The organism is Dinoroseobacter sp. S375 (genome assembly GCF_049800775.1).
Taxonomy (GTDB): domain Bacteria; phylum Pseudomonadota; class Alphaproteobacteria; order Rhodobacterales; family Rhodobacteraceae; genus Dinoroseobacter.
This window is the reverse complement of sequence record NZ_JBNAFR010000011.1, coordinates 1-56572: the sequence shown is the minus strand read 5'-3', so window position 1 is coordinate 56572 and position 56572 is coordinate 1. Positions and strand designations below refer to the sequence as shown.

At 65.6% G+C, this 56572-nt stretch carries 52 protein-coding genes, 1 pseudogene and 1 riboswitch (1 of these 54 cut by a window edge); of the genes and pseudogenes, 26 read left to right on the top strand and 27 right to left on the bottom strand.

Annotated elements, in window-relative coordinates; genetic code table 11:
* Nucleotides 1-367, top strand: the final stretch of a protein-coding gene (locus ACP150_RS19215) for a CRTAC1 family protein (RefSeq protein ID WP_424968320.1). Its footprint begins 1127 nt before the window's first position; only the last 367 of its 1494 coding nucleotides appear in the window; its start codon lies beyond the left edge, outside the window; it ends in the stop codon at nucleotides 365-367.
* A gap of 12 nt (nucleotides 368-379) precedes the next feature.
* Here ACP150_RS19215 and ACP150_RS19210 read toward each other — a convergent pair whose 3' ends face one another.
* Nucleotides 380-1702: a cytochrome-c peroxidase gene (locus ACP150_RS19210; protein ID WP_424968319.1), complete on the bottom strand. Its 1323-nt coding sequence runs from the start codon at nucleotides 1700-1702 to the stop codon at nucleotides 380-382.
* Between the two features lie 201 nt (nucleotides 1703-1903).
* On the opposite strand from ACP150_RS19210, the gene ACP150_RS19205 reads away from it, so the two are divergent.
* On the top strand, nucleotides 1904-2167 hold the full coding sequence (locus ACP150_RS19205) for a spike base protein, RCAP_Rcc01079 family (protein ID WP_424968318.1): 264 nt from the start codon (nucleotides 1904-1906) through the stop codon (nucleotides 2165-2167).
* Nucleotides 2168-2256: 89 nt separating this feature from the next.
* On the opposite strand, the gene ACP150_RS19200 is transcribed toward ACP150_RS19205, so the two are convergent.
* The 6 genes from ACP150_RS19200 to ACP150_RS19175 form a co-directional block, all read right to left on the bottom strand.
* Nucleotides 2257-3141, bottom strand: coding sequence for an MBL fold metallo-hydrolase (locus ACP150_RS19200; protein WP_424968316.1), 885 nt, complete (start codon nucleotides 3139-3141; stop codon nucleotides 2257-2259).
* A gap of 25 nt (nucleotides 3142-3166) precedes the next feature.
* Nucleotides 3167-3613, bottom strand: coding sequence for a DUF6691 family protein (locus ACP150_RS19195; protein WP_424968315.1), 447 nt, complete (start codon nucleotides 3611-3613; stop codon nucleotides 3167-3169).
* 3 nt (nucleotides 3614-3616) lie between these two features.
* Nucleotides 3617-4048, bottom strand: a complete 432-nt coding sequence (locus ACP150_RS19190) for a YeeE/YedE family protein (RefSeq protein ID WP_424968314.1) — start codon at nucleotides 4046-4048, stop codon at nucleotides 3617-3619.
* Between the two features lie 131 nt (nucleotides 4049-4179).
* Nucleotides 4180-4836 (bottom strand): VPLPA-CTERM sorting domain-containing protein, encoded by a 657-nt coding sequence (locus ACP150_RS19185; protein WP_424968313.1) that lies wholly within the window; start codon nucleotides 4834-4836, stop codon nucleotides 4180-4182.
* Between the two features lie 156 nt (nucleotides 4837-4992).
* Nucleotides 4993-6600 (bottom strand): FMN-binding glutamate synthase family protein, encoded by a 1608-nt coding sequence (locus tag ACP150_RS19180; protein ID WP_424968311.1) that lies wholly within the window; start codon nucleotides 6598-6600, stop codon nucleotides 4993-4995.
* Between the two features lie 97 nt (nucleotides 6601-6697).
* A complete protein-coding gene (locus ACP150_RS19175) occupies nucleotides 6698-8329 on the bottom strand; it encodes an alpha-D-glucose phosphate-specific phosphoglucomutase (protein ID WP_424968310.1) in 1632 nt (543 codons plus the stop codon).
* Between the two features lie 224 nt (nucleotides 8330-8553).
* Here ACP150_RS19175 and ACP150_RS19170 point away from each other — a divergent pair, with 224 nt between their 5' ends.
* Nucleotides 8554-9582 (top strand): extracellular solute-binding protein, encoded by a 1029-nt coding sequence (locus tag ACP150_RS19170; RefSeq protein WP_424968309.1) that lies wholly within the window; start codon nucleotides 8554-8556, stop codon nucleotides 9580-9582.
* 82 nt (nucleotides 9583-9664) lie between these two features.
* The gene (locus ACP150_RS19165) at nucleotides 9665-10078 is read left to right on the top strand and encodes a hypothetical protein (RefSeq protein ID WP_424968308.1); all 414 of its coding nucleotides are present in this window, start codon (nucleotides 9665-9667) and stop codon (nucleotides 10076-10078) included.
* Here ACP150_RS19165 and ACP150_RS19160 read toward each other — a convergent pair.
* On the bottom strand, nucleotides 10075-11754 hold the full coding sequence (locus tag ACP150_RS19160; protein ID WP_424968307.1) for an ABC transporter permease: 1680 nt from the start codon (nucleotides 11752-11754) through the stop codon (nucleotides 10075-10077). The two genes, ACP150_RS19165 and ACP150_RS19160, sit on opposite strands and share 4 nt — an antisense overlap.
* Before the next feature lie 241 nt (nucleotides 11755-11995).
* Between ACP150_RS19160 and ACP150_RS19155 the strand changes: the two genes are divergently transcribed.
* From ACP150_RS19155 to ACP150_RS19145, 3 genes are read left to right on the top strand one after another with little or no spacing between them, the layout of a single operon-like run.
* Entirely contained in the window at nucleotides 11996-12988 is a 993-nt protein-coding gene (locus tag ACP150_RS19155) for a TRAP transporter substrate-binding protein (RefSeq protein WP_424968306.1), read from the top strand.
* On the top strand, nucleotides 12985-13515 hold the full coding sequence (locus tag ACP150_RS19150) for a TRAP transporter small permease (RefSeq protein ID WP_424968305.1): 531 nt from the start codon (nucleotides 12985-12987) through the stop codon (nucleotides 13513-13515). Before ACP150_RS19155 ends, ACP150_RS19150 begins: the two co-directional genes overlap by 4 nt.
* Before the next feature lie 9 nt (nucleotides 13516-13524).
* The gene (locus ACP150_RS19145; RefSeq protein WP_424968304.1) at nucleotides 13525-14829 is read left to right on the top strand and encodes a TRAP transporter large permease; all 1305 of its coding nucleotides are present in this window, start codon (nucleotides 13525-13527) and stop codon (nucleotides 14827-14829) included.
* Here the strand turns inward: ACP150_RS19145 and ACP150_RS19140 are convergent.
* From ACP150_RS19140 to ACP150_RS19085, 12 genes are all read right to left on the bottom strand, one after another.
* Nucleotides 14826-15578 (bottom strand): sulfite exporter TauE/SafE family protein, encoded by a 753-nt coding sequence (locus ACP150_RS19140; RefSeq protein WP_424968302.1) that lies wholly within the window; start codon nucleotides 15576-15578, stop codon nucleotides 14826-14828. The genes ACP150_RS19145 and ACP150_RS19140 overlap by 4 nt on opposite strands.
* A 5-nt stretch (nucleotides 15579-15583) precedes the next feature.
* Nucleotides 15584-16276 carry a D-lyxose/D-mannose family sugar isomerase gene (locus tag ACP150_RS19135; protein ID WP_424968301.1) on the bottom strand — a complete coding sequence of 231 codons (693 nt, stop codon included), beginning with the start codon at nucleotides 16274-16276 and terminating at the stop codon, nucleotides 15584-15586.
* 72 nt (nucleotides 16277-16348) lie between these two features.
* Complete coding sequence (locus ACP150_RS19130; RefSeq protein WP_424968300.1) at nucleotides 16349-17119, bottom strand: LamB/YcsF family protein; 771 nt, start codon at nucleotides 17117-17119, stop codon at nucleotides 16349-16351.
* Nucleotides 17116-18126, bottom strand: coding sequence for a biotin-dependent carboxyltransferase family protein (locus ACP150_RS19125; RefSeq protein ID WP_424968299.1), 1011 nt, complete (start codon nucleotides 18124-18126; stop codon nucleotides 17116-17118). The genes ACP150_RS19130 and ACP150_RS19125 overlap by 4 nt, the downstream gene beginning before the upstream one ends.
* Entirely contained in the window at nucleotides 18123-18860 is a 738-nt protein-coding gene (locus ACP150_RS19120) for a 5-oxoprolinase subunit B family protein (protein WP_424968298.1), read from the bottom strand. The genes ACP150_RS19125 and ACP150_RS19120 overlap by 4 nt, the downstream gene beginning before the upstream one ends.
* Nucleotides 18857-21052 carry a thiamine pyrophosphate-dependent enzyme gene (locus ACP150_RS19115; protein WP_424968297.1) on the bottom strand — a complete coding sequence of 732 codons (2196 nt, stop codon included), beginning with the start codon at nucleotides 21050-21052 and terminating at the stop codon, nucleotides 18857-18859. Before ACP150_RS19115 ends, ACP150_RS19120 begins: the two co-directional genes overlap by 4 nt.
* A gap of 96 nt (nucleotides 21053-21148) precedes the next feature.
* Nucleotides 21149-21637 (bottom strand): hypothetical protein, encoded by a 489-nt coding sequence (locus ACP150_RS19110; RefSeq protein ID WP_424968296.1) that lies wholly within the window; start codon nucleotides 21635-21637, stop codon nucleotides 21149-21151.
* A complete protein-coding gene (locus tag ACP150_RS19105) occupies nucleotides 21627-22871 on the bottom strand; it encodes an agmatinase family protein (RefSeq protein ID WP_424968295.1) in 1245 nt (414 codons plus the stop codon). Before ACP150_RS19105 ends, ACP150_RS19110 begins: the two co-directional genes overlap by 11 nt.
* Nucleotides 22872-22914: 43 nt before the next feature.
* Nucleotides 22915-23742 (bottom strand): ABC transporter ATP-binding protein, encoded by an 828-nt coding sequence (locus ACP150_RS19100; protein ID WP_424968294.1) that lies wholly within the window; start codon nucleotides 23740-23742, stop codon nucleotides 22915-22917.
* Nucleotides 23739-24551 (bottom strand): ABC transporter permease, encoded by an 813-nt coding sequence (locus ACP150_RS19095; protein ID WP_424968293.1) that lies wholly within the window; start codon nucleotides 24549-24551, stop codon nucleotides 23739-23741. The genes ACP150_RS19100 and ACP150_RS19095 overlap by 4 nt, the downstream gene beginning before the upstream one ends.
* 60 nt (nucleotides 24552-24611) lie before the next feature.
* Nucleotides 24612-25676: a putative urea ABC transporter substrate-binding protein gene (locus ACP150_RS19090; protein ID WP_424968292.1), complete on the bottom strand. Its 1065-nt coding sequence runs from the start codon at nucleotides 25674-25676 to the stop codon at nucleotides 24612-24614.
* Nucleotides 25677-25763: 87 nt separating this feature from the next.
* Nucleotides 25764-25877, bottom strand: a riboswitch (guanidine-I (ykkC/yxkD leader).
* A 273-nt stretch (nucleotides 25878-26150) separates the two neighbouring features.
* Nucleotides 26151-27206: a LacI family DNA-binding transcriptional regulator gene (locus ACP150_RS19085; protein WP_424968291.1), complete on the bottom strand. Its 1056-nt coding sequence runs from the start codon at nucleotides 27204-27206 to the stop codon at nucleotides 26151-26153.
* A 179-nt stretch (nucleotides 27207-27385) separates the two neighbouring features.
* Between ACP150_RS19085 and ACP150_RS19080 the strand changes: the two genes are divergently transcribed.
* The 15 genes from ACP150_RS19080 to ACP150_RS19010 all read left to right on the top strand — a co-directional run bounded on the left by ACP150_RS19080 (nucleotide 27386) and on the right by ACP150_RS19010 (nucleotide 41637).
* On the top strand, nucleotides 27386-27577 hold the full coding sequence (locus ACP150_RS19080) for a hypothetical protein (protein ID WP_424968290.1): 192 nt from the start codon (nucleotides 27386-27388) through the stop codon (nucleotides 27575-27577).
* 12 nt (nucleotides 27578-27589) lie between these two features.
* The gene (locus ACP150_RS19075) at nucleotides 27590-28738 is read left to right on the top strand and encodes a TRAP transporter substrate-binding protein (RefSeq protein ID WP_424968289.1); all 1149 of its coding nucleotides are present in this window, start codon (nucleotides 27590-27592) and stop codon (nucleotides 28736-28738) included.
* 117 nt (nucleotides 28739-28855) lie between these two features.
* Nucleotides 28856-29371 carry a TRAP transporter small permease gene (locus tag ACP150_RS19070; RefSeq protein ID WP_424968288.1) on the top strand — a complete coding sequence of 172 codons (516 nt, stop codon included), beginning with the start codon at nucleotides 28856-28858 and terminating at the stop codon, nucleotides 29369-29371.
* A 13-nt stretch (nucleotides 29372-29384) separates the two neighbouring features.
* Nucleotides 29385-30713, top strand: coding sequence for a TRAP transporter large permease (locus ACP150_RS19065; RefSeq protein WP_424968287.1), 1329 nt, complete (start codon nucleotides 29385-29387; stop codon nucleotides 30711-30713).
* Nucleotides 30714-30722: 9 nt separating this feature from the next.
* On the top strand, nucleotides 30723-32030 hold the full coding sequence (gene hisD, locus ACP150_RS19060; RefSeq protein ID WP_424968286.1) for a histidinol dehydrogenase: 1308 nt from the start codon (nucleotides 30723-30725) through the stop codon (nucleotides 32028-32030).
* Nucleotides 32023-32790 carry an SDR family NAD(P)-dependent oxidoreductase gene (locus ACP150_RS19055; protein WP_424968285.1) on the top strand — a complete coding sequence of 256 codons (768 nt, stop codon included), beginning with the start codon at nucleotides 32023-32025 and terminating at the stop codon, nucleotides 32788-32790. Before hisD ends, ACP150_RS19055 begins: the two co-directional genes overlap by 8 nt.
* Nucleotides 32787-33770 (top strand): alcohol dehydrogenase catalytic domain-containing protein, encoded by a 984-nt coding sequence (locus tag ACP150_RS19050; RefSeq protein ID WP_424968284.1) that lies wholly within the window; start codon nucleotides 32787-32789, stop codon nucleotides 33768-33770. The genes ACP150_RS19055 and ACP150_RS19050 overlap by 4 nt, the downstream gene beginning before the upstream one ends.
* 15 nt (nucleotides 33771-33785) lie before the next feature.
* Nucleotides 33786-34076: a UxaA family hydrolase gene (locus ACP150_RS19045; protein ID WP_424968283.1), complete on the top strand. Its 291-nt coding sequence runs from the start codon at nucleotides 33786-33788 to the stop codon at nucleotides 34074-34076.
* A gap of 12 nt (nucleotides 34077-34088) precedes the next feature.
* The gene (locus tag ACP150_RS19040) at nucleotides 34089-35270 is read left to right on the top strand and encodes a UxaA family hydrolase (RefSeq protein WP_424968281.1); all 1182 of its coding nucleotides are present in this window, start codon (nucleotides 34089-34091) and stop codon (nucleotides 35268-35270) included.
* Between the two features lie 91 nt (nucleotides 35271-35361).
* A complete protein-coding gene (locus tag ACP150_RS19035) occupies nucleotides 35362-36375 on the top strand; it encodes an Ldh family oxidoreductase (protein ID WP_424968280.1) in 1014 nt (337 codons plus the stop codon).
* Nucleotides 36372-37415 (top strand): YeiH family protein, encoded by a 1044-nt coding sequence (locus tag ACP150_RS19030; protein WP_424968279.1) that lies wholly within the window; start codon nucleotides 36372-36374, stop codon nucleotides 37413-37415. Before ACP150_RS19035 ends, ACP150_RS19030 begins: the two co-directional genes overlap by 4 nt.
* A 39-nt stretch (nucleotides 37416-37454) precedes the next feature.
* A complete protein-coding gene (locus tag ACP150_RS19025; RefSeq protein WP_424968278.1) occupies nucleotides 37455-37874 on the top strand; it encodes a universal stress protein in 420 nt (139 codons plus the stop codon).
* A 101-nt stretch (nucleotides 37875-37975) separates the two neighbouring features.
* A complete protein-coding gene (locus ACP150_RS19020; protein WP_424968277.1) occupies nucleotides 37976-38932 on the top strand; it encodes a glycine betaine ABC transporter substrate-binding protein in 957 nt (318 codons plus the stop codon).
* 85 nt (nucleotides 38933-39017) lie between these two features.
* Entirely contained in the window at nucleotides 39018-40055 is a 1038-nt protein-coding gene (locus tag ACP150_RS19015) for a quaternary amine ABC transporter ATP-binding protein (RefSeq protein WP_424968276.1), read from the top strand.
* Entirely contained in the window at nucleotides 40048-41637 is a 1590-nt protein-coding gene (locus tag ACP150_RS19010) for an ABC transporter permease (RefSeq protein WP_424968275.1), read from the top strand. Before ACP150_RS19015 ends, ACP150_RS19010 begins: the two co-directional genes overlap by 8 nt.
* Nucleotides 41638-41858: 221 nt before the next feature.
* Here ACP150_RS19010 and ACP150_RS19005 read toward each other — a convergent pair whose 3' ends face one another.
* A complete protein-coding gene (locus tag ACP150_RS19005; protein WP_424968274.1) occupies nucleotides 41859-44303 on the bottom strand; it encodes a GcvT family protein in 2445 nt (814 codons plus the stop codon).
* 11 nt (nucleotides 44304-44314) lie between these two features.
* The gene (locus ACP150_RS19000) at nucleotides 44315-45700 is read right to left on the bottom strand and encodes an aspartate aminotransferase family protein (protein WP_424968273.1); all 1386 of its coding nucleotides are present in this window, start codon (nucleotides 45698-45700) and stop codon (nucleotides 44315-44317) included.
* A gap of 195 nt (nucleotides 45701-45895) precedes the next feature.
* On the opposite strand from ACP150_RS19000, the gene ACP150_RS18995 reads away from it, so the two are divergent.
* From ACP150_RS18995 to ACP150_RS18985, 3 genes are all read left to right on the top strand, one after another.
* Complete coding sequence (locus ACP150_RS18995) at nucleotides 45896-47362, top strand: PLP-dependent aminotransferase family protein (RefSeq protein ID WP_424968272.1); 1467 nt, start codon at nucleotides 45896-45898, stop codon at nucleotides 47360-47362.
* A 98-nt stretch (nucleotides 47363-47460) separates the two neighbouring features.
* Entirely contained in the window at nucleotides 47461-49239 is a 1779-nt protein-coding gene (xsc, locus tag ACP150_RS18990) for a sulfoacetaldehyde acetyltransferase (RefSeq protein ID WP_424968271.1), read from the top strand.
* Nucleotides 49240-49242: 3 nt separating this feature from the next.
* Nucleotides 49243-50409, top strand: coding sequence for an acetate/propionate family kinase (locus ACP150_RS18985; RefSeq protein ID WP_424968270.1), 1167 nt, complete (start codon nucleotides 49243-49245; stop codon nucleotides 50407-50409).
* Here the strand turns inward: ACP150_RS18985 and ACP150_RS18980 are convergent.
* The 5 genes from ACP150_RS18980 to ACP150_RS18960 all read right to left on the bottom strand — a co-directional run bounded on the left by ACP150_RS18980 (nucleotide 50406) and on the right by ACP150_RS18960 (nucleotide 55781).
* Entirely contained in the window at nucleotides 50406-51032 is a 627-nt protein-coding gene (locus ACP150_RS18980) for an ABC-type transport auxiliary lipoprotein family protein (RefSeq protein ID WP_424968269.1), read from the bottom strand. The genes ACP150_RS18985 and ACP150_RS18980 overlap by 4 nt on opposite strands.
* Before the next feature lie 2 nt (nucleotides 51033-51034).
* On the bottom strand, nucleotides 51035-52774 hold the full coding sequence (locus ACP150_RS18975; RefSeq protein ID WP_424968267.1) for an MlaD family protein: 1740 nt from the start codon (nucleotides 52772-52774) through the stop codon (nucleotides 51035-51037).
* Between the two features lie 2 nt (nucleotides 52775-52776).
* On the bottom strand, nucleotides 52777-53583 hold the full coding sequence (locus tag ACP150_RS18970) for an ABC transporter ATP-binding protein (protein ID WP_424968266.1): 807 nt from the start codon (nucleotides 53581-53583) through the stop codon (nucleotides 52777-52779).
* Nucleotides 53584-53585: 2 nt separating this feature from the next.
* Nucleotides 53586-54686, bottom strand: a complete 1101-nt coding sequence (locus ACP150_RS18965) for an ABC transporter permease (RefSeq protein ID WP_424968374.1) — start codon at nucleotides 54684-54686, stop codon at nucleotides 53586-53588.
* Between the two features lie 150 nt (nucleotides 54687-54836).
* Complete coding sequence (locus tag ACP150_RS18960) at nucleotides 54837-55781, bottom strand: GAF domain-containing protein (RefSeq protein ID WP_424968265.1); 945 nt, start codon at nucleotides 55779-55781, stop codon at nucleotides 54837-54839.
* A gap of 576 nt (nucleotides 55782-56357) precedes the next feature.
* Between ACP150_RS18960 and ACP150_RS18955 the strand changes: the two are divergent.
* Nucleotides 56358-56572 (top strand): annotated as a pseudogene (locus ACP150_RS18955) (hypothetical protein); the annotation flags it as partial.

Here is a 56572-nt window from a genome sequence, read left to right as displayed (position 1 = left end):
TGGGGCCGCCTTGGCGGATTTCGACGGGGATGGGCGGCTTGATCTGGTGGTTGTCAACCGGCGCGCACCGATGGAATTGTACCGCAATGTGACCCGGGCAACCGGCAACTGGCTGGCCATCGATCCGCGCGACGCGACCCGTCCCTTCGCGGTCGGGGCCGAGGTGACGGTGATCACCGATCAGGGACGGCAGGTGCAACAACGTGTGGTTGGCGGCGGCCATGCGGGCGGTAGCGCCCTGCCCCTGCATTTCGGGCTCGGCCCGGCCACGCGTGCCCTGGTCGAGATCCGGGACGCCACGGGCAGGCTGCGCGCCCGGCGCGATGTGACCGCGAACCAGAGCCTGCAAATCCCCCTCGCGCCCTAGGCCGCGGATCTTTCAGGGCGCGGCCACCGGCAGCCCGCTGGGCACCGTCTCCGGCACGCCGAGCCGCCCGGTAATGGCGACGGGATCTTCCAGCGCGGCGAGAAAGGCCAGGAGTGCTGCAATCTCCGCATCACTGAGCGCCACACCGGGCGCACGACGCGCGGCGCGGATCCCGGCGAGGTCCCCCCCCGCCGCAAAGGCCCGGAAATCCGCAACCTCGAGCGGTGGCAGGGTCACGCCCGTCTGGTCATAGGTCCCGAGGCCACCCTCGGGCTGCACGTGATCGCGCAGAAACGCGTCCAGATCGCGGTGCCCGCCCGCATGGCCATAGGGCCCGGTGAGGGTCACATTGCGCAAGGAAGGCGTGCGGAACGCATAGGCATCCTCGCTTTGCCCTGTCACCCGCATCCGCCCCTCATCCCGGGCATGACTTTCGAACCGCGCGGCCTTGCCCGGGCCAATCTGCGGTGCGGCCATGGCGTGGAAGCCGTGGTCGGTCTGAAACGGGCCGGTATGGCAGGCCGCGCAGCCCGCCGCCCCATAGAACAGCCCCATCCCCTCGGCTTGCGCAGGCGCAAGGCCCGCACCGCTGCGCAGATAGGTGTCAAAAGGGCTCGTATCCGAGCGCCACTCGAAGGCCATGAAGGCCGCAATCGCGTTCGAGATATCCGTGAACCCGATCTGCTCCGGCCTGTCGATTGTGGGATAGATCGCGACAAACGCCTCGGCATAGGCCGGGATCGCCGCCACGCGCCGCGAGATCAGATCCCAGGCACCGCCCTCGCCGGTCAGACGGCCTTGCCGGACGGCTTTGCTGATCTCGTTCTCGCCGTAATGCCCCGCCATCTCGTCCGGGCTGAGCACCGGGAACATGGTCTGCGCCGAGAGCAGCGAGGCAAACCCCGCCACCATATCCTCGTCCAGCGGGGTGCGCAGCCCACCGGGGCGGTCGGGATCGACCTCGATCCGGCCATCATGAAAGAGCACGGTGAACTCATGGGCGCCGAGATTGAAGAGGGCTGGCGCATTGCGGGGGATGCGCTGCTCGGGCGGGTTCTCGGGGTCGGCACGCCGCTTGGGACCGAGGCCGATCCCGCCATCGCCGATCCCCAGCGACAGACCGTCCGAGGTTCCATGCGCCGGGTGATGGCAGGTCGCACAAGACACCTCGCGATTGCCCGACAGGATCGGGTCGTAAAACAACAGCTGCCCCAGGCGCGCCTCTGCTGGGTCGACCGGGGCGTAATCCGCATCCGTCACCGCGGGCGGAAGGTCCAGAGCCGCCGCCGCGCTGCCGCAGAGGGCGAGGCTCAGGGCGAGACAGGCTGCCTGCATGGGGTTCAAACCGTATCCTCCCGTTCCAGTTGCGCCCACACCCTGCCGCGCGCGCGCTGCAAGAACAAGCGGTTATGGGCGGGTCCCCGCGCGCACAAACGCCAGCGCCGTTGCGCGATGCGTGCAGGAGCGCGCGCAGGTCTCGGTAGATCTTCAGACTTCTCTGCGCCTATAGGCAGAAGTTTTCCTTGGAGCAGACACATGATCGACGACTACAAAGGCCACCAAAGCAGCCTGACCGGCCCGGCCACGGCCGGCGAAGCCATCACGCCCAGCAATTCCAACAACCTGCCCTTTGCCACGCGCGCCATCTATGTCGGCGAAGCCGGCGACATTTCCGTGGAACTGATCTCGGGCAATATCGTGAAACTGACCAACGTCGCCGCCGGGGTCATCTACCCTCTGCGCGTCAAGCGGGTGCGCTCGTCCGGCACCACGGCGGGCGGTTTGGTCGGCCTGCGTTAAGGCGCGATGCGCCTTTGGCTCCGTCCGGAGCCCGCGACCACGGCTCGACCCACGGGCCGTGGTCGGCCCCACCGCCGGGGCCTTCGTGTTCAAATCCCGCGCAACGGGACCTTGAGCATCGGGCGTCCGCTGGGATCCTTGGGAATCTCACCGGCCCGCATATTCACCTGCAATGACGGCAAGAGCAGCCTCGGCGCCGCCAGCGTTGCATCCCGTGCGGTCCGCAGCGCGACAAAGGCCTCGCGCGACTGGTCCTGCCCCACATGGATGTTGCGCTGCTTTTCTTCGGCGACCGTGGTCTCCCACTGGATCTCGCGCCCTTCCGGTCCGTAGTCGTGACACATGAACAGCCGCATCTCGTCCGGCAACGAGAGCACGCGCCAGATGGAATCGTAGAGCTGCCCAGCATCGCCCCCGGGGAAATCCGCGCGGGCCGAGCCTCCATCCGGCATGAAGATCGTATCCCCCACGAAGGCCGCATCGCCGATGACATGGGTCATGCAGGCCGGGGTATGCCCGGGCGTCGAAAGCGCGAATGCCGGGATCTTGCCAACCTCGTAGGTCTCGCCATCCTGAAACAACCGGTCGAACTGGCTGCCGTCGCGCTGAAACTCGGTGCCCTCGTTGAAAACCTTGCCGAAGGTGTCCTGCACCGTGAGGATCTCGGCTCCGATCCCGATACGCCCCCCGAGACACGCTTGAATATAGGGTGCCGCCGACAGGTGATCCGCATGGACATGGGTTTCGATGATCCAGTCCACACGGAGCCCCTCGGCGCGGATAAAGGCGATCATCCTGTCCGCATGGGCGTAGGTGATCCGGCCTGCGGCGTAGTCGAGATCCAGAACGCTGTCGATGACCGCGCAGATCCCGGTGGCCGGATCGGCAACCACATAGCTGATCGTATGGGTGGCCGGGTCGAAAAACGCGGTCACGTCCGGTTTGGCGTCAAGGCGTACGGGAAACTCGGTCATTGGTCCTCCTCCGCATCCGCTGGGTCTAGCGCGACCCGGGGGCGAGCCCGCTCGGGCCCGCACGCCGGTCCAATGTGAGACGGGTCAACAGGATCCCCGTGATCAGGGCGGCCACGAACAGGGCGACCTCGACCCGCCCGGTGCCCAGAGCGGGCAAAGCCCCACCGGGACAGAAGCCGGCAATGCCCCAGCCCACCCCGAAGATCGCCGCCCCGGACAGGAGACGGGGATCGAACCCGGTCCGGCTGGGGATCTGAAAGCGCGGGGCCAGCACCGGCGTCGCGCGGCGCAGGGCCAGTCGATAGCCCAGACCCGTCACGACCAGGGCACCGCCCATCACGAAAGCAAGGCTCGGGTCCCAAGCCCCGGCAATGTCAAAGAAGTTGAGCACCTTGGCCGGGTTGGCCATGCCCGACAGGGAAATCCCGACGCCGAAGACGAGACCGATGAGATAGAAGCTGAGCATCCGCATGGCTTATCCTCCGATCCCGTGACGGATCAGAAAGACCGTCGCGCCGCAGGTCGCCATGAAGACCAGTGTCGCCGCGATCGACCGGGGCGACAGGCGCGCCATTCCGCAGACGCCGTGCCCGGATGTGCAGCCAGAGCCAAGCGTGACGCCGATTCCGACCAGCACACCACCTATCACCAGCGCTGGGAGGCTCACCGGAACCTGAACCTCGGGCATGGACCCGCTCAGCATCCAGACAAGCACCGGCCCCGAGATCATTCCAGCCAACAGCACGAGACGCCATCCGCGGTCTTGCGGGTCAGAGGGCAGAAGCGCGCCAGCCAGGATCCCGGTCGCGCCGAAGATGCGCCCGTGCAGCGCCATGAGCGCTACCGCCGCAAGGCCGATCAGCGCGCCACCGGCCAGTGACATCCAGGGTGTGAAAACGGTTTCCATCCGATCCTCCTGCAACCGTGGTGTCGGGACAGACTATCCCGACACAACGGAAGATACATTCGGAAACCGGAATGGATCAGTGACCAAGTCACAGAACCCTGCGGCGCAGACCCGCGCCGCAGGCCGCGGGCTCAGGCGCGGCGGCGACGGCGGCGGGAGACCAGCACAAGTACCCCGAGGCCCGCCCCAAGCAGGGGGACCGAGGCCGGCAGGGGGATGGGCGCGACCGAGGATCCGGCAAAGAACGCCATGTCAAACCCATCGGCGGCGGGCCCGGCGATGTTCACCACCTGCGTTACAGGGGCGGCGAATTCATACAAGACCCATGTGGCCGCGTTCGCCGTGGTGATCGAATACCCTGTGCCGGTCGGCAAAAGGACGCCCTGCGCGTCGGCGGCCGCGATCTGCAGATCCAGCAGGACCCCATTGAGCGTGTTGTTGTTGTCGTTCTCGACAACGAAAAGCAGTTCATCAATCGCCTCGTCAAAGGTGATCGTGAACCCGTGGACGTGCACATGCTCGTAGCTCTGTGCCGGGACCGTCCCGAAGCCCGAGAAACTCTGCGTGCTGGTCAGATCGCTCAGGGGAGAGAAGGCGTTCACGCTCCAGCCCACTGTGTCCCCCGGCGCAAAACCCGAGATACCCGTATAGGTCGAGACATCACTCGAAACGACGGTTTCAGTTTGAATATCGAAAGTCAGATCGGAGATCGCAAGCGAGGCGATCGAACTGGCCTGTGCGCCTGTGGCACATGCGAGGGCCGCGGCGAAAACAACATATTTCAGCATAAAGCACCTTTGTCCAAATCGTGAAAAACTGGGAAAAGGTTAACACGGGAGACGGCAATTCGCCAAATACCCGCCCGTTCGCGATTGGATTTCGGAAACAAACCCGGCGCGCTGGCGGGATTGCCAGCCGCCGGTTTGCCTGCGTCGCGCGCCGCGTCAGGTGCCTTTGCGCATATCCGTCGGCGCAAAGCTGCTGGCATCGGCCCGACGCCAGCGCCGCAGATAGCCGAACTCATCCGCCTCCTCGTCGAGAAGAAATCCTTCGGGCAGGTAAGGATAAACCTCATCCCCGGTCATCATCCCACGATCCGTCTCGCGGACGATCAGGTGATAGGGAAGGAAATCGCGCGGATGTTCGAGCCCCGCAGCCCCGGTCATCTCGGCCAGGGATTTGAGCGTGTTGCGATGGAATTTCGCCACCCGCACGGATTTGCTATCCACGTTGAGCGCATGGGCGCGCAGCGGATCCTGCGTTGCTACACCGACCGGGCACTGGTTCGTGTGGCAGGCCTGGGCCTGAATGCACCCGATGGCGAACATGAACCCGCGGGCCGAATTGGCCCAATCCGCGCCCAGCGCCAGCACCTTGGCCAGATCGAAGGCCGTCACGATCTTGCCGGATGCGCCGATCTTGATCTGGTCGCGCAGCCCCGCACCGCGAAGGGTGTTATGAGCAAAGGTCAGCCCTTCGACCAGCGGCATGCCCATATGGTCGGCAAATTCCAGGGGCGCGGCGCCGGTCCCGCCCTCCTTGCCGTCGATCACGATGAAATCCGGCACAATCCCGGTCTCGAGCATCGCCTTGACGATGCACATGAACTCCCGCCGGTGACCGATGCACATCTTGAAGCCCACAGGCTTGCCGCCCGAAAGCTCGCGCAGCTCACCAAGGAATGTCATCATCTCGACCGGCGTCGAAAACGCGCCATGGGCCGCCGGGGACACGCAATCGCGCCCCATGGGCACGCCCCGCGCCTCGGCAATCTCGGGCGTGATCTTTGAGGCGGGCAACACGCCCCCATGCCCCGGTTTCGCCCCCTGAGAAAGCTTCACCTCGATCATCCGGATCTGCGGGTTTTTTGCGGTTTCCCGGAACTTCTCCGGGTCGAACACGCCGTCCTCTGTCCGGCAGCCGAAATAGCCCGAGCCCACCTGATAGATCAGATCGCCACCGCCCTTGCGGTGATGCACACTCACACCGCCCTCGCCGGTGTCATGGGCAAAGCCGCCCTCCTTGGCACCGGTATTCAGAGCCCGGATGGCATTGCCCGAGAGCGCGCCAAAGCTCATGGCCGAGATGTTGTAGATTGAGGCGTCATAGGGCTGGGCGCAGTCGGGTCCGCCGATCCGCACCCGGAAATCCGGATCCTCGATATGAATGGGCCGGACGGAATGGGTCAGCCACTGGTAGCCGGAATCGTAGACCCGCATCCGGGTGCCGAAGGGGCGTTTATCCTCCACCCCTTTGGCGCGCTGGTAGATGATGGAGCGGGTGTCGCGCGAAAACGGCTCTTCGTCCTGATCGCTTTCGATCAGGTATTGCCGGATCTCCGGGCGGATCCCCTCGAACAAAAAGCGCATATGCCCGATCACCGGGTAGTTGCGCAGGATCGAATGGCGCTGTTGCAGCAGGTCATACACCCCGAGCGCGGACAAGGCCCCGAACACCCCGAGCGGTATGAGGAACCAGATGCTCCACGCCAAGGCGATGAGCGACGCAACCGTCGCCCAGGCCACTATGAAAAAGATCGCGTAACGGCTCATGCGGGACCTCCCAATTTCGGCAGCATGCGCCGCCGTCCCTTGAGAAACCCTAAACTCCGAAATGCCTTTCTGTGAACCGCCTGTCTGAGCTTTCCGCTCAGGTGATCACATCCGGGGCCGCCCGGCCCGTGCGCGTGACGATCCCGGCCAGCCCATCGGCGGCGGCGATGACATCGGCCAGCGCGTCCTGCGGATCCCGGTCGAGCCCGTCGGGGCCCGGCGCGTAGCCCTCGAGATAGACCCGCAAGGTCGCCCCGACGGTGCCCGTCCCCGACAGCCGGATCACGATGCGCGCGCCACTCTCGAACCCAATGCGCAGGCCCTGCCCGGCACTGTGGGAGTTGTCCACCGGATCGTCATAGCTGAACTCATCGGCGAAATTCACGATCTGGCCCGCGACCTCGGTCCCCGGCAGGTCCGCGAGACGACCGCGCAGGTCCTCCATCAGGGCGTTCGCGGCGGCTGCATCCACGGCCTCGTAATCATGGCGCGAGTAGTAGTTCCGGCCATAGCGCGCCCAGTGATCCGCCATCAGATCGGCCACGGAGCTGCGCGTCTCGGCCAGAATGTTCAGCCAGAACAGCACCGCCCAGAGACCGTCCTTCTCGCGCACATGGTCCGAGCCGGTCCCGGCGCTTTCCTCACCGCAAAGCGTGGCGCGCCCCGCATCCAGAAGGTTGCCGAAGAATTTCCACCCCGTAGGCGTCTCGTAGCAATCGATGCCCAGCGCCTCGGCCACGCGGTCCAGCGCCTTGGAAGTCGGCATGGAGCGTGCAACACCCGCAAGCCCGCCCGCATAGGCCGGCACCCGGGTCGCGTTGGCGGCAAGGGCCGCCAGACTGTCAGAGGGGGTCACGTAGATCCCGCGCCCCATGATCATGTTGCGATCGCCATCGCCGTCGGAGGCCGCGCCGAAATCCGGCGCATCCTCGCCCATCATCGCGTCCACCAGCTCCTTGGCCCAGATCGGGTTCGGATCCGGATGACCGCCACCGAAATCGGGGCTGGGCACACCATTGACGACACTGCCCTTGGGCGCGCCCAGCGTGTCCTCGAGGATCGCCATGGCATAGGGCCCGGTGATCGCATGCATCGCGTCGAAATGGATGCGGAAGCCGCTGGCAAAAAGTGCGCGAATCCCATCGAAATCAAAGATCTCGGCCATCAGCGCCGCGTAATCGGAGACCGGATCGACCACCTCGACCACCATGTCGCCCATGGCCGTCTCGCCCAGGGCCGAGAGATCCACGTCCTGCGCATCGAGGATCTGGTACTCGGTCAGGGTCTTGGTCGCCGCAAAGATCTTGTCCGTCACCTCCTCTGTGGCGGGGCCGCCATTGGGGCCGTTATACTTCACGCCGAAATCGCCCTTGGGGCCGCCGGGATTGTGGCTGGCCGAGAGGATGATGCCGCCATCGGTGCCGCGCAGCCGGATCAGGTGCGACGCCGCCGGGGTCGAGAGCAACGCGCCCTGCCCCACGATCACCCGCGCCGCGCCTCCGGCGGCGGCCATGCGCAGCACGACCTGTGCCGCCTCGGCGTTGAAATAGCGGCCATCCCCGCCCAGCACGAGCGTCTTGCCCGCAACGCCGCCGATGCCATTCCAGATGGCCTGAATGTAGTTTTCCAGAAAATGGGGTTCCTGAAAGGTGGGTGTGGTCTTGCGCAGGCCAGAGGTCCCGGGCTTTTGACCATCAATGGGCTGCGTCTGGACCGTATGGATGGACATGGCGCGCTCCTGATCTGTTGAAAGGCTTGCCCCGTTGTTTCGGAAGCGCGCCCGCGCCGCAAGGGGCTTGGAGCGCAGCGCGCGTGTCTGTGGCTCCGGGGAAACGGCGCGCGCGCGATGGGCCGCTGGTTTCCGACAAAAAGAGTCAAAAAAGACTTGATGCCGCCGGCGAGACTGGTATCTGATTAATTCTATCGGGAATAGATAATTCTTCAGGAGTGACCATGCCGACGAAATTGACCCTGTCCGTAAGCGCCATGACTGCAGCTGCAACGCTGCTTGGATCGGCAGCCTATGCGGCTGGCGAACTGAACCTGTATTCTTCGCGCCACTACGACACTGACGAGCGCCTCTACTCCGATTTCGAGGACATGACCGGGATCACGATCAACCGCATCGAAGGCAATGCCGACGAGCTGATCGCGCGGATGCAGGCCGAGGGCGTGAACTCCCCCGCCGATATCCTGCTGACCGTGGACACCTCGCGTCTCGAGCGTGCGAAGGCCGCGGGCGTGCTGCAATCGGTGGACAGCGCCGTGCTCGAAACCCGCATCCCCGGCTATCTGCAGGATGCGGACAACCAGTGGTTCGGTTTCTCGCAGCGCGCGCGGATCATCTTCTACGACAAGGCCGACGTGGCCGAGCCGCCGATGTCCTATGTCGCGTTGGCCGATCCGAAGTACAAAGGGCAGGTCTGTCATCGGTCTTCGACCAACGTGTATTCTCAGACGCTGCTGTCCGCGATCATCGAGAACCACGGCGAAGAAGCCGCCAAAGAGTGGGCCGCTGGCTTCGTCGAGAACTTCGCCCGTGAGCCCCAAGGCGGCGACACCGACCAGCTGCGCGGTCTGGTTTCGGGCGAGTGCGATATCTCGATCTCGAACACCTACTACTTCGCCCGCGCGCTGCGCAAAGACGTGAGCGGCCTTGGTGATGATGATCTGGGCAATATCGGCTGGGTCTTCCCCTCGCAGGATGCCGAAGGCGCGCATATGAACCTGTCGGGCGGTGGCATCGCCGCCAATGCGCCGAACCTCGAGAACGCCGTGAAATTCATGGAATACCTCGCCTCCGATCAGGCGCAGCAGTATTTCTCGGCCGGCAATGACGAGTATCCGGCCGTGCCGGGTGTCGGCCTGAGCCCCTCTGTCGCCGCTCTGGGCATGTTCAAGCCCGACGATGTGGACCTCTCCGCTGTCGCCAAGAACGTGCCCGTGGCGCAGAAGATCTTCAACGAAGCCGGTTGGAAATAAGGCCCCGGCCACTCACGAACTTTGAAGGGGCGCCAATGGTGCCCCTTTTTTTGTGACCTGTCCCAAGCCTGGAGGATTTGAAATGCGACGACATGCACTGGCCTGTGGCCTCGCTCTCTGCCTGCCTGCATCAGCGGCCCTTGCCGAGTTCGACCTTGCCCTCGGCGAGATCGGGCAGCGGGAATACTACTGCACCGCCGAGATGACCCTGACCAATACCGGTCCGGATCCGGTGATGGAGGTGAGCGGGCATTTCTTTCTCTATGTGGGCGCGGACCGCGTGGGGCGCAGCAAGGGCACATGGTTCATGAACATCGCACCAGGGGCCAGCGTCACGGCCGTGTTCGAGACGCCGAACGCCCCGTGCACCGACGTGGATCGCTATGAGTTCGTGGTGGGCGCCTGCCGTCTGGCCGGACCCGGCTTTGATCCCGTGGACGCCTGCAGCGCCCGGATCAACGGGACGGGCCCGGTGGTGGTCGCGCCCGGCTCCTAGCGCAGGCTGACCCTTCGGCAGAGCAGCAGCACCGGCAGAAAACCCACCGCCACGATCACGAGGCTGGGCACGGCGGCGCCATCCAGCCGCTCATCCGCCGCAAGCCGGTGCGCCTGCACCGCCAGCGTGTCGAAGTTGAACGGACGCATGATCAGCGTCGCGGGCAGTTCCTTCATCACGTCGACAAAGACGATCAGCAGCGCCGTCAAAAGGCTGGGCGTCAGGATCGGCAGATGCACCCGGCGCAGGGTGCCATAAGCGCTCTGGCCCAGCACGCGGGAGGCAAAGTCGAGATTGGTGTTGATCGTCGCCTGCCCGCCCTCATAGGCCCCAAGCGCTGCGGCGAGAAAGCGGATCATATAGGCCGCAACCAGCAGCCAGATCGACCCGGTCAGCAACAGCCCCGTTGAGATGTCGAACGTGGCCCGCATCCAGGCATCCAGCGTGTTGTCAAACAGCGCGAAGGGCACCAGCAGCCCCACCGCGATCACCCCGCCCGGCACCGCATAGCCCAGCCGCGCGATATAGAGCGCCGCAGTGGCCGTCTTGCCCGGCCGCACGCGGTGGAAATAGCCCAGCACGATGGCGGCCAGAACCGTCAGAACCGCAGCCGTGCCCGCCAGCGTCAGGGAATTGCTCAGAAACCGCAGGTACCGACGGCTGAGCAGGTTCTGCTCGGACCCGACGCCCATCACCACCAGCGCCACGATGGGCAGGATCACGCCGAACACGACCGGCGCGGCACAGAGCGCGGTCGCCCCCCATTTCGCCGCACCGCGCAGGGGCATGCGGGCCATGCCCTCCTGCCGCTTGCCGCCATGGTACTTGGCCTCGCCCCGGGTCGTGCGTTCGAGAAACGCCAGCAGCAGGGCAAAGGCCAGGAGGCCCATGGCCAGCTGCGCCGCCGCGACCCGGTCGGCCATGTTGAACCAGCTGGTGTAGATGCCCGTGGCGAAGGTCTGCACCCCGAAATAGGACACCGTGCCGAAATCCGCGATCGTCTCCATGGTGGCGAGCAGCACGCCCGCGGCAATGGCCGGGCGGGCCATGGGCAGCGACACCTCGCGGAAGGCATGGAACGGCGTCCGGCCCAGGGCACGGGCCGCGAAGAAGGTCGTCGCACTCTGCTGCAGGAAGGCCGCGCGCGCCAAGAGGTAGACATAGGGATAGAGCACCAGCGTCAGCATCGCCGCCGCCCCGCCCAGCGACCGGATCTCGGGGAACCAGTAGTCCCGCGGCCCCCAGCCCGTCACATCCCGCAACAGCGTCTGCACGATTCCCGGATGGTCCAGCACATGGGTATAGGCATAAGCCAGCACATAGGCCGGAAAGGCGAGCGGCAGCACGAGCACGATCTCGAGCCAGCGTCGCCCGGGGAACTCGGTCATCGACACGAGCCAGGCCGCGCCGGTCCCGATGGCAAAGGTGCCCGCCGCCACGATCGCCACCAGCGCAACGGTCGTGCCCATATAACGCGGCAGCACCGTGTCCCAGAGATGGGACAGCGTCTCGACCCCGCCCGAGAGCGAGGTGATCAGCACCGCCACCATGGGCAGCAGACACAGCAGCGCCAGACCCAGCGCGCCCGTCCCCATGAGGCGGGCTTCGCGCCCGGCGGGCTTGGCCTTGCGCGGCTGCGCGCCGGCGCCGGATGTGGGATCGGTCAGGCTGCTCATGGGGGCATCTAGCGCTGGTTGCGAACCGGTGGCAAGGCGTCAGCCTTTCGCAGCCCGCCGATCGCGATGTGACGGGCCATCCTGACACAGCCGTGATCCAGCGCCCGCGCGAAAAAATCCCGCCGGGGGTTCAAAACTGTTCTGATCCTGCGCAAGCTGACCCAAGGGGGAGCGCGCCGCCGAACCAGAGGATCCCGAGATCCCGACCGCAGAGCGCTCTGGACATCAGGGAGGATGCACCGTGAAATCACTACTCGCTCTGGCCGCGACGGCGGCCCTGTCCCTTGGCGCACAGAATGCGACCGCCAAGGATCTCGCACTGGCCTATTTCATGGGGCCGACCCATCCGATGAACGAGGCGGTCTTCACGCCCTTTGCCGAGAAGCTCGCCGAGGTGTCGGGCGGGGCGCTTACGGTTTCGATGTTCCCGGGCGGCGCGCTGAACTCGGCCCCGCCCAAGCAATACGCGATCCTGCTCGACGGGATCGCGGATGTCGCCTTTCACCTGCCCGGCTACACAGCACAGCTGTTCCCCGTCGCAACCTCGGTGACAACGCCGGGCATGTGCGCCGATGCGGTGGAATGCACCGAGGCCATGTGGCGCGCCTATGACCTGATCGAGAAGGAGTTCGACGCCAAGATCCTCGCGCTCTGGGCCAATGATCCGCAGGTGCTTTATACCCGGGACGCACCGGTCCGCACGCTGGAGGATATGAACGGGCTCGTGGTCCGCGTGACCTCGGCCCAGGACATTCCCTTCACCGAGGCGCTGGGGGCGAGTGCCGTCTCGCAGCCCGTGAGCGTGATCAACCAGAACCTTGCCAACGGGGTGGTGGATGCGGTCTCGATCGATCCTTCGGCCACCATGTCCTTCAAGATGCATGAGCCCGCGAATTACATGACAACGAACATCCCCGGCGCGGGCTCGGCTTTCGTGCTTTTGATGAACAAGACCGTCTATGGCGCTCTTTCCGAAGAAGAAAAAGGCTGGGTCAACGAGGCCTCCGGCAAGTGGCTGAGCCTTGAGGGCGGCAAGATGTACAAGGCCATCGCCCAGCGCGGCATCGATGTGGCCCGCGAGAATGGCGTCGAAATCATCGAGCTCAGCGACGACGAGCGCGCCCGCTGGGACGCCACCATCCAGCCCGCCATGGATGCCTGGCTTGCCAGCGAGGTCGGCCAGGGCAAGACCGGTGCCGAGATCACCGCGATCATGAAGGGCGATGACGGGTGAGCCCGCTTCCGGCCCCGCTCGGCACGGTTGAGCGGGGTCTGCATTGGATCGCGGGGCTCTTTGCCCTGGCCGGGGGGCTGGCGCTGGCGGTGCTGGGCGCGGTCACGGGTGTTTCGGTCTTCTGGCGTTATGTGCTGCGCGATCCGATCTTCGGGATCGAGGATATCTCGACCATGGCCCTGACCGTGGTGGTGGCCGGAGCCGTGGCCTATGGCGCGGTGCACCAGTCGCATGTCAGCGTGAACGTCATCAAATATGCCGGTGGGCGCGGGCTGACCCGGGTGACGGATGTCGCCGCCCGGCTGGGCGGGATCGCGATCTGCAGCTTCGCGGCCTATGGCCTCGTGACCAAGGGGAGCTGCGGGATGCCCTGCGGGGCGATGACCTCCAATCTCGGGATTATCCACACGCCGTTCTATTACGGTCTGGCGGCGGCCATGGGGTTCTATGCGGCCCTTCTGGTGCTCCACCTGATCATCGGCCTGCTGCACTGGTCCGGCACGGATCCGAACGAGATGCTGGACTAGGGCCGCCCCATGGACACGACCACCATCGCCCTTCTCGGCTTTCTGGCCCTGTTTGGCCTGCTGTTCATCCGGATGCCCGTGGGCACGGCGATGATGCTGGTCGGCGCGGGCGGGATCTATGCGATCCGGCCCCAGGCGAGCCTGCCGGTGGTCGCCGGAGAGATCTTTTCCGAGGCGTCGAACTACCCCCTGACGATCCTGCCCCTCTTTATCTTGATGGGGAACCTCGCAGGGGTCTCGGGCATGTCGCGCGACCTCTATACGGCGGCCCATAGCTGGCTTGGGCATATGCGGGGCGGGCTGGCCTCGGCCACGATCGTGGGCTGCGCGGGATTCTCGGCGCTGTCGGGCTCGTCTCTGGCCGCCGCGGTCACCATGGGCCGCGTGAGCCTGCCCGAGATGCAGCGCTATCGCTACGATAACGGGCTGGCCACGGGCGCGATTGCCGCCGGCGGCACGCTGGGCATCCTGATCCCGCCCTCGGCGGGCTTTGTCGTCTATGCGATCCTGACCGAGGAAAGCATCGGGCGGCTCTTCATGGCCGGGGTGCTGCCGGGACTGATGCTGACCGGGCTCTTCATCCTCGCGATCTGGCTCGTGGTGCTGCGCGACCCGGGCAAGGCCCCGCAAGCGACCGGCGCCGAGCCCATGGCGGTGCGCCTGGCCGCCCTTGGCCGCGCGAGCTGGATCGTCGGGATCATCGTTCTGACCATTGGCGGGATCTATACCGGGGCCTTTTCCGCCGTCGAGGCCGCGGGGATCGGCGCGCTGCTGGCGCTGGGGGTGACGGTGCTACGCGGGCAACTGACCTGGCCCAATCTGCGCGAGGTGGTCACCAACACGCTGAAATCCACAGGCACGGTGTTCCTGATCCTGTTCGGCGCCTTTGTGTTCAAAACCTTCGTGGGATTCACTGGCGTCACCTATGCCCTGACCCAATGGGTCGGCGCGCAGGGCTTCACGGCGATGCAGGTGGTGGTCGCGATCCTTCTGGCCTTTATCGTGTTGGGCACCTTCCTTGAGGGCTTCGCGATCCTCGTGCTGACCATTCCGCTGGTGCAGCCGATCCTGCAGAGCCTTGGCGTGGACCTGATCTGGTTCGGGGTCCTGATGGTGATCGTGCTGGAAATGGCGCTGATCTCGCCACCAGTGGGGATCAATGTCTTCGTAGTCAAGGGCATCGCGCGGGAGGTGCCGCTGGGCACGATCTTTCGCGGGATCTGGCCCTTCTGGTTCGCCATGCTGGCGGCGGTGATCCTCGTGCTGCTGATCCCGGATCTCGCACTCCTGCTGCCGGACACGATGTTCGGCTAGCCGGTGAAGGCCACGTAGAACAGCCGCAGCGCCACCGCCCCCAGCATCAAGAGCACCAGCCGGTCGAACCCCGCAGGCGTGAGCGCGCGCGCGAGCCACGCGCCCAGCGGCATGAAGCCGAGGATCGGCAGCAGGGCAAAGATGCTCACCCCGAGAAGCGGCCAGCTCAGCAGCCCCGTGGCAAAGAGCATGGGCAGCTGCACCGCCGCCATGGCGATGAAGCAGGCCGAGATCGTCGCGATGAAGGCCGGGCGCGCCAGGCGCATGGCGTTGAGATAGCTCACCGAGACGGGCGCCGAGATCCCCGCCGCGCCCTGCAGCACCCCCGAGACCAGCGAGACCGGCCAGACGATCCGCTCTGCCGTCGCGAAGGCCAGCCGGAATTCGGGCCGCAAGAGGCGCAGGCCGATATAGGCCGCCACGCAGAACGCCACGGTCAGCACCAGCCAACGCTCCGGCAGGCTCGCCAGCAAGAGCGTGCCGCCAATGCAACCCAGCGCAGCCCCGCCGGCAAAGATCCACGGGAAGCTGCCCGGCAGGCGATGGGCCCGGAACTGCCAGAGCTGCCAGCAATTGGACAAAAGGTTCGGCGCGGCCATGACCATCACCGCCAGACGCACATCAAAGAAGGCGGCAATCACCGGGATGGCGGCCACGGGCGCGCCCGCGCCGGTAGCCCCCTTGACGATCCCGCCCATGGCCAGCGCGGTGAAGATGGCCAGAATGGCCAGCGGGTCCACCGCATCCATTGGGATCAGGCGGCCCCGAAGCGCGCGGCGTAGTCGCTCACCAGCAGATGGGTCGGGGCCTCATCCTCGTCGATCTCGGCAAAGCGCCCGATGGGCTCGCGAAAGATGTTGTCGGTCTCGTCATCATTGACCGTCGAGACCTCGCCGATCAGCACATCGCCCCCCTCGCCCCAAAAGGCATGCCAGTCCCCGGGCATCAGGGTCACGCTCTCGCCCGGCGCGAGCTTCAGCTTCTCGCCCGGGGCAAAGCTGCGCGTGACGCCGTCACAGGCCACCTGCCCCCCGCGATCCTCGGCAAACCCGCCCGCATCATCCGACCCGAAAAGCTCCACCACCAGCGTGGCACCGCCGCGATTGATGATATCCTCAGCCTTGAGCACATGGGTATGCATGGGCGACAGCTGATCCTGCCGCGAAATCAGAAGCTTCTCGGCATAGCACATGCCGCCCCCGCGCTGCAGGTCCGCCAGACGGCCATTGCGCAGGGTGAACAGGAACAGCCCCATCTCGTCGAAGCGCCCCGCGCCATAATCGGTGATATCCCAGCCGCAGCGCGCGTCGATCACATGGGCCGCGTCGCTGGCATTGGCCGCGAAGGCCTCGGGGGTCCAATAGGCGAAGGGCGGCAGGACGAAGCCATGCCGCCGGATGAAGGCGTCGGCCTCTGCCATGATCTCGTTGATGCGCGACCGTTTCATGGGCTCCTCCGTCAAGCTGCCTGCGGCGTTCTCGGGCGGACCATGCGCGGGCCTGCGCGGGGTGTAAAGGGCTCAGCGCCGTCCCGGAAAAACCCCGAGCGTAATGCCCGCCGCCTCAAGCGCTGCGCGGGTGGCCCGGGCGATCCCGACGGCCTCGGCGGTGTCCCCATGCAGGCAGATCGTGTCAATCGGCGTGGGGATCTGCGCGCCGCTCGCGGTGATGATCGCGCCCGCCTGCACCATCTGGACCATGCGCGCGCCTGCCTCTGCAGCGTCGTGGATCACCGCGCCGGGCAGGCGGCGGTCGACCAGCGTGGCGTCGTCATTATAGGCCCGGTCGGCGAAAATCTCGGCCGCCCAGCGACAGCCCAGCGCCTGCACGGCCTCCTGCTGCGCCGTGGCGGCGAGCACCATGATGATCACATCCGGATCCACCGCCAGCGCCCCCTCGTAGCAGGCTTGCGCCATGGCCGCGTCCTCCGAAGCCATATTGGCCAGCGCGCCGTGCAGCTTTACATGGCGCACGGTGCCGCCCACGCGCTGCGCCATGCCACGCGCCGCGCCCACCTGGTAGGCCACGAGGTTGCGCAAGCTGTCATGGGGCATCTGCATCCGCCGCCGCCCGAAGCCCTGCAGGTCCGGAAAGCCCGGATGCGCCCCGATCCCGACGCCGCGTTCGGTCGCAAGCGCCATGGTCCGGGCCATCACATCCCAATCCCCCGCATGGGCGCCGCAGGCGATATTGGCCGATGTGATCGTTTCCAGCAGGGCGGCATCCTCGCCCATGGGCCAGGGGCCGAACCCCTCCCCCATATCGGCGTTGAGATCGACAGTCTGGGTCATGGGACCTCCCCGGCGGTGACGCCGCTGATAAGCTGGTAGGACAGAAGTTCCGCGATATCCGCCGGGTCGCGCAGGATCGGGCGCAGGCCGCGGGACAGGTCGCGCAGGCGCAGGGCCTCGGCGCGCTCGATGGCGATGGCCTCGGCGCGCGGGATCAGGGTCAGGCGCAGGGGCGCACCGGGCGGGGCCTGCATCGCGCGCGGCAGATCCGCCGGGATCACGGTGGCGATCCGGGGATAGCCGCCGGTGGTCTGGGACTCGACGCCGAGGATATAGGGCGCGCCCTCGCCCGTGACCTGAATGTCGCCGGGCACGACGATCTCAGACAGGGCCGTCAGCCCGCCTTGGGCGAAAAAGCCCGGGCCCTTGTGGTCCAGCCGCACGCCCATGCGGTTGCCGCGCATATCGCGGGTGAAGGCGGTCTGAGACAGGCGCAGCAGATCCGCCTCGGCAAAGCGGTCAGACTGAAAGCTGCGCACGATCCGCAGACGGCCTCCGGAAAAGCGCTCCGGATCCGGCAGAACCTGTCCCACCGCCCCGCCCCCATCCGCACCGAGCGGCAGAGTGTCCCCGGCGACCAGAAGCCTCCCGAGCCCCGCGACCAGATGGGTCGCACGCGAGCCGAGCCGTTGCGGCGTGTCGAACCCGCCGCCCACATGCAGGTAGCCGTACACCCCCGTGCGCGCGGCCCCGATGCTCAGCTCGGCCCCGGCGGGCAGGCGGTGACTGGCATTCCAGAGGATCGCCACCCCGTCCATTGTCGCCTGCATGGGCGCGCCGGTCAGCGCGATGCGGCAGTCCCGCGTGGCGCGAAACCGCCCCCCCCGCCCGGCCATCTCAAGCGCGGCGCGGCGCGGATCCTGCCCCAGCAAAACGCCCCCTTCGGCCAGCGCCCTCGGGTCGGCGGCCCCACCGGGCGAGAGCCCCTGCCCGATATAGCCGCGCCAACCCGCATCCTGCAGGCTCAGCCCCGGGCCGGCCTCGAGGATCTCGAATTGTGCGGTCATGACAGCGGCTCGCTGGTTGCGCCGCCAAGCCCGCTGGGATCAGCATCGCACCGGTCCAGATAAGTCGCCTCATCCACCGCCGGAAAGACCACCTCGTCGCCCGGGCGCAGGGCAAAGGGCTGCTCGGCCTCGGGTCGATAGCCGCGAAAGGCCGTCTGGCCCACATGCCGCCAGCCCGTGGGGGCTGAGGTCGCAAAGAGCACGAATTGCCGGATCGCGAGAACCAGTGCGCCCACCGGCACGCGCGGTGTGAGCCCGGTCTGGCGCGGCAGATCCCAGGCCTCGGGCAGCGTGCCGAGATAGGGCTGGCCAGGCGCAAACCCCAAGGTGAGCACCCGCACCCGTGCCGAGCTGAGCATCGCGACCGCCTCGGTGGGGGAAAGGCCCGCCTGCGCTGCAGCCTCCTCCAGCTGCGGAGCACGCGGCCCGCCGAACACGCAAGGGATCTGCCAGAGCCTGCGCCCCTCCGGCGGGGCGGCGGCGTACCAGTCCCGCGCCACCAGAAGCGCGCTCAGCCGCGCCTCCAGCGCGTCCGCATCCGCCGTCACCGGGTCAAACCGCACAAAGCACGAGGCCAGCGTGCTGGAGGTTTCGGCCACCTCCGCCCAGCGCTCGGACTCGAGGCTCGCGCGAAAGGCAAGTGCGGCGCGGTTGGCGCGCTCGGTCAGGGTATCGCCAAAACTCACCAGCCAGCCGGTCACGCCCACGGGGCGAATGCAGGGCCAGTCGCTCACGCGGGCCTCCCGAGCAGGGCGCGCGCCGCGGCAAGGATGCTCTCGCGGCTGGGCAGGGTCGCGGCATAGGCGCGTCCGGTGGCAATGAAGCAATCCGTGGCGGTGTCGCGCGCGAGCCGCGCATCGGTCTGCTCAGCAAAGAGCGCCATGAGCCCCTCGGCCTGCCCGCCCGTGCGGCGGCATTCATCCACGATCAGGATATGGGCGCAGTCCGCCACGGCCTCCAGCAATGCGGCTTCGGGCAGCGGCGCGAGCCAGCGCAGGTCGATGACCCGTGTGGCGATCCCGGCGGCCTCCAGCTCCGGCAGGGCTTGGCGGGACAGGTAATGCCCGTTGCCATAGGTGACGATCGCCAGATCGCGCCCGGTCCCGGTCACACCGATCTCCCCCAGGGCGATCCGCGCTCCGGGCTCCGGATAGGCGCGCATCCAGCCGCCATCCCCGGGGCTGTGCAGATCGCGCATCGGATAGAGCGCGATGGGCTCGACAAAGACCACCACGCGCTGCTCTTCGCGCGCCAGCCGCACGCATTCGCGCAACATCCGCGCCGCGTCATCGCCGACCGAAGGACAGGCGATCACCAGCCCCGGAATATCGCGCAGCACCGCCAGCGAGTTGTCGTTGTGGAAATGCCCGCCGAAGCCTTTCTGATAGCCCAGCCCGGCGATGCGCAGCACCATCGGGTTCGTGAACTGGCCTTGGCTGAAGAAAGACAGGGTTGCCGCCTCGCCGCGCAGTTGGTCCTCGGCATTGTGCAGATAGGCGAGGAACTGGATCTCGGGGATCGGGGTGAAGCCGGTCTGTCCCAGCCCGATGGCCAACCCGAGGATCGATTGCTCGTCGAGCAGCGTGTCGATCACCCGGTCCGCGCCAAACCGCGCCTGCAGCTTTTGCGTGACGCCATAGACCCCACCCTTGCGGCCCACATCCTCGCCCATCACGAGGGTTTCGGGATGGGCCAACATCAGATCCGTGAGCGCCCAGTTGATCAGCCGCGACATGGGCTGAGGGCTGTTTTGCCCCTTGAGGTCGCCCGCGAAACAGGCCGCCCGCGCCTCGGCGGACGGGGCGGCATGATCCGGCGCGGCCCGGCGCGGCGGCAGGAGCGAGGCGGCCACCGCCCCGGCATCGCCGAGGCTGGGTGCCTGCGCGGCCCGCCCGCTGAGCGCAGCGACCTCTGTGGTCACCTCGTCATACCGGGCCAGCGCCTCGGACGGTGCCAAGGCGCCCGCCCCCTGCAACAGCCGCACGGAATGGAGCAGCGGATCATCCGCCTCCTCCCGCTCGACCTGCGCCTGCGGCAGATAGGTGGTGGGCAGATCCGCCCCCGCATGGCCATAGAGCCGCACCATGGTCAGATGCAGGATCGCCGGTTTGCGCGTGCGCCGGACCCAGTCGGCGGCCTCGGCGGCCCTGGCGGCGGTCTCGCACAGATCCAGCCCATTGGCCGTGAAGTACCGCAGGCCGGGCCGCGCCGAGAGGCTCGCGGCGATCCAGCCCTTGGGTGTCGGGGTCGAGATCCCGATCCCGTTATCCTCGCAGACAAACAACAGCGGCAGCGGCACCGATTGGATCGCGGCCCAGCCGGCCGTGTTCAGCGCGCCCTGCGCCGTGGAATGGTTCACCGAGGCATCGCCGAAAGAACACATGGCAATCGCCGTATCGGGCACCAGCGGCCAGCCCGGCGCACGCCGCCGCGACAGACCGATGCCATAGGCCGCCCCCACCGCCTTGGGCAGGTGGCTCGCAATGGTCGAGGTCTGTGGCGGGATCATCAGGGGGCGAGAGCCCAGCACCTTGTGCCGCCCGCCGCTGATCGGGTCCTCGGCGGCACAGGCAAAGCTGAGAAGCATATCCCGCGCGATCTCGTCCAGCGCCATGCCCGCCTGCTGCCCGCGCGCGATCTGGAAGGCCGCGTCGCGGTAATGGAGAAAGGCGATATCATCCGCGCGGAGGGCATGGGCCACCGCCGCCATCCCCTCATGCCCGGAGGAGCCGATGGTGTAGAACCCCTGCCTCGCCTTCTGCATGGCCCGGCTCGTGCGGTCGAGCGCTCGGCTCAGCACCTGCGCATCAAAGAGCCCGCGCAGCGCGGCCGGGCTGAGCCCCGCCGCAGGGTCCGCCCCCGCTGGCAGGTCCTCCGCCGCCACACGGCGACGGAAATTCTCATGTACGATCTCGGCCCGGTCCATGGCGTGGTCTGCTCGCGCCGCGGCGCGCCCTCTCTCCTGCCGGGCCAGACTGCCTGCCTCCGCAGGCAGTTGCAATCAGCAGAATTCAGACCGCCTTCAGACCGCGCCCTTGGCCATGCGCTCGGCGAGCACATCGCGCAGGTCGACCATCTCCTTGCGGTGGATCGAGACATAGACGAAGCCCAGATTCGAGCGCGGTTCGATCATGTCACCGGGAAAGGGCAGATAGGTCAGCTCGCGCGACCCGAAGGAGGGCGAGGCCGTTCCCACCTGCCACTCGGTCGTGAGCTGCACATCCACCAGCTTGAGCGGCGCGCCCCCGTCCCGGTCCGGGATCTCGCGCGGGATCCCGTTCAGGGTGAGATAGGCCGCCTTGTCCTGGGCTGCCTGAAAACTGCTGATGAACTCGGCCGCGAGCGCCTGGATGTCCTCTTCGGGGCGGTCCTCATGGGGATGGCTGTGCAAGTGCCGCGCCGGGCGGGCATTGTGATCCCCCCGCACATGGTCGTGGTCCTGCGCGTGGTGGTGATGCCCATGACCATGCCCGTGCGCATGATCATGGCCGTGGTCGTGATCATGTGGCATTGGACCACCGCTTTCCTTCGAACTCACCGGCGGGGATGGTGACCGGCTTGTCGATATGGCGCTTGTGCTTGCCGAGCGTGCCTGCCGAAACCATGGCCCCCAGAACATCGACGATCACCCGCGTGCCCATCAGGGCCGTGATGTCCGAGGTGTCATAGGGCGGGCTGACCTCGACCAGCTCCATCCCGCAGATCCCCTCGGCAGCGACCTTCGAGGCCAGCGCCAGCGCCTCGCGCGGCAGGAAGCCGCCGGGCTCGGGCCAGCCGGTGCCGGGCACGAAGCCGCAATCGATGCTGTCGATATCGAAGGACATATAGACCATGTCCACCCCGTCCCAAGCCATCTCGAGCGCCATCTCGGCGGTCTTGTCGACGCCCATCCGCTCCATATCCGACATGGTGATGATGTTGGTCTCGCGCTCGCGGGCAACCTTCACCGCCTCGCGGGGCACCTGCCAGCCGCCGATGCCCACCTGAACGAGGTTCTTGGCCGGGACATTGGGCATGTTCGTGGCGTGGAACCACGGGGTGGTGTGCATCCGCTCGTCCAGGTCTTTTTCCTGAATGTCCGCATGGCGGTCGAAATGGACGATCCCGATCTTCTTGGAGGTGCAATCCGCAATCCCGCGCACGCAGGGAAACCCGATCGAATGGTCGCCCCCGATCATGATCGGCAAGGAACCCGACGAGGCCACATGGCTGACAGCACGGGTGATCTGGTCGAAGGATTTCTCGAGATTGGCCGGGATGGTGAACACATCCCCCGCATCGCAGAGCGTCATCTGCTCACGCAGATCCACGCCCAGCTCGTAATTATAAGGCGTGTAAAGCGCCGAGATCTTGCGCACACCCTGAGGCCCGAAGCGCGTGCCGGGCCGGTACGTGGTGCCGCCGTCAAAGGGAATGCCCAGCACGGTGGCATCGTAATGCTGCACCTCCGCGACATCCTCGGCATAGGGCGCCTTGAGAAAGGTATTGATGCCCGCGTAATGGGGCAACTCGCCCCGGGCAAAGGTCGGGATCGACTTGTCCTCGATGCTGTCCGCCCCGGTCAGCCCCATCTTCAGCGCCCAGCGCCGCTCCTCGTCCCAGCGCCCCTCGGGCAGGTCCGCCTCGGCCTTCATCGCCTTCCAGCCCTGAAGCCGGCTCAGATCCGGATGGTGATAACGCCGCGCGTCATGGCGCTGATCCGCCGGGTGGTGAGAGCGCGTGCGCGCCTCAGGTGCGATGAGCATGAGATCCTCCAGTCTCGGTATCCGAGATGTCTTGCAGTCGTGGTTAGGTCGTAAGGTCCGCAGCGCCCGGGTCGGACGGCGCGGGGGTGGGTGGGCGGGCCGTGACGTCCGGGCCGGGCGCTGCGGACCCGAGCCCGCTCTGAAACGGGATCCCGCCATCGCGGGCCTCGAAGTCATAGGTGATGGTGGCGCCGAACGCCTCCGGATCATGGGGATCCCAGCGCGGCTTGTCGAACACCCAGACCCGGTCGCCCAGCTTGAACCCCTCTTCCAGATCATGGGTCACCATGAACACGGTCATGTTGGTCTCGGCCCGCAGCTCCATCAAGAAGGCATGCATCTGCAGCCGCGTCCCCGGATCAAGCGCCCCGAAAGGCTCATCCAGCAACAGGATCCGGGGCCGTGCCGCCAGCGCCTGCCCGATGGCCAGCCGCTGCTGCATTCCGCCCGAGAGGGTCGCGGGATAGTTCTGCGCCACATGGGCCAGCCCGATCCGGTCCAAAGCCTCATCCGCGCGCGCCCCTGCGGCCCGCTTGGCCCCGGGCGACAGGATCCCGAAGAGGTTCGCGCCCAGCCCCTCGGCAGCGATCAGGTTCTCACGCACGGTCATATGCGGAAACACGGAATAGCGCTGAAACACGATTCCCCGGCTCTGGGTCGGCTCCCCCGCGAGCGGCTCGCCATCCACATAGATCTCGCCGCGCGTCGGCTGCTCCTGATCGAGCAGCAAACGCAGAAAGGTCGACTTTCCGCAGCCCGACGCCCCGACGATCGAGATGAACTCCCCCTCATCGGCGGTGATGTTGATCCGCTCCAGAATGGGCCGCTGGCCATAGCTCTGGAACAGGTTCTCGGCGCGCACGAAACTCATAATGAGGCCTCCATCCACGGGTAAAGCCGCCGCGACAAGGTCTTGAGCGCATAATCGATCGCGAATGCCAGGATGGTGATCCAGACCACGTAGACAAGGATCACATCCATCGCCAGAAAGCGCCGAACGAGAAAGATCCGGTAGCCCAGCCCATCCTCCGAGGCAATCGCCTCCGCCGCGATCAGGAACAGCCATGCGGGCCCGAGCGACAGGCGCACCGCCTGAATGAGGCGCGGCATGATCTGCGGCAGGGCCACGCGGATCGCGATGGCCAGCGACGAGGCCCCCAGGGTCTGGGCCTTGATGATCTGCTCGCTCGGCAGCTCCAGGGTGCGCGCCGACATGTCCCGGATCAGAAACGGTGTGATCCCGATCACGATCAGCGCGACCTTGCTGACCTCGCCAAGGCCGAAAACGATAAACAGGATGGGCAGGATCGCCAGCGGCGGCACCATGGAGACCACGGCCACGAAGCCCGCCAGCGTGGCGCGCATATAGGGCAAGAGCCCGATCGCAAGCCCGGCGATCAGCCCGATCAGCGAGGCAATCCCGACGCCGAGCCCCAGCCGCGTCAGGCTCGACCACGTGTCTTTCCAGAACAGGATCTCGCCGGTGCGGCGGCTGCCCTCGCTCACCAACCGCTCCGCGGTCGCGCTCAGGGTCGAGAGCGCCGGCAAAAGCTTGTCCTGCGGGTTCACCGCAAGCCGCGCATCCGAGCCCATCTTATAGGCCAGAAGAATGCCTAGAAACGGCAGCAGCAGCAAAAACAGCGCCAGCACCCGTCCGGGTTTTCGATTGATCAGCCGCATGGGACCTCCTCGCCGGGGTCTGGCCGGGCGCCCGCGGCGCCCGACCAGGGGTCGGATCGCTCAGAGCGCGCCGTCCGCGGCCATCTGCATATAGGTCGTGTCAAAGCGGAACTGGACATTGCCCGCATCGCCCGTGGTCGACCCGTCCGGATAGGCCACGCCCACGAAATCCGCGCTCGGCGCGCCCTCGCCCAGAATGCCCTTGTCGAACAGGAACTCCGCCACATTCACCATGGTCTCGGGCAACTCGGCACTGCTGGTGAAGGCCACCGCATCCGCGGGGGTATAAAACATCTCCGTGGACGCCAGCTGCGCCTTGTACCCGGCCAGATCCGTGCCCGAGGCCTCGGCCATGGCCGTCAGCGCGGCCTCATCGCCCGAGGCCATGAGCCCCATCACCTCGTACCATGCCCCGACCAGCGCCTTGCCGAAATCCGGGTTCGCCTCCAACGTGTCGGTATTCACCACCATCAGGTCGATGATCTCGCCGGGAATGTCCGAGCTGTCGAACAGCTTGGTGGCCCCCGGCTCCTCCAGAATGGTCGAGACCAGCGGGTTCCATGTGACAACCGCCTCCACATCATCCGTGGCAAAGGCCGCGATCATATCCGCGTCGGAGGTGTTGATCACCCCGTCCAGATCCGCCTCGCTCAGCCCCACGGAATCGAGCCCGCGCGCTAGCAGGTAATGGCTGACCGACAGCTCCACGAGGTTCACCGGCTTGCCCGCCAGATCCGCGAGTCCGCCCTCGCCCTTGAGGATCACCGCGTCATTGCCGTTCGAGTAATCCCCGACGATCAGCGCCGTGGTATCGACCCCGCCGCCCGAGGGGATGGACAGCGTGTCCATATTGGTCGCCGACACCCCGTCAAAGGCCCCCGCCGTGTATTGGTTGATCGACTCGACATAATCGTTGATCTGCACGATCTCGACATCGATGCCGTATTTCTCGGCCCATTTGTCCATGATGCCCGAGTCCTCAAGATAGCCCCATGGCATCCAGCCCACATAGATCGACCAGGCGACCCGGAACTCGGATTTCTCCATCGCGGAGGCCGGCGCGGCGAGGGCCAGACCCAGTGCGGTGGTCAAAAGCGCTGTCTTGAGCGTGACTGTCTTGAGCATCAAATTTCCCCATTCTCTGTTCTGTCCAAATGGAAAATCGGTCCGCTGACAGAACTAGAGATGAGGCGCGGGCGAACCGACGCAGTAATCTCCCGGGATTTTGGCCCGCCGTGTACCCTTGCGGAATTTGCCGCCTGGGCGGTGCTTCTCGGACCAGCCTTCACGCACTGCGCGCAAAGCGGAACCCTAAGCCCCCTGCACCTGAAAGCGTAGAAAGCCGGAGGCGTTCGGCAAACAGCGAAGGCGTGGAATTCCCGGCATGCCGGGGCAACGCCTAATTTCTAGGCGAAAAAACCGGGAGCCTGATGCATTTCACGGCGCGCAATGCAGGGCTGTTTGGGCGACGACGGACGGTGCCGCGCGAAACGCCTCGAAGACGCGAGCCCTACCCGTCAGATCACCCCAAGGATGATAAGCACTTTTTATCAGATAGATAAGAGACAAAGCTAACGTGTTAACTGAGAAAGCCCCGGCTCAGTCCGGCGCAACCCCGAGCGACGCGCGGGAGATGATCTCAGTCTGCAACCGGACCGGCGCGCCGGGTTTGGCCCCACCCAGCAGCGCGCTGAGGACTTGCGCCGCCTGCTTGCCCATCTGTCGATGCGGGACATGCACCGTGGTCAGCGGGGGGGTCACGATTCCAGCGATCTCGATATCGTCGAACCCGGTGATCGAGATGTCCCCCGGCACCGAGCGGCCCATGCTTTGCGCCTGCCCCATGGCGCCTACGGCCAGAACGTCATTGCCGCACATCACCGCCGTGGTCCCCGGCGCGCGCTCCAGCAGCGACTTCATCGCAGCAGCCCCGTTCTCGATGGAGTACGGCGTTTCGATCAGGACGATCTCATCGGGCGAAAGCCCCACCTCGCGCGCCGCGTCCCAAACCCCCGAGACACGGTCCCGCGCCCGGTCATTGGGCGCAAGCGGGGCGGTGATGATGGCCACCTCGCGATGACCCAGATCGAAGACCTGCCGGGCCAGCGCCTGCATCGCTTGGCGGTTGTCAAAGCCGATCGCGGGATGCTGCGCGGCCTCGTCAAAGGCCCAGGCGACCACATAAGGCACGGAACGCTGATCCAGCAGCTCATAGACCCGCGCCGCCCGCTCGAACCCGATCAGCAGCAGTGCATCCGCCCCGCGCGCCAGAAGCGTGCGGATCTGCTCTTCTTCCAGATCCGGCCGATAGGACGAGCTTGCCACCAGCAGGGTCAGGCCATGACCCGCCAACTCCTCCTGAAAGGCCTGCAGGCCCCGGGCGAAGATCGCGTTTTCCATGGTCGGGATGATAGCGCCGATCGTGTTGGTGCGTTTGGCCGCCAGAGCCCGCGCGCCGAAATTCGGCGCATAGCCCAGCTTGTCGACCACGGCCAGAACCCGGTCGCGGGTCTCTTTCACCACGCGCTGGGGCGAGTTGAGACAGCGCGACACGGTCGCCGTCGAGACCCCTGCCGCCTGCGCCACGTCCTGCAAAGTCGGGGCATCGCTTGCGGCCTTACGCGCCGGGGGCTTCTGCCTTTGGCGTTCTGTCATGATCCTCCCAACCGCGCTGCAGCCGCTATTCTGTCGCGCGGCTTCTACGGTCTGTGCGCCACCCTACCCGCAGAGCGGGCGCGGGAAAAGAACCTTGTCCGAGATCAATGTAAGCGCTTGCTTGCCGATATGTAAGCGCTTACATTGACTTCGAATCGAAGCGCTGGGAGGTCGAGTCGATGGCATTAATCGTCGCAATCATTTTGTTCGGGCTTTACGTGGGCAACGTCGTACTTGGCGCTGTTTCAGGTGCCCCGATCCTCGATGACGTTCAGGAAATGGTGCTGCTCTTTGCGGCCGCCATCGCCTTCACCGCTGCCATTCTGCAGCGCGAAGCCGCCGAACAGAACAGACAAGACAAGAATCCATAAGGGAGGAAGACTATGGATCGTGACATGAAAGAAATCGCCTCGGTCGAGCGCAGGAACTTTCTGAAACTGGCGAGCACGGGCAGCTTCACCGCTGCGCTTGTGGCCGGTGCCGGGGGGCTTTTGTGGTCTGATGCGGCCGTGGCCCAGAGCGCGCGCGAAGAGCGTGAGCGTGAAGCGGCTGCCGATCACACCATGACGCTGGCCACCGCCTATGTGCTCGGCGCGTCGCGCAGCTATCCGATCATGCAGCTCGACCTGAAGGAAAACATCCAGAACGCCACCAACGGCAAGGTCTATGTCAAGCTCGCCCCGGGCGGGCAGCTTGGCGCGGGCGGCGCACTGGTGCAGGCGGTTCAGGGCGGCACGATCCAGTGTGCACAGCACTCCCTGTCCAACTTCGCGCCCTATGCGAGCGCGGCTGACCTGATCAACATGCCGTATTTCTGTGGCTCCAACCAGAAATTCACCAACCTGGTGAGCTCGGACGCCTGGAAGACCGAGGTCCACCCCAAGGTCGAGGCCGCAGGCTTCAAGGCGCTGTTCTATGTCGTGATCGACCCCCGCGTAGTCGCCATGCGCGCCGGTGGGGCCGGTCCGGTCCTGACGCCGGGCGATCTGGACGGGGTGAAATTCCGCGTGCCGGGATCTGCCATGCTGCAGCAGTATTACCGTCTGGTCGGCGCCAACCCGACGCCGGTGGCCTGGGGCGAAACCCCCTCGGCGATCAAGCAGGGCGTGGCCGATGCGCTCGATCCGTCGGTCGGTGCGCTTTACGTGTTCGGCTTTGCCGACATTCTCAGCCACGTGACCTTCACCCAGGCGGTGCCGGACAGCCAGGTCTTCTCGATGAACCTCGAATGGTTCAACTCCCTGCCTGCCGATGTGCAGGAAGGTATCGAGTTCGCCGGCGAGATGACCACGCATCAGAACCTCGCCAAGGTGCCCTCTGCGCGCGCCTACGCGATGTCCGAGCTGACCAAGGCCGGTGTCCAGTTCCACTCGCTGAACGACGACCAGCTGGCCGAATGGCAAGAGGCAGGCGGCTACCAGCGTTCCGAATGGGACGAGTTCAAGGTCGAGCTTGCGGGCTCCATGGAGACCTTCGACAAGCTGGCCGAAGCCGCAGAAACAAGAGGAAAGTACTACGTACACGACGCGTAACTCACGGAAGACCATTCGGGACCGGCGCCTTGGCGCGCCGGTCCCTCACAACCGTTTCAAAAAAGCACGGACCAGCCCGAGCCAGGGCAGGGCCCTATTGGGGTCGGGGAGGGACTCATGCAAAATATCTTGAAAGCGATAGACAAGAACGGGGAGAGATGGGCCCTGCTTTTGTTCTACGTGATGCTCGTCGCCACCATGTTCATCGAGGTGCTGCGGCGTGAACTCATGTCCTACTCCTCGATCTGGGGAGAAGAGATTGTCCGTTATTCCTTTATCTACCTCGCCTGGATCGGCTGCGCTGCAGCGGTGAAGGAGCGCGGCCATATCCGCATCGACGTGATCATGCAGTATGCGGGCCGCAAGGTGAAAACCCTGCTCTATATCTTTGGCGATCTGGTCATGTTCGTGGTCGCGATCATCGCGCTCTACTGGTCCTTCGAAACGGTGCTCGTCTCGGCCAAGTTTGGCTCGGTCACCCCGGGTCTGCGGATCAGCCAGGTCTGGTTCCTGATGGCTGTGCCCATCGGCTTCACCCTCGTCATTTTCCGCCTCGTGCAGTCCTTGCGGCGAGATGTGAGCGACCTTCGTGCGGGACGTCCCGTTTACGAAGGCGACAAGCTGTTTGACTGAGAGGACCGGATAAATGCTTTGGCAACAAATGGAACAATCCGTGATCCTGGGCTGGGATTTCTATGGCCCCGTGATCATGTTCGTCGTCCTCGTGGCACTGGCCGTTCCGGTCTGGGCCGCCATCGGCGCCTCCGCGATCCTCATGCTGGTCTGGTCGGGCGCCCTGCCCCTCAGCCTTGTGGGCGAACGCCTCTTCTCCGGGATCGACGCCTTCGCGCTGACGGCGGTTCCGCTCTTCATCCTGACGGGGGATGCGCTGGTCCGGACGGGCCTGTCGCGCAAATTCCTCGACGTGGCAGAAGCGCTCACACAATTCGCCAAGGGCGGCTTCGGATCGGCCACGGTGCTGGTCTGCGGGATGTTCGCGGCGATCTCGGGCTCTGACGCGGCGGGTGCTGCGGCGGTGGGCCGGATGACGATCGACCGTCTGGTCGAGAGCGGCTACCCCCGGCCCTATGCCTGTGCGCTGGTGGCGGCGGGTGCCTGTACCGGGATCCTGATCCCGCCCTCGATCGCCTATATCATCATCGGCCTCGTGCTGGGGATATCGGCCTCCACCCTGTTCCTCGCAGCGGTGATCCCGGGTCTGGCGATCCTCGTCTCGATCCTGGTGTCCAACATCATCATGAACCGGCTCAACGGTTGGGAAGGTGGCGGCAATATCAGCGCGAGCGAGTATTTCTCGCGCCTCGGAAAGGCCCTGAAGTCCGGGTGGTACGCCTTCATCGTGCCCGGCATCATCTTCTACGGGATCTTCTCGGGCCGTCTGACGCCGACCGAAGCGGGCGCCACCGCCGTCGTCGTGACCATCCTGATGGGCTTCATCCTCGGCACCCTGAAGCTGAGCGATTTCCCGGCCATGCTGGTCAGCTCGGCCAAGGTCAACGGTGTGATCCTGCCGATCATCGCCTTCTCGGTGCCGCTCGCCGAAGCGCTGGCGATCATCGGGGTGCCGCAAGGCTTCGTCGCAGTGGCCACGGGCCTGAGCGAAGAGCCCTGGGTGCTGATCCTGCTGATGGTGGGGATCCTCGTGGCCGCAGGCTGCGTCATGGAGACCACGCCGAACATCGTGATCCTCGCACCGATCCTGCTGCCGCTGGCCGAAGAGATCGGGATGAACGAGATCCAGTTCTGCATCATGATGATCACCGCCCTCGGCGTCGGGTTCATCACGCCACCGCTGGGACTGAACCTCTTCGTGGTCTCGGGCATAACGGGGGAGTCGATCTTGAAAATCGCCTATCGCGCCATCCCGTTTGTGTTCTTCATGCTCATCGTGACGCTGATGATTGCCTATATCCCGGCGATTTCCACAGCGCTCCTTCCAGATATCTTCAAGTAGGACTGATCCATGCCGAGAGAATATCTCAAAAAAGCAACCCTCACCCCCAAGAGCGATGCCTCTGACACGCAGGAAATCGTGCGCAGCATCCTCGACGAGATCGAGGCCGGCGGGGATGACGCCGCCCTCGCCTATGCCAAGAAGTTCGACAACTACGAGGGGTCGATCATCCTGAGCCAGGAAGAGATCGACGCGGCAATCGCCGTGGTGCCGGAGAAACTGAAGCAGGACATTCAGTTCGCCCATGCCAACGTCAAGAAATTCGCCGAGGCCCAGAAGGCCACGGTGGCGAATTTCGAGACCGAGATCGTGCCGGGCCTGATCGCGGGTCAAAAGGCGATCCCGGTCTCGGCGGCGGGCTGCTATGTGCCCGGCGGGCGCTACAGCCATATCGCCAGCGCGATCATGACCGTGACCACGGCCAAGGTGGCGGGCTGCAACCACATCGTGGCCTGCTCCCCGCCCCGGCCCGAGGTCGGCATTGCCCCTGCCATCATCTATGCGGCGCATATCTGCGGCGCGGACACGATCCTCGCCATGGGCGGAGTGCAGGGTGTGGCGGCCATGACCTTCGGGCTTTTCGGGCTGCCCAAGGCCAACATCCTCGTGGGTCCGGGCAACCAGTTCGTGGCCGAGGCCAAGCGGATGCTCTTTGGCCGGGTCGGGATCGACATGATCGCCGGGCCGACCGACAGCCTGATCCTCGCCGATGCCTCTGCCGACCCGATGGTCGTGGCTGCGGATCTGGTGGGACAGGCCGAGCATGGCTACAACTCGCCGGTCTGGCTGGTGACCGATGACCGTCCCCTCGCCGAAGAGGTCATGCGCCTTGTGCCCGACCTGATCGCCGATCTGCCGGATGTGAACCGCGACAATGCCACCGCCGCCTGGCGCGACTATGCCGAGGTCATCCTCTGCGCCGACCGCGAAGAGATGGCCGCCACGTCGGACGACTACGCGCCCGAGCACCTGACGGTGCAGGCCGAGGATCTGGATTGGTGGCTTGACCGGCTGTCCTGCTATGGCTCGCTCTTCCTGGGCGAAGAGACCACCGTGGCCTTTGGAGACAAGGCGTCGGGCACCAACCACGTGCTGCCGACCTCGGGGGCTGCGAATTACACCGGCGGCCTGTCGGTCCACAAGTACATGAAGATCGTGACCTGGCAGCGCTCGACCCGCGAAGGCGCCAAGCCCGTAGCCGAAGCCACCGCTCGGATCGCACGTCTCGAGGGAATGGAAGGCCATGCCCGCACGGCCGATATCCGCCTCAAGAAGTACTTCCCCGACCAGACCTTCGACCTGACAGCCAATGGCTGACGGGACGCCTGCCTCCCTGCTCGACCTCACAGGTCGGGTGGCCTGCGTGACCGGCGCGAGCTCCGGGCTCGGTCGGCGCGCGGCCACGATCCTCGCGCACGCGGGGGCGTCCGTCGTGGGCGTCGCCCGCCGCGCCGAGGCACTGGCCGCATGGGAGGCCGAGACCAAGGGCCAGACCGCAAGCGTGGTCTGGGACGTGGCCGACCGTGACAGTCTGCAAGACATGGTCGAGGCCGTCGCCGCCCCCTTCGGTGCGCCGGATATCCTCGTGCTGGCCGCGGGCATCAACACCCGTGAGCGCGCCGATGCGGTCACCGCCAAGGGCTGGGACCAGACGCTTGCCCTGAACCTGACCGCGCCGTTCTTTCTGGCGCAGGCGCTTGTGCCGGCCATGTCCGAAAAGGGCTGGGGCCGGATCGTGAATTTCGCCTCGCTGCAGACGACCCGGGCCTTTCCGGGCGGCGTCGCCTACGGGGCCACCAAGGGCGGGATCGCCCAACTCACCCGCGCCATGGCCGAAGCCTGGTCGGCGCAGGGGATCAACGCCAATGCCATCGGCCCGGGCTTTTTCCGCACCGAGCTGACGGCCCCCGTCTTCGACAACCCCGCCCTCGCCCAGGAGCTCGCCGACAAGACCTGCATCGGGCGCAATGGCACGCCCGAGGATATCGACGGCCCGCTCCTCTTCCTGTGCTCGGAGGCCTCGGCCTATGTCACCGGGCAGGTCCTGATGGTGGATGGAGGGTTCACGGCCAAATGAAGGCACTTGTTTACACCGGGGTAGAAGAACTCGAGTTTCGCGACGTCGCGGATCCGACGCCCGCCGATGACCATCACCTTATCCGCATCGACAGTGTCGGGATCTGCGGGTCGGACATGCATGCCTATCTGGGCCATGATGACCGCCGCCCCGCGCCACTGATCCTCGGCCATGAGGGTGCGGGCAAGATCGTCGGCGGGCCCCGGGACGGCGAGCGGGTCACGATCAACCCGCTGGTGACCTGCGGCACCTGCCCTGCCTGTGTCTCGGGGCGCGACAACCTGTGTGAGACGCGCCAGATCATCTCGATGCCGCCGCGCGAAGGCGCCTTTGCGCAATACGTGACCATGCCCGGGCGCAATCTGGTGACCGTGCCCGATGGGTTCAGCCTCGAGAAGGCCTCCCTGGCTGAGCCCGTCGCCGTCAGCTGGCACGCGATCCGGCTGGGTCTGCAATCCATGGCCGATGACCGCCGCGACACCGCGCTGGTGATCGGGGGCGGTGCCATCGGCGTGGCCGCGGCGATCAGCCTGATCGCGCAAGGGGTGCGCGACGTGACGTTGGTCGAACCCAACGCGATCCGGCGCTCGTATCTGAACCTCAACGAGAATTGCAACGTGGTCGCCCCGGAGGATGTCGAGGGCCAGATCTTTGACATCACCGTGGACGGGGTCGGCTATGACGCGACCCGCGCAGCCGCCAGTGCCGCGACCCGGCCCGGCGGTCTGCTGCTGCATATCGGGCTGGGCGGCGGGGCCGCCGGGCTCGACATTCGGCGCATCACCCTGCAAGAGATCACTGTGATCGGGACATACACCTACACAGCACAAGACTTTCGAGACACCTGCGCGGCCATGTTCGATGGCCGTCTGGGTGCGCTCGACTGGACAGAGACCCGCCCCCTTGCCGAGGGGGCTGCGGCCTTTGCCGATATCCGCGCGGGCCGCGTGCCCGCCCCCAAGATCATACTCAAGCCGTAAAGACAGGAGACATACATGTCTGAAATCCCGCACCTTCTGGTCCACGAGCAAGCCGACAATGTCGGCGTCGTGGTGGTCGAGGGGCTGACCGCTGGCACGGATATGCTGTGCTGCATCACCCATGACAATTCCACCTTCCGCCTGACCGCCAAGCATGATGTGCCGATCGGCCACAAGGTCGCGCTCACCGACCTCAAGTCCGGCGACACGGCCATGAAATACGGCGAGGACATCGGCAAGATCATCGCCGATGTCGGCCAGGGCGAGCATCTGCACACCCATAATTGCAAAACGAAACGCTGGTAAGGAGCCACTCTCATGGCATCGAAATACTCCAATCTGACGGTCAAGGGTTACCGGCGTGAAAACGGCCGTGTGGGCGTGCGCAACCACGTCATCATCCTGCCGGTCGACGACATCTCGAACGCGGCCTGCGAAGCAGTCGCGAACAACGTCAAAGGCACCATGGCGATCCCGCACGCCTATGGCCGCCTGCAGTTCGGCGAAGACCTCGAGACGCATTTCCGCACCATCATCGGCACGGGCGCAAACCCGAACGTGCATTCGGTCGTGGTGATCGGGATCGAGCCCGGCTGGACCAAGCGCATCGCCGACGGCATCCGCGAGACCGGCAAGGAAGTGGCCGAATTCTCGATCGAGCAGAAGGGCGACTTCGAGACGATCCGCGCGGCCTCCTGGGCGGCGAAGGATTTCGTCCACAAGGCGACCGAGATGCAGCGCGAGGAATGCTCGATCAACGAGCTCTGGGTCTCGACCAAATGCGGCGAGAGCGACACGACCACCGGTCTGGGCTCCTGCCCCACCGTTGGCAACATGTATGACAAGCTCCTGCCCGAAGGGATCACCGGCTTTTTCGGCGAGACCTCCGAGATCACCGGCGCCGAGCATATCTGCCAGAAGCGTGCGATCAACGAAGAGGTCGGCGAGCGCTGGTACAAGATGTGGAAGGCCTATCAGGATGACGTGATCTTCGCGCACCAGACCGATGACCTGAGCGACAGCCAGCCCACCAAGGGCAATATCGAGGGCGGTCTGACCACCATCGAGGAAAAAGCCCTCGGCAATCTCGAGAAGATCGGTCGGACCTCGCAGTTCATCGATATCCTCGAGCCCGCTGAGGCGCCCAAGTCGGGCAATGGCCTCTACTTCATGGACAGCTCCTCGGCGGCGGCGGAATGCGTCACGCTGATGGCGGCGGGCGGTGCGGTGATCCACACCTTCCCCACCGGTCAGGGCAACGTGGTCGGCAACCCGATCGTCCCGGTGATCAAGATCACCGCCAACCCGCGCACCGTTCGGACCATGAGCGAGCATGTGGATGTGGACGTCTCGGGCATCCTGCGCCGCGAGATGACCATCGACGAAGCGGGCGATGCGCTGATCGAAATGATCTGCCGCACGGCCAACGGGCGCAATACCGCCGCGGAGGCTCTCGGACACCGGGAATTCTCCATGACAAAGCTGTATCGGAGCGCGTAAAGATCAGGCGGGCGCGCGAGTCCCTTCGCGCGCCCGTTCGCCTTTTTGACGCCTGCCGGGCGGGCGTCCCTACTTCCTGACAAGGACTCCGATGTCAGCCACTGAGACACTCTCGCTCGCCGATGCGCGCGACCTCATGTACCGGGCCTTTACGGCCAATGGTGTCCCCGAAATCGCCGCGCGCAGCACCGCCAACGCCCTCGTCGCCGCCGAAGCCGAAGGCCAGGTCGGCCACGGGTTTTCCCGGCTCGAGGATTACGTCGCCCAGGCCCGCACCGGCAAGATCCAGGCCGCGGCCGAGATCGCCGTGCACCGCCCGGCGCCGACCACCCTGCTGGTGGATGCGGGCTTCGGTTTTGCCTATCCGGCCATGGACCGCGCCCTGACCGAAGGTGTTGAGATCGCGCAGGAATATGGCACCGCCGCCCTTGCGATCACGAACTCGCACCATTGCGGGGCGCTCTCGGTGCAGGTGGACCGGGCCGCGCGTGCCGGGCTGGTGGCGATGATGGTCGTCAATGCCCCCGCCGCGATCGCCCCTTGGGGGGCCAAGACCCCGCTTTACGGCACAAACCCCATCGCCTTTGCCACGCCGCGCGCGGCGGCGGCCCCGCTGGTGATCGATCTGTCCCTGTCCGTGGTGGCCCGCGGCAAGGTGATGAACGCCAAGAAGGCCGGCAAGCCGATCCCCGAGGGCTGGGCGCTGGATGCAGACGGCAACCCGACCACTGATCCCGAGGCGGCTCTTGCGGGCACCATGGTGCCGATCGGGGACGCCAAGGGCACCGCCCTCGCCCTGATGGTCGAGATCCTCTCGGCGGTCATGACCGGCGCGACGCTGAGCACCGATGCCGGATCGTTCTTTACCGCCGACGGCCCCCGTCCAGGCGTGGGGCAGTTCCTGACGCTTTATCGGCCACCCGAGGGGGCCGAGGCCTTCACCGCGCGGCTTGAAACCCTGCTCGGCCATATCGAAGAGATGGACGGCGCGCGCCTGCCCGGCACCCGCCGCCTCGCCGCCATCGCGGCCGCCGAGGCCGAGGGCATCGCCGTCCCGCTGCACTATATCGAAGGCGCGCGCCGCCTCGCCGGAGACGCGGGATGACACTGGACGGCGGACAACCCGGGGCAAACGGCTGGGGCCAGCGCGCGCTGGCCTTTGCCAATCTGCACGGGCCCGGCATCATGCTGGCTATTCTGATCGCCCTGGCCAGCCGGTTCGTGGCCGAGCATTACGGCGCTCCGGCCATGCTGATGGCGCTGCTCTTCGGGATCGCGCTGAACTTTCTGTCCGAGACCGGACGCGCCGTTCCCGGGATCAACTTCGCCGCCCGCACCGTCCTGCGGGCGGGTGTCGCGCTTCTCGGGCTGCAGATCAGCTTTGCCATGCTCGGCGATCTGGGCCTGCCCATCGTGCTGGCCATTCTGGGCAGTGTCGGGGCGACCATCGCCTTCGGGATGCTGATCGCGCGGTTCTTCGGGTTCCGCTACCGCTTTGCGTTTCTCTCGGCCGGATCCGTGGCGATCTGCGGGGCCTCTGCCGCGCTGGCGATTGCCGCTGTGCTGCCAAAGGATGAACGCTCCGAGGACCGGCTGGTCTTTACGGTGGTGGGGGTCACGGTGCTCTCGACTCTGGCGATGATCCTGTATCCGATCCTCGTACAGATGATGGGCATGGATGACAGAACCGCCGGGATCTTCCTCGGGGCCACGATCCATGACGTGGCCCAGGTGGTCGGCGCGGGCTTCTCGATCTCGGACACGACCGGCGAGACCGCGACCATGGTCAAGCTGCTGCGGGTCGCCCTGCTGGCGCCGGTGGTTCTGACGGCGGCCATCGTGCTGCGCCGCATGGGACAGTCCCCCGACGAGCCAGGCAAGGCCAGCAGCATCCTGCCCGGGTTCCTGATCGTCTTTGTGGTGCTCTGCACCCTGTCCTCCTTTTCGCTGATCCCGGCCCCGGTGATCGAGATCTCGGGCGAGGCCTCGCGCTGGATGCTGCTCGCGGCCATCGGTGCCGTCGGGCTGAAGACCCGGCCCGCCGATATCGTCAATGTCGGCATGCCCGCCGTCTGGCTGATCCTGGCGGAAACCCTCTTTCTCGCAGGTCTGATCCTGCTCACCCTGACCTGGCTGGGACCCTGATCCCGGCCGGTCTCGTTCCGCGCCTGCAAAGGAGACGCCATGTACAGCAAGATCCTCGTCCCGGTCGAACTCGACCACGAAGACCTGATCCCCCAGAAACTGGCGCAAGCCCGGGGCCTGCTCTCGCCCGGTGGCGAGATCCTTGTGCTGACGGTACTTGAAAGCGTTCCCGGCTATGTGTCAGAGTTCGTCACACACAAGCCGCCCAATCACCTGACTGCTGAGGTGGAGGGCCGACTCAAAGCGCTCATCGGAGAGGCCAAAGACGTGGCAATCCATGTAGGCACCGGCAAGCCCGGCGTAGAAATCCCGCAATTTGCCGAGGATCATGGCTGTTCCCTCATTATTGTGGGTAGCCATCGCCCCGGAATTCGTGATTACTTTTTAGGCAGCACCGCCGCACGAACGGTGCGCCGTGCAGCATGTTCGGTGATGGTGGTCCGTCCGGATCCCGCATGACCGAAACAGGCTGACAAGGAACAGGAATTCTCGAATATCGAGATCATCAAGGGGCGCGAGCAAACAGCGCCCCGTTAACAGGGAGTAAGAACCTAATGGGAATGACCAGAACCAAAGCGCTTCTGTCAGCCACCTGCGCCGCAGCTGTTGCTGCGGGATCCGCGCATGCCGCGGATATCGTGATCGGTGTGCCGAACTGGGCGTCGGTCAATGCAACTGCGCATGTTCTTGAGATCGTGATCGAGGAGAACCTCGGCCTCGACGTGGAACTGCAGAACGGCACGAACCCGATCGTCTTCGAGGCGATGGACAAGGGCTCGATCCATGCGCACCCCGAAGTCTGGATGCCGAACCAGCAGAACCTGCACAACAAGTATGTGCAGGAGAACGCGACTGTCGTCATGAACGAAAACCCGGTGCAAGCCGAGCAGGGCATGTGCGTGCCCCGCTATGTTGCCGAAGAGATGGGCGTGTCCTCCATCGAGGATCTCACCGATCCCGAGAAGGCCGCATTGTTCGACCGCAACGAGGATGGCACCCCCGAAGTGTATATCGGTGCACCCGGCTGGGCGTCGACCGTGATCGAACAGATCCGCGCGAAGTCATACGGCTATGATGCTGTCTTCGAGCTGGAGCAGTATGAAGAAACCATCGCCTATGCGAACCTCGCAAACGCGATCCAGGCCAAGGAACCTTGGATCGGTTTCTGCTACCGGCCGCACTTCCTGTTCGTGACCTACGACATTGTCATGCTGGAAGAGCCGGCCCATGATCCGGCAACCTGGAACATCGTTCAGCCGACGGATGACCCCGATTGGCTCGCGAAATCCGAAGCCTCCACGGCCTGGAATGGTGCCACCCTGCACCTGCACTATGCCAAGGAACTGGAAGAGTCCTACCCCGAGGTTGCGTCCCTGTTCGCCAACTACCAGATGCAGGGCGATGCGCTCAGCGCCATGGGCAAGGCCCTGTCAGTCGATAACCAGGACCCTGGAGAATTCGCCCGCGCCTGGGTCGACGCGAATGAGGAAACAGTCCTCAACTGGTTGAGCAACTAAGCCCTCCGAACACCTGGCCGCCGCGACACACTCGCGGCGGCCTTTTTGTATTGCAAGACGGCCTCAGGGCATATCGGGGGACAACATGGAAGACACTGTCGTTAAACTGGACGGCGTGTGGAAAATATTCGGTGCTCAAGCAAATGACGCGATGAAAGCGGTGCTGAGCGAGGGGCTCACCAAGCCACAGGTTCTGGATAAATTCGGCTGCGTGGTCGGGGTGCAGAACGCCACATTCGAAGTTTCCCGCGGCGAGATTTTTTGCATCATGGGTTTGTCCGGATCGGGCAAGTCGACACTGGTCCGTCACATCAACCGGCTGATCGAACCGACCTCTGGCACCATCGAGATCATGGGACAGGACGTCTCGTCGATCTCGGAAAGCGAGCTACGCCGCATCCGGGCGCAGCAGATCGGGATGGTGTTCCAGCACATGGCGCTGATGCCGCACCGCTCTGTGCGCGAGAACGTCGCCTATCCGCTCGAGATCCGCAAAGTCCCGAAATCCAAACGCTGGGCGGTCTCGGATCACGCGCTGGGTCTGGTGAACCTGACCGGCTACGAGGACCGGCTGCCCAAGGAGCTCTCGGGCGGCATGCAGCAGCGGGTGGGCATTGCCCGCGCTCTGGCCTCTGACCCCGAAATCCTGCTCATGGACGAGCCCTTCTCGGCGCTCGACCCGCTGATCCGCCTGCAGCTGCAGGATCAGTTCAAGGCGCTGGTGGCCCAGCTGAAGAAGACCACGCTCTTCATCACCCATGACCTCGACGAGGCGATCCGCATCGGCCATCGCATCGCGATCATGAAGGATGGTGTGATCGTCCAGATCGGCACCCCCGAAGAGATCGTCATGAACCCCGCCGATGATTACGTGCGCGAATTTGTGCAGGGCATCTCGAAGCTCAAGCTCGTGAAGGCCAGCTCGATCATGCAGCCGCTCGAGAGCTATTCCGGCTCCCTCGACGGGGCGCCGCGGGCCGATCACGGGGCCGATCTCGACCAACTGATCGATCTTGCGGTCACGACAGAACAACCGGTCGTCATCACCGATGGCGGCACCGATGTGGGCCTGGTGACGAAACCGCGCCTGCTCCGCGGCATCCAGGGGGGCAAAGATGAGTGATCCTGCAACAGAAATGAAGGTAACCGCCGCCTCGGATATCCAGGTGGATACCGACGCGCTGGACGCGTCGATCAAGGAGTTCGCGGGCCCCAACGGGGAGTATTACTGCGAGGCCTTTCACAAGATCCATGACAGCACGAGCCCCCTGCCCAACACGTTCAACAAATGGGCGGCGGCTCTGGGGCCACTCTGGGCAGCCTCCCGGGCAATCTGGGGGATGTTCTGGGCCTTCCTGATCCTCGAGATCATCGCCTGGGTCCAGATCGGACGCGGGGCCTGGGGCAACCCGGGCGCAGAGCTCTTCGAGCGCGCCGCCGGCCAGCAGGCCCGGGCGCAGGAATTCCTCGACCGCGCGGCGGCCTCCACCGAACAATCCGATATCGACCGGTTCGAACGGCTGGCCGACAATATCGGGCGGGCGGCCCAGAACACCATCGCCCAGGCCGAGGCCGCGCAGGCCGAGACCACGGGGATCCTGATCACGGGTCTGGTCATGCTGGTCGTGGTCAAGCTGATCCAGGGGCTTTACGCCAACCAGGTCTATGAAAAGCAGTATTCGCGCTGGCGGATCGATCCCGAGACCACGGAGAGCGGGCAGAACAACCGCAACACTGCGCTCGGGGCGATCCTGACGGCGGCGATCGCGCCTCTGATCATCTTCAAGTTCACCGCCTCGCGCGCGCTGCCCTTCCTCGACGAGTTCCCCGAAGACCAGGCCTCGGCGCTGTTTCTCGGCGAAGGCAATGGACGGTTGTTTTCAGCTCTGGCGAGCTGGATGGAGGCCAAGATCGACGCGGCGGCCATTGCCGGTGCGGATGTGTTCGATGGCATCGTGGCCACCGTGCGCGCAGTGCTCGATGCCCTGACCGTGGCGCTGATCGATACGCCCTGGCCGGTGGTCATGCTGGTGATCTGCGTGGTGGCCTGGCGTTCCGCCGGACCGCGGGTGGCGATCTTCACCGCTGCCTGTCTGGCCTATATCGCGCTGCTCGGCTACTGGGCGCTCGCGATGGAGACCGTGGCCCTTGTGGGCTCGGCGGTGATCCTCTGCGTGGTGATCGGCATTCCGCTGGGCATCTGGTTCGGCAAGTCGCGCCGGGCTTACCGTTTCGCCGAGCCGGTACTCGACCTGATGCAGACCCTGCCGGCCTTCGTCTATCTGATCCCGATCATCGCCTTCTTCGGCACCGGCAACCCGCCGGGCATTCTGGCCACGATCATCTTCGGCATGCCGCCGGTGATCCGCCTGACGGCCCTGGGGATGCGCGGTGTACCCGAGAGCATCAAGGAGGCCGCCGTGGCCTTCGGGGCCTCGAAATGGCAGCTCCTGAAGGATGTGGAGGTGCCGCTCGCGCTGCCCTCGATCATGACCGGGGTGAACCAGACGATCCTGATGTGCCTGTCGATGGTGGTGATCATCTCGCTGATCGGCGGCGGGGGCCTCGGCAAGGAGATCCTCGAAGCGCTGCAATTCGCAGCCAAGGGTCCCGGCCTGCTGGGTGGTTTCGCCATCCTCTTCGTCGCCATGGTCATGGACCGCATCGTCCAGGGTGCGTTCCGCCGCAAAGACCAGGAGGCCTGATCGCCTAGGGGCGGTGGCGGCCTTCGGGCCGCACTGCCCTGCTCCGCGCGGTGGCCATGGGCCCCGCAGTGCAGACAAAAAAACACCGCCACGCTCCTCCGCATGGCGGTGTTTTCTTTTGACCTTGCGGCCAGCCTCCCTTGGAGGGAGGGACGCAAGCGCTCGATCCCCCGAGCGTCGCCTTACGTCCCCGTCCTCCCGGATCCTCCCTGTCGGATCGCTCAGGCGCGGATGCGCTCGTTTTTCGGGTCCCAGAACGGCATGTCCGAGACGACTGCCGCCACGCGCTTGCCGAAGATTTCAACCTCGAGCGTGGTGCCGGTCTCGGCCGCACCGGTCTCGATCATGGCAATCGCCAAGAGACCGCCGACACGGTGGCCATAGGCACTGCTGGTGGTTTCACCGACCAGCCGGTCCCCGTCCCAGACGAGCGACATGTAGGGCGCGTCCTGCGGACAATCGTCGAGCCGCAGCCCGACCGCCTGCTTGGCCACCCCGCGCTGCTGCTCGGCGAGCAGAGCCGCGCGCCCCGGGAAATCTTCCTTGGTGAGATCGACGAAGCGGTTCAGCCCGGCCTCGAGCAGCGAATAGTCGGAAGAGAGATCCCCCTTCCAAGAGCGGTAGCCCTTCTCGATCCGCAGCGCGTTGAGCGCGTACATCCCGAAGGGCTGCGCGCCCGCTGCGGTGACCGCATCCCAGATCGCCGGGGCGTCGGCGATCGGGCAGTGGATTTCCCAGCCCAGCTCACCGGCAAAGCTCACGCGGAAGAGGCGGCAGGGCTTGCCCGCGACCGTGCCCTCCAAGCTGCAGGTCAACCATTTGCCGCTCAGGTCATGGCCCTCGGTCAGCGGCGCGAGGATCTCGCGCGCCTTGGGACCGGTGACGAGCAGGCATTCGGACTCTGCGGTCACATCCTCGACCGTGATCCCCTCGGGCGCCTGACGCCAGAGCAGCTCGGCATCATGCCACTGGGCGAAGGCCGCGGTGATCAGGTTGACCTCGGTCTCGGACACCACGGTCACGGACATCTCGGTCACGATCCGCCCTCGACTATCGGCGAAATAGGCCAGACCCACGCGGCCCGGGCTGGGCAGCTTGGAGGCGGTCAGGCTGTCCACATAGTCCCGCGCGCCGGGGCCAGTGACCCGCATCCGGCTAAAGCCCGAGATCGCCAGCACACCGCAGCCATCGCGCACGGCGGCGCATTCCTCTTCGACGCGCTGCTGCCAAGGGCCGTCACGCTCCCATGTCTCGGTGGCCGCCTCGGACGTGTCATCACCGTCCTTGGCGAACCAGTTCGCCCGCTCCCAGCCGTTATAGGCGCCGAACTGCGCGCCTGCGCCCTCGAGCCGGGAATGCAGCGGCGACAGGACCTTGTTCCGTCCGGCGGGCCATTCATGATGCGGGAAGTGCATGGCGTATTCGTGGCCATAGGTTTCCAGCGCCTTGGCGCGGCTGAAGCTCTCGTCGGCGCAGCCGGTATAGCGGCGCGGATCGACGGCCCACATGTCCCACTCGGTCTCGCCCTCGGTGATCCACTCGGCCAGCACCTTGCCCGCGCCCCCGGCCTGCACGATCCCGAAGGTAAAGGCATGGGCCTCGAATGCATTGGGCACGCCGGGCATCGGCCCGATCAGGGGCAGCCCGTCGGGCGCGTAGGGGATCGGGCCGTTGATGACCCGGCCCACACCGGAGGTCCCCAGCAGCGGCACCCTTTCCATCGCGTCCTCGATGTACCACTCGAGCCGATCAAGATCGTCCGGATAAAGCTGGAAGCTGAAATCCTCGGGCATCGGATCATCGTCCGAAATCCAGTGCGCCTTGCAATTGCGCTCATAGGGCCCGAGGTTCAGGCCATACTTGTCCTGCCGCAGGTAATACGAGCTGTCCACGTCGCGGATCATCGGCAGCTTGCGGCCGTTCTCCTTGCTCCAGGCTTCGATCTCGGCGACCGGCTCGGTCAGGAAATACTGGTGGGACATGACCGTCACCGGCACGTCGCGCCCGCCGAAGGGACGGAACCATTCGCCAATGCGACGCGCGTAGTAGCCACCACAGTTCACGACGAACTCGCAGCGGATATCGCCCTTCTCCGTATGGACGATCCACTCATTGCCCTCGCGGCTGACGCCGGTCGCCGGGGTGAAGCGGTGGATCTGGCCGCCCAGTTCGCGCGCGCCCTTGGCCATGGCCTGAGTCAGCTGCGCGGGGTCAATATCGCCGTCAAGCTCATCCCAGAGACCACCGGCCAGATCATGGGTCTCCATGAAGGGATAGTAGTCCTGCATCTCCTTGGGGGTGAGCATTTGCATCTCGAGCCCCTGGTAGCGCGCCATGGAGGCGACACGCTCGAATTCCTGCATGCGGGTCTTGGAATGCGCCAGACGCAGGGCGCCGGTCACATGGTAGTTCATCGGATAATCGACCTTGTCGGCCAGCCCGCGATACATCTCCAGCGAGTAGCGCTGCATGTTCATCACCGCCCAGGAGGCCGAGAAGTTCGGGCAGTTGCCCGCCGCATGCCAGGTCGAGCCTGCGGTCAGCTCGTTCTTTTCAAGCAGGACGCAATCGGTCCAGCCCGCCATCGCCAGATGGTATAAGGAGGAGACGCCAACGGCGCCCCCTCCAATGATCACAACGCGCGCGGTTGTCGGAAACTCGCTCATCTCAAGCCTCTTCAGTGCTGGCCAAAGACGCGGGTGAGTGCGCCATCGACCGCATCGGTGATTTCGTCGATATCATCTGCGCTGGCGATCAGCGCGGGGCTGAAGCACAGGGTGTTGTTGAAGCCCGGCAAGGAGCGGTTGGTTGCCCCGACGATGACACCCTGGGCCATGCAATCGGCCACGACCGCCTGAACCTTGGCCTCGGCGGCGGGCTCTTTGGTGAGCCGGTCCGCCACCAGCTCTGCGCCACAGAACAGGCCCTTGCCGCGGACATCGCCGACCACCCGGTGCTTTTCCATCAGGTCGCCGAGATTGCCCATCAGACGCTCATGCATCGCATTGGTGTTCCCGAGCAGATCCTCTTCCTCGATGATCTTCATGTTCTCGATCGCGGCGGCCGGACCGGCGGTGCAGCCCCCGAAGGTCGAGATGTCGCGGAAGTAGTCGAGCGGCGCGCCGGCTTCGGATTTGAACATCTCGAACACCTTCTCGGTGGTCACCATGCAGGAGATCGCCGCATAGCCCGAGGCAACCCCCTTGGCCATGGTCACGAAATCGGGCTCGATGCCGTATTGCTGATACCCGAACCACTTGCCGGTCCGCCCGAGGCCGCAGACCACCTCGTCGATATGCAAAAGCACGTCATACTTGCGGCAGATTTCCTGCACGCGCTGCCAGTAGCCCTCGGGCGGGGTGATGACGCCACCGCCTGCGGTCACCGGCTCAAGGCAGAGGGCCCCGACCGTGTCCGGCCCCTCGCGCAGGATGACCTCTTCGATGGCATCGGCAGCACGCTCGCCATAGTTCTCGCAATCCCACTGGGCGCGATACTCGAGGCAATGGGGCACTTCGACGAAATCCGGGGCGAAGGGGCCATACTGCGCCTTGCGCTCCCACTGGCCGCCGGCGGACATCGTCGCCAGGGTCGAGCCGTGGTAGTCACGCTCGCGGTAGAGGATCTTGGTCTTGCGGCCGCCATGCACCTTATGTGCAATCTGGCGCACCATTTTGAACGCTTTCTCATTCGCCTCGGAGCCGGAGCTGGCGTAGTAGACGCGGCTCATGCCGGGCATCTTGTCGATCAGCATCTCGGCAAAGGTCGCGCCGGGGATGGTGCCCAGCGAGTTCGAGAAAAAGCACATCTGCATCAGCTGATCGCGCACCGCATTGGCGATCCGCTCGCGGCCATAGCCGACATTGACGGTCCACAGACCGCCGGAGACCGCATCGAGATGCTCTTTGCCCTTGGCGTCCCAGACGCGCAGGCCCTTGCCCTCGACGATGATCCGCGGGTCCACGGTTTCGAAGGGCTTGTGGTTCATCAGGTGGTGCCATTGATGAGCGCGATCCGCTTCGATCACGTGGCTCAGGTCGTTCGGCGCAACATGCGTGGTCATCGGAAAATCCTGTCGTGAGAGGACGCGCAAAATGCGCACTGACGAGACCCTGCCGAGACAGACTGCCGAGCGATAGGGCCAGCTTGCACCGGCCTATAAGGCCAGAGCTGGGTGCGTCCCGAAAATCCGCGCGGCACAGGCTGTTGCCTCTGGACCTAGCGCCCTGACCAATTCTGCGGCATTATGAGTCCAGAGATGGACCTGTTGCCCGAGACCTTCGCCTTCGACCCGGATGGGGAAGGCACCCACCAACACCGGATTCGCCGCCTCGTGGTGGACGGGATCCTGTCGGGCCGTTTCCAGCCCGGCGACCGGATGCCGTCGAGCCGGGGGCTGGCCAAGCAGATCGGGGTGAGCCGGATCACCGTGACCATCGCCTATACGGATCTGGTGGCGGACGACTATCTCGTCTCGCGCGGGCGCTCGGGCTACTATGTCTCGGACACCGCCCCCATGGCGCCGAGCCTGACCCAGAGCCGCCGGAGCTATGAGAGTGTGGTGGACTGGTCGCGCCTGATGTCCCATCGCGAGACCGCGCCCGACCGCATCTCGCGCCCCGTGGACTGGCAGACCTACCCCTATCCGTTTCTGTACGGACAGACCGATCCGACCCTATTCGACCATCAGAACTGGCGGATCTGCGCGGTCGAGGCCCTGGGGCGGCGCGAATTCGACAGCCTCACCGCCGACCACTACGAGAGCGACGACCCCAAGCTGGTCGAGTATATCCAGCGCCATATCCTGCCCCGGCGCGGGATCGCGGCGCGCCCGGATCAGATCCTGATCACCATGGGCGCGCAGAACGCCCTGTGGATCTGTGCCCAGCTTTTGCTGACCCAGAGGCGGCGCGCGGTGCTTGAGAACCCGGGCTATCCGAGCCTGCGCCAGATCCTCGGTGACACGCGCTGCCATATGGAAAGCGTGGATATCGACGCCGAGGGCCTGCCGCCCGAGAACCTGCCCGAGGCGCTCGATGTGCTCTTCACCACCGTCAGCCACCAATGCCCCACCAATGCCGCCATGCCGCTGGCCCGGCGCAAGGCGCTGTTGAAGAAGGCGGCCGAAGGCGGGTTTGTCATCGTCGAGGATGACTATGAATTCGAGCTTGGCTTCGGACGCCCCGTGACCCCCTCGCTCAAGGCCTTGGACACCCATGGCTCGGTCATCTATGTGGGCTCGTTTTCGAAATCGCTGTTTCCGGGCCTGCGCCTGGGCTATCTCGTGGCGCCCGAAGCCTTCGTGTCCGGCGCGCGGCGGCTGCGCGGCACGATCCTGCGCCATCCGCCGGGACTGATCCAGCGGACGACCGCGAACTTCCTGTCGCGCGGCCATATCGAGGCGCAGGTCAACCGGATGCGCAAAACCTATGAGCAGCGCCGCCGGGTGATGGAGGAAGCGATCACCGAAACGGGGTTGATGATCGCCTCGCCGCCCATGAACGGGGGATCGGCCCTGTGGATGCGGGCGCCGGACCATGTGGACACCGAAGAGCTGGCCCAGCAGCTTCATAGCCGGGGCGTGGTGATCGAGCCGGGGGCGGCCTTCTTTGATCCCGCACGGCGGCATCGGAACTTCTACAGGCTGGCCTATTCCTCGATTCCCGCGGACCGGATCCCACAGGGCATTCGCATGATCGCGGACGGGATTGCGCAACTGGACTGATATGGCCCGATCATCTGGCCCTATGAGCGGGGGCCGTTCCCGACCAAATTGCGGCCAAACTTGTCGCAGGTGCGATAGCCATCATGAGGGAGAAAACCATGCAGATGACGACGGAAGAAGCATTCGTAAAAGTGCTCCAACGCCATGGGATCTCCCATGCGTTCGGGATCATCGGCTCGGCCATGATGCCGATCTCGGACCTGTTTCCCCAGGCGGGCATCACGTTCTGGGACTGCGCCCATGAGGGCTCGGCGGGGATGATGGCCGACGGCTTCACCCGCGCCAGCGGCAAGATGTCGATGATGATCGCCCAGAACGGGCCGGGCATCACCAATTTCGTGACGGCCGTGAAAACAGCCTATTGGAACCACACGCCGCTGTTGCTGGTCACGCCCCAGGCGGCCAACAAGACCATCGGTCAGGGCGGCTTCCAGGAAGTGGAGCAGATGGCGCTCTTCCGCGACATGGTCGCCTATCAGGAAGAGGTTCGCGACCCGACCCGTGTGGCGGAGGTGCTGACCCGCGTGATTTCCAAGGCCAAGACCCTCTCCGGTCCGGCGCAGCTGAACATCCCGCGCGACTACTGGACCCAGATCGTCGATATCGAGATCCCCGATCCGATCGAATTCGAACGCTCCCCCGGTGGCGAAACCTCCGTGGCACGCGCGGCGGCCCTGCTGTCTGAGGCCAAGAACCCGGTGATCCTGAACGGCGCGGGCGTCGTCCTGTCCGAGGGCGGGATCGCGGCAAGCCAGGCCCTGGCCGAGCGTCTCGATGCGCCGGTCTGCGTGGGCTACCAGCACAATGACGCCTTCCCGGGCTCCCACCCGCTCTTTGCCGGGCCGCTGGGCTATAACGGCTCCAAGGCCGCCATGGAGCTGATCAAGGAGGCCGATGTCGTCCTCGCCCTCGGCACCCGCCTGAACCCGTTCTCGACCCTGCCCGGCTACGGCATGGAATACTGGCCCGCCGATGCCAAGATCATCCAGGTCGACATCAACCCCGACCGGATCGGCCTGACCAAGAAAGTCAGCGTCAGCATCGTGGGCGACGCGGCCAAGGCGGCCAACGGGATCCTGTCGCAGCTCAGCGACGATGCGGGCGATGCCGGCCGCGCCGAGCGCAAGAACCGGATCGCCGAGCTGAAGTCCCGCTGGGCGCAGCAGCTCAGCTCCATGGATCACGAGGATGACGATCCCGGCACCAGCTGGAACGAGCGGGCGCGCAGCGCCAAGCCCGACTGGATGAGCCCCCGCATGGCATGGCGTGCGATCCAGGCCGCCCTGCCCCGCGAGGCGATCATCAGCTCGGATATCGGCAACAACTGCGCCATCGGCAACGCCTATCCGAGCTTCGAACAGGGCCGCAAATACCTTGCCCCCGGCCTCTTTGGACCCTGCGGCTACGGCCTGCCGGCGATTGTCGGCGCCAAGATCGCCTGCCCGGATGTCCCCGTGGTTGGCTTCGCAGGTGACGGCGCCTTCGGCATCGCGGTGAACGAGCTGACGGCCATCGGTCGCGGCGAGTGGCCGGGCATCACCCAGATCGTCTTCCGGAACTACCAGTGGGGCGCGGAAAAGCGGAACTCCACCCTGTGGTTCGATGACAACTTCGTGGGCACCGAGCTCGACGAGGAAGTCAGCTACGCCGGCATCGCCAAGGCCTGCGGCCTGAAAGGCGTCGTGGCCCGCACCATGGAGGAGCTCACCGAGGCGCTGAACACCGCCATCAAGGAGCAGATGGAAAACGGCACCACGACCCTGATCGAGGCCATGCTGAACCAGGAGCTGGGCGAGCCCTTCCGTCGCGATGCCATGAAGAAACCGGTCAGCGTGGCCGGGATCTCGGCGGACGACATGGTTCCGCAGGACGCCTGAGCCATGGCGGGGACGCACCCGGACGATCTGATCCTTGTGGTCAATGCCGGGTCGTCCTCGATCAAGATCGCTCTCTTCGATGGGACCCTCTCGGAGAGGCTTTCGGGCGCGGTCGAGGCCATTGGCGGCGACGCGGTCCTGAAGATCGGCGATATGAAACAGGCCATGGCGCTGCCCGACCATGGGGCGGCGCTGTCGGCCATCCTAGATGCGCTCAAGGCGCGCGGGATCTCTCCCCACAACTTGCGGGCGGTGGCCCATCGCGTGGTGCATGGCGGCACGGTATTGACGCGACCGGTGCGTGTGACGCCCGAGACGCGTGCGGAGATCGCCCGCTGCATCCCCCTCGCCCCGCTGCACAATCCCCATAACCTCGCGGCAATCGACACGCTCTCGGCGCTGGTGCCGGACCTTCCTCAATGCGCGAGCTTTGACACGGCGTTCCACGCCACCGCTCCGGAGGTTGCGCAGCGCTACGCCCTGCCCGCGATTGCGGAGACCGAGGGCCTGCGCCGCTATGGCTTTCATGGCCAGAGTTACGCCGCCATGGTCTCGGGCTGGGAAGACGTCACCGGCACCCCCCTGCCCGCGCGCCTGCTGGCGCTGCATCTGGGCAATGGCGCCTCGATTTGCGCGATCCGCGACGGACACTCGGTGGCGACCACCATGGGCTATTCCCCGCTCGATGGGCTAACCATGGGCACGCGCTGCGGGGCGATTGACGGCAACGCGGTGCTGGCCCTCGCGGACCGGGTCGGGATCGAGGCCGCACGCAAGGTTCTGAACAATGAAAGCGGGCTCAAGGGCCTCTCGGGCGGGTTGACGGATATGCGCGCCCTGTTCGCGGATGAGGCCGAGGACAGCCAGTTCGCGGTCGATCATTTCTGCTACTGGGCGCAGCGCCATGCGGGCTCGCTGATGGCGGCGATGGGCGGTCTGGATGCGATCGCCTTCACCGGCGGGATCGGCGAGAACGCGACCGAGATCCGGGCGCGGATCATCGCGGGGCTGGAATGGGCCGGGGCTGAGATCGCACCCGAGGCCAATGCCGCGGGACAGACGCGCCTGCACCCGGAGGGGGCGGCCTGCGGGGTCTGGATCATCAAGGCCGAAGAAGAACGGATGCTCGCCGCCGATGCCCTGCGCGTGCTGGACGCCGAACGCGCCTAGCGCAGCACCGACAGGACCCAGGCCGCATGTTCGGACAGAAGCTGCGAGGCGGCCTGATCGAAGCCCGCAATTACGGCAGCCTCCTCCACCGAGGGCAGGATCGCCCGAGCGGCGAAGGTCCGGGTGCCGAGGATGCGGATATCGCTTTCGCGCACCACACGCGAAATCAGCCGCAACTCCACCGTGCCGGTCTCGCCATCGGGCGCGACCGCGGCCTGGAAATCCACCAGCTCGGTCAGAACCGCGACATCACCACTGATCCCCAGCGGCGTGCGCCCGACATAGCGCAGGGCCTGGCTCTGCTCGAGACTGCGGAGCATCAGGGTCTGGAGCATGACCGGGGTCGTCTCGCTCCAGCGCACACCGGGCAGGTATTGCGCCTGCAACGGGTCAGGCCGGATCATGATCCGGTCGGTCTGCAGCGCGCCGCTCGTCGTCGGCTCCTCGATCACCACGTCCAACCCAAAGGACCGGCCCGCGGGCTGTATCTCGGGCGCGCGCAGCTCATAGACCTCCAGCGTCTTGGAGGCATCGCTGATCGCGGTAATCGCCGAGCAGCCCGACAGCGCAAGCGCCAGCCCGAGGCCAAGCGCCGAGGCGCGGATCTTCTGCGGTCTGGCCATGGTTATCTCCTGAATTCCGGGGCGTTCTGGTCGAAGAAGAACCGGGTCGGGTTCCTTTCCAACTGCAAGGTGAGCTGATCGAGATTGCGGATCAGCACCCGCGCATCCTGCGCCAGCCGCGTGTAAAGCGGCAGCGCGGTCTCGGTGAACTCGGCCACATCCGGGGCCGAGGTCTCAGCCAGCGATTGCAGCGCGGCAAAGGCCTCCGCCGCTGCCGCACTGGCCGCACGCAGATCGCCCGAGATCTCGGGCAGCTCGTCCGAGACCTGATCGACCGCCCCGGTGAGCGCATCCAGCGTCGCCTCGACCGAGGCGAAGATGCCCGAAAGCTCCGTATCGAGCACACGGTCCGCAGAGGAGAACGCCGCCTCCGCCGCGATCATCGCCTGATCCCCAATTTCGAGCGCTTCGTTGAACTCGCTCAGGGTCTCGTTGGCGTTGCGGAAGGTCAGCGAGACATCGGCCAGCGTGGTCTCTGCCAATGCGACAAGCGTATCCGTGCCCGCCGCAGCGGAAGAAAGGTCAGCACCCACTTCCGCAATCACACGGGTCGCCGTCTCGGTCGCGCTGCGCACATCCGCAACGATCGCCGGCAGATCCACAGTGGCAGCTGCATTCAGCGCATCCAGCGCCTGGGTGGCCGTGGCGACCATCGCGCGGGTCTCGGTCACGAGCGGCGCGCCCTCCTCCTCGATCAGCCCGTCGATCCGGCGCACGGCGGTGCCCACATCTGTGCTGGTGGTCTGCAGGGTCGCGACGAGGCGTTCGACGGCGACGATGGTCTGGGCCAGCTCTTCGAGCCGCGCGGTGGCCTCGGCCCCGGTCCCGCCCGCCGTGACCATCAGGGCCTGCGCCTCGGTGCTGAGCGCCTCTGCATCCGCGCGCAGCTCGTCCATCAGGCCCTGCGCAGCCTCGGTCGCGGCCACGAGGTCATTGGCCACATAGGTCTCGGCGGTCCCGAGGCTTGATTGCAGGGTGACCAACGTGTCGGACCCCTGGCTGACCAGCCCCTTTGTCTCTTCGGCCAGCTCGCCGATGGACAGCAGCGTGGTATTGGCCGAGGAGAGCACATCCGTCAGCTCCCCCGAGAGGGTCGTGAGCGTGGTGTTGAACCGGCTGATCTCATCGGCGAATTGCGTGACCGTATCGGCCATGCCCGTGAGATTCTGGAGCGAGTCCAGAAAATCCTCGGAGGCGGTCTCGGCGTTTTCGAGGATGTTCCGCACCAGCTCCCGATTGTCATCGGAAAAGAGCGACCGGACCTCCTGCACGATCTCGAGCGAGCCGGTCAGGATCTGCGGCGCTTCCTCCGACAGGGTCTGCAGGATCGAGCGTCCGGCGGTGATCTCGGGGATCACGTCCCCGGAGGCCACGCGCAGCAGCGCCGCATCGGGCGTGCCCGCATCGATCCCCACGAAGGACACCCCGGTCACGCCCTGCGCCTCGATGGTGGCGACACTGTCCACGCGCACGGGCGTGTCGGCATTCACCTCGATCCGCACCCGGATCGTGCCGTCCTGATCCGGCGAGAGGCGCACATCGACCACCTGCCCCACGGGCAGACCGCTGAACCGGACATCGGACGCATTGCTGAGCCCCGAGACGGAGGCAAAGTTGATGTCGTAATAGGCGAATTGCTTGTCCAGCTCGACCCGCGCGAAGAACAGGAAGAACGCCATGATGCCGAGGATGCCCGCAAGGGTGAAGGCCCCGATCAGGATGTAGTTGCCGCGCGTTTCCAAGTTCAGCCCTCAGTTTGGTCCTGGCGCGCGTCCAGCGTATCCTGTGCCGCGCGCGCCCGAGGGCCGTGAAAATACTCGTGCACCCAAGGGTGATCCACATCCATCATCTCTTGCATGGTCCCGGTGATCAACACCTTGCGCTCTGCCAGCACAGCAATCCGGTCGCAGGCCGCATGCAGCGTGTCCAGATCATGGGTCACGAGGAATATGGTCAGGCCCAGCACATCGCTCAGCCCCCGCACCAGCGTGTCGAAATCTGCCGCCCCGATCGGGTCGAGCCCCGCCGTGGGCTCGTCGAGAAAGACGATCTCGGGGTCCAGCGCCAGCGCCCGGGCAAGCCCTGCACGCTTGCGCATCCCGCCCGACAGCTCGGATGGGTACTTGTCCCCGGCAATCGGCGGCAACCCCACCATCGAAATCTTGAGGTCCGCCAGCGCACGCCGGTCCTGTGCGGCCAGCCCGGGCACCGCCCTCAGGGGCACCTCGACATTCTCGCGCACCGTCAGCGACGAGAAAAGCGCCCCATCCTGAAACATGACGCCCCAGCGGCTCTCAAGCGTGGCGCGGGTCTCTTCATCGGCGGTCAGGACATCGACGCCCAGCACCTCGACCCTCCCCGCCGCCGGGCGCTGCAACCCCGCGATGGTGCGCAGCAGGACCGACTTGCCCGTGCCCGAGCCCCCGACCACGCCCATGATCTCGCCCCGGCGAATGTCGAGATCGAGATCGTCATGGACAACATGGCTGCCGAACTGGTTCCGGATGCCCCGCAGGCGAATGACGATATCCTGATCCGACCCCGGCGCCATGGTCACATCCCCATCTGCGCAAAGAAGATCGAGAAGGCGGCATCGGTCACGATCACCGCAAAGATCGCCGTGACCACCGCGCTGGAGGTCATGCGGCCGAGGGATTCCGCATTGCCCTTGACCTGCATCCCCGCATGGCAGCCCACCAGACCGATGATCACCGCAAAGAACGGCGCCTTGATCACACCGACGGTGAGGTGGCTAATATCGGTCCCCTCCATCAGGCGAATGCGGAACATCTCGGGCGAGATGCCAAGCTCGACCCAGCTCATCAGCGCGCCGCCCAGAAGGCCCGAGAGGTTCGCGATGATCCCGAGGATCGGCAGGGTAATCAGCAGCGCGAGGATCCGCGGCACAAAGAGCAGCATCACCGGGTCGAGCCCGAGGGTGCGCATGGCGTCGATCTCTTCGCGCATCTTCATGGAGCCGATGGCCGCGGTGAAGGACGAGGCCGTCCGCCCCGCCACGATGATCGCCGTCAAAAGGATGCCGAGCTCGCGCAGGATCGAGATCGCGATCAGGTCGACGACGAAGACCTCGGCGCCGAATTGCTGCAGCTGGCTCGCGCCCTGAAAGGCCAGTACCACGCCGATCAGAAAGGCCATGAGGGCGACGATGGGCACAGCCTTGACCCCGACCTCTTCGCAATGGTGGACGAGCGGGGTGAGCCCGAACTCGCGCGGATGGCGCAGGGCGCGCATCAGACGCGACAGGAACATCCCAAGATAGCCCAGCAGCCCGCCGAGATAGCCCACTGACCCGGCCACGCGCTTGCCCAAGGCCGCCACTCGGTCCAGCAAACTGGTCGGCGGGGCCGCTTCGGCGGGCTCGGGCGCGGGCATGGATTTCGTGACGCTGGTCAACAGGGCCATGACCTCGTCCCGGGCGCCAGCCAGATGCATCTGCGCGCCCGCCTCGGTCATACGCTGATGCAGACGCGCGAGCATCCAGGCCCCGGCCGTGTCGATCCGACCGACCCCGGCTAGATCCACCGTAACCGCACCTTCCGGGATGGTTTCGGTCTGGCGCGCCAGCTCGGACACGCTGTAAACAGTGAGGTCCCCCGACAGCACTACATGCATGCCCCCATCCTGCGGCGTCATCGAGATCCGCGCGGGCCGGGCGGTCGCGGTGTCAGGTGTGATGGGGGCGGGTGTGGCCAAGGCTGCGTCCACTGGGCTGGCGATTTGCGTCCCCTGAGCGGTAGCGGACAACACAGGGCTTGTCACGGCCCCCGTCGCGCCAGGGGTCGCTCAGGCGGGCCGCAGGTCCAGATCGCCGGGCGAGAGCGCGACACGCTTCATCCGGCGATAGAGGGTGGCCCGACTGACCCCGAGCGCCCGCGCCGCGGCGGAGGCATTCCCCTCGGCCTCGATCAGCGCGGTCTTCAGGGCCGCGTACTCGGCCTTCTCGAAGCCCGACCGCGCGCCGTCCTGTCCCAATGTGTCCTGGAGCGCGCGCGGCGCCAGCACCCCGCGCGGTGCAAGGCCAAAGCTTCGGCGCGCGCCATGGGTCGCCCCCAGCACGATGTCATCCGCATCCACCGCCAGAAATCCCGAGCGCAGGCATTGCGGGTCCGCCAGCACCATCCGCGCCTCTGGATAGGCGCGCTGGAACAGCGCCAGCTCGATCTGCTGGGCGGTCTGCTCCACCAGCGCCCCGAGCAGGCTATTGGCCACCGGGCTCTGATCCTCGCGCGCCGAGGAGACATCGACCACCGCCAGAAGATCCCCCTGCGCCCCGTGGATCGGCGCGCTAAGGCAGGTCATGGCGATGTTGCGGGCTGAAAAATGCTCATCCCGGTGGATGGTGATCGGGCGCGCCTCGCTCAGACAAGTGCCGATCCCGTTGGTGCCCTCTGCCGCCTCGCTCCAGTCCCCGCCCGAGACGAGCCCCGCCGCGTCGAAGACATCCGCATCGGCCCTCTGGCAGCGATGGTCGAGGATCCGGCCCTTGTGATCCGCCAGAAGCACCACGCAGCCCGCATGGCGCACCGCTTGCGTCAGGTGATCAAGGGAGTGAGCCGCCGCGCGCAAGAGCGTCTCCTGCTGCGCCCGCAGGTCCGCGAGATGCCGCGCGGTCAGCCTGTCGGGGCGCTGCCGCCGGGACGGGTCGAGGTGATGTGTTTGCATGGACCGGGTCCAGGAGGCGGCCAGCCGCGACCGTGCCGCCGCCGTTCCGTTTCCGACGGTCGCCATGACATACGCCGCATGTGCATCAAAATTGCAGCCCATAACCCCCTCCATGGTCCGCTCCGCGTCGTGGCGGGCCTGAAACTCATGTCCCCTCCCGGCTTTGCGCGCTGTGATGTCAGTTTACACCTGCCGCGGGCCGCTCCGAATGCGGCCTTGGTCGCGGTTTCGCGCGAATTTGGGGTGAATCTTGCCGCAGGGGGCGCGTGAAACTGCGAGATTTTCCAGGGCCAAGGGGTCATGTGCGTTTTTTCGATGTTTTTTCTCTCACGCGTGGCGTGAGGTTTCGGGGGCTTGGGGGCCGGTGTTGGAAACATCACCGGGGCGTGAGGGGGTGTTTCGGGGTAAGTCTCTGGAATAGCTGCGTTTTCCCGACAGACACCGGCGTCCCGCGCAGAAGGCCTGATCGCGCGAGCGTGATGTGCGTCAGCGCGCAAACGCCTCTCTCATCATCGCCATTTCATTCCCGGCCCAACCGCCCCAAATCCAACTCATCGGCAGCGACACACACCGCCGACACACACAACACCGCGGCTCGCAACGCACATTCAGGCCGCGTAACACACTGAAAGGACTACTGATATGAAACTCGCTCTGACATCCGCCCTCGTGATCGCCCTGACCGCTCCGGCCTTCGCCTCCTCCCAGCTCGAGCGTCAGCTCGGCGTCGAGCCCGGCGCCTACAGCTTCTCCGAACTGGCCGCGATCAAAGGCTCCTTCGACACCGACAATGGCTACAACATCCCGCCCCGCGGCGACGTGGTCTCGACCCAGTCGGTCGGCATCTCCCCGGCCCA

What these genes read in the sequence shown, in the direction of transcription:
- ACP150_RS19210 (WP_424968319.1), bottom strand. Translation starts at nt 1,702, where the DNA reads ATGCAGGCAGCCTGTCTCGCCCTGAGCCTCGCCCTCTGCGGCAGCGCG.
- ACP150_RS19205 (WP_424968318.1), top strand. Translation starts at nt 1,904, where the DNA reads ATGATCGACGACTACAAAGGCCACCAAAGCAGCCTGACCGGCCCGGCC.
- ACP150_RS19200 (WP_424968316.1), bottom strand. Translation starts at nt 3,141, where the DNA reads ATGACCGAGTTTCCCGTACGCCTTGACGCCAAACCGGACGTGACCGCG.
- ACP150_RS19195 (WP_424968315.1), bottom strand. Translation starts at nt 3,613, where the DNA reads ATGCGGATGCTCAGCTTCTATCTCATCGGTCTCGTCTTCGGCGTCGGG.
- ACP150_RS19190 (WP_424968314.1), bottom strand. Translation starts at nt 4,048, where the DNA reads ATGGAAACCGTTTTCACACCCTGGATGTCACTGGCCGGTGGCGCGCTG.
- ACP150_RS19185 (WP_424968313.1), bottom strand. Translation starts at nt 4,836, where the DNA reads ATGCTGAAATATGTTGTTTTCGCCGCGGCCCTCGCATGTGCCACAGGC.
- ACP150_RS19180 (WP_424968311.1), bottom strand. Translation starts at nt 6,600, where the DNA reads ATGAGCCGTTACGCGATCTTTTTCATAGTGGCCTGGGCGACGGTTGCG.
- ACP150_RS19175 (WP_424968310.1), bottom strand. Translation starts at nt 8,329, where the DNA reads ATGTCCATCCATACGGTCCAGACGCAGCCCATTGATGGTCAAAAGCCC.
- ACP150_RS19170 (WP_424968309.1), top strand. Translation starts at nt 8,554, where the DNA reads ATGCCGACGAAATTGACCCTGTCCGTAAGCGCCATGACTGCAGCTGCA.
- ACP150_RS19165 (WP_424968308.1), top strand. Translation starts at nt 9,665, where the DNA reads ATGCGACGACATGCACTGGCCTGTGGCCTCGCTCTCTGCCTGCCTGCA.
- ACP150_RS19160 (WP_424968307.1), bottom strand. Translation starts at nt 11,754, where the DNA reads ATGAGCAGCCTGACCGATCCCACATCCGGCGCCGGCGCGCAGCCGCGC.
- ACP150_RS19145 (WP_424968304.1), top strand. Translation starts at nt 13,525, where the DNA reads ATGGACACGACCACCATCGCCCTTCTCGGCTTTCTGGCCCTGTTTGGC.
- ACP150_RS19140 (WP_424968302.1), bottom strand. Translation starts at nt 15,578, where the DNA reads ATGGATGCGGTGGACCCGCTGGCCATTCTGGCCATCTTCACCGCGCTG.
- ACP150_RS19135 (WP_424968301.1), bottom strand. Translation starts at nt 16,276, where the DNA reads ATGAAACGGTCGCGCATCAACGAGATCATGGCAGAGGCCGACGCCTTC.
- ACP150_RS19130 (WP_424968300.1), bottom strand. Translation starts at nt 17,119, where the DNA reads ATGACCCAGACTGTCGATCTCAACGCCGATATGGGGGAGGGGTTCGGC.
- ACP150_RS19125 (WP_424968299.1), bottom strand. Translation starts at nt 18,126, where the DNA reads ATGACCGCACAATTCGAGATCCTCGAGGCCGGCCCGGGGCTGAGCCTG.
- ACP150_RS19115 (WP_424968297.1), bottom strand. Translation starts at nt 21,052, where the DNA reads ATGGACCGGGCCGAGATCGTACATGAGAATTTCCGTCGCCGTGTGGCG.
- ACP150_RS19110 (WP_424968296.1), bottom strand. Translation starts at nt 21,637, where the DNA reads ATGCCACATGATCACGACCACGGCCATGATCATGCGCACGGGCATGGT.
- ACP150_RS19105 (WP_424968295.1), bottom strand. Translation starts at nt 22,871, where the DNA reads ATGCTCATCGCACCTGAGGCGCGCACGCGCTCTCACCACCCGGCGGAT.
- ACP150_RS19100 (WP_424968294.1), bottom strand. Translation starts at nt 23,742, where the DNA reads ATGAGTTTCGTGCGCGCCGAGAACCTGTTCCAGAGCTATGGCCAGCGG.
- ACP150_RS19095 (WP_424968293.1), bottom strand. Translation starts at nt 24,551, where the DNA reads ATGCGGCTGATCAATCGAAAACCCGGACGGGTGCTGGCGCTGTTTTTG.
- ACP150_RS19090 (WP_424968292.1), bottom strand. Translation starts at nt 25,676, where the DNA reads ATGCTCAAGACAGTCACGCTCAAGACAGCGCTTTTGACCACCGCACTG.
- ACP150_RS19085 (WP_424968291.1), bottom strand. Translation starts at nt 27,206, where the DNA reads ATGACAGAACGCCAAAGGCAGAAGCCCCCGGCGCGTAAGGCCGCAAGC.
- ACP150_RS19080 (WP_424968290.1), top strand. Translation starts at nt 27,386, where the DNA reads ATGGCATTAATCGTCGCAATCATTTTGTTCGGGCTTTACGTGGGCAAC.
- ACP150_RS19075 (WP_424968289.1), top strand. Translation starts at nt 27,590, where the DNA reads ATGGATCGTGACATGAAAGAAATCGCCTCGGTCGAGCGCAGGAACTTT.
- ACP150_RS19070 (WP_424968288.1), top strand. Translation starts at nt 28,856, where the DNA reads ATGCAAAATATCTTGAAAGCGATAGACAAGAACGGGGAGAGATGGGCC.
- ACP150_RS19065 (WP_424968287.1), top strand. Translation starts at nt 29,385, where the DNA reads ATGCTTTGGCAACAAATGGAACAATCCGTGATCCTGGGCTGGGATTTC.
- hisD (WP_424968286.1), top strand. Translation starts at nt 30,723, where the DNA reads ATGCCGAGAGAATATCTCAAAAAAGCAACCCTCACCCCCAAGAGCGAT.
- ACP150_RS19055 (WP_424968285.1), top strand. Translation starts at nt 32,023, where the DNA reads ATGGCTGACGGGACGCCTGCCTCCCTGCTCGACCTCACAGGTCGGGTG.
- ACP150_RS19050 (WP_424968284.1), top strand. Translation starts at nt 32,787, where the DNA reads ATGAAGGCACTTGTTTACACCGGGGTAGAAGAACTCGAGTTTCGCGAC.
- ACP150_RS19045 (WP_424968283.1), top strand. Translation starts at nt 33,786, where the DNA reads ATGTCTGAAATCCCGCACCTTCTGGTCCACGAGCAAGCCGACAATGTC.
- ACP150_RS19040 (WP_424968281.1), top strand. Translation starts at nt 34,089, where the DNA reads ATGGCATCGAAATACTCCAATCTGACGGTCAAGGGTTACCGGCGTGAA.
- ACP150_RS19035 (WP_424968280.1), top strand. Translation starts at nt 35,362, where the DNA reads ATGTCAGCCACTGAGACACTCTCGCTCGCCGATGCGCGCGACCTCATG.
- ACP150_RS19030 (WP_424968279.1), top strand. Translation starts at nt 36,372, where the DNA reads ATGACACTGGACGGCGGACAACCCGGGGCAAACGGCTGGGGCCAGCGC.
- ACP150_RS19025 (WP_424968278.1), top strand. Translation starts at nt 37,455, where the DNA reads ATGTACAGCAAGATCCTCGTCCCGGTCGAACTCGACCACGAAGACCTG.
- ACP150_RS19020 (WP_424968277.1), top strand. Translation starts at nt 37,976, where the DNA reads ATGACCAGAACCAAAGCGCTTCTGTCAGCCACCTGCGCCGCAGCTGTT.
- ACP150_RS19015 (WP_424968276.1), top strand. Translation starts at nt 39,018, where the DNA reads ATGGAAGACACTGTCGTTAAACTGGACGGCGTGTGGAAAATATTCGGT.
- ACP150_RS19010 (WP_424968275.1), top strand. Translation starts at nt 40,048, where the DNA reads ATGAGTGATCCTGCAACAGAAATGAAGGTAACCGCCGCCTCGGATATC.
- ACP150_RS19005 (WP_424968274.1), bottom strand. Translation starts at nt 44,303, where the DNA reads ATGAGCGAGTTTCCGACAACCGCGCGCGTTGTGATCATTGGAGGGGGC.
- ACP150_RS19000 (WP_424968273.1), bottom strand. Translation starts at nt 45,700, where the DNA reads ATGACCACGCATGTTGCGCCGAACGACCTGAGCCACGTGATCGAAGCG.
- ACP150_RS18995 (WP_424968272.1), top strand. Translation starts at nt 45,896, where the DNA reads ATGGACCTGTTGCCCGAGACCTTCGCCTTCGACCCGGATGGGGAAGGC.
- xsc (WP_424968271.1), top strand. Translation starts at nt 47,461, where the DNA reads ATGCAGATGACGACGGAAGAAGCATTCGTAAAAGTGCTCCAACGCCAT.
- ACP150_RS18985 (WP_424968270.1), top strand. Translation starts at nt 49,243, where the DNA reads ATGGCGGGGACGCACCCGGACGATCTGATCCTTGTGGTCAATGCCGGG.
- ACP150_RS18980 (WP_424968269.1), bottom strand. Translation starts at nt 51,032, where the DNA reads ATGGCCAGACCGCAGAAGATCCGCGCCTCGGCGCTTGGCCTCGGGCTG.
- ACP150_RS18970 (WP_424968266.1), bottom strand. Translation starts at nt 53,583, where the DNA reads ATGGCGCCGGGGTCGGATCAGGATATCGTCATTCGCCTGCGGGGCATC.
- ACP150_RS18965 (WP_424968374.1), bottom strand. Translation starts at nt 54,686, where the DNA reads ATGACGCCGCAGGATGGGGGCATGCATGTAGTGCTGTCGGGGGACCTC.
- ACP150_RS18960 (WP_424968265.1), bottom strand. Translation starts at nt 55,781, where the DNA reads ATGGCGACCGTCGGAAACGGAACGGCGGCGGCACGGTCGCGGCTGGCC.